Below are 57671 nucleotides of genomic sequence, written 5' to 3' on the forward strand. Positions count from 1 at the left end.
CTCTTTGAGGCGAGTCCCAAATTCCAACAGGTGTGCGACATCTTTCCCGAAGTAATCGCCCAGGAAGTCGCAATCCTCTTTGAGGCGAGTCCCAAATTCCAACGGAGGAAGTTTCTTGAGCGGGCGAGGGGTGACTATTTCGGTCGCAATCCTCTTTGAGGCGAGTCCCAAATTCCAACATCACCGCCCACCACGTTGTTCCCCGCCGTCATGGGGGGGTCGCAATCCTCTTTGAGGCGAGTCCCAAATTCCAACCACAAAGACTAGGTTTTTCTTCATAGGGGGCCATTGTGTCGCAATCCTCTTTGAGGCGAGTCCCAAATTCCAACAGTCGGGGGTCTTGATCGCTCGGGCTCAAAGGCTTAGGGGGATGTCGGTGATAACCCCGCTTCGCGCACGGGCGGAAAGGGAGCCGAAAGAGCGCATTGGCGAGCCCCATTTTTGTCTTAAGGGGCTGTCTCGTCAAGACTTGGCCTATTCGTGATAAGGCCCCTGCCTTCCCCGATCTGGCCAATGTTATCACCAGCGTTCCACCACCGCTCATGGCCTCAAATGGGACGTTTCTCAGATTGTCAAAGATCGGCCCGAAATCGGACATAAGACGTGACCGTTGTATCACGTATGATAATGGAAGTCAATAGATTTTTCGGCGCGGACCGAGCCGGTTCACCTTCGGCGCTGGGTCTGGCTGCGGCTGGCCAACTCGATGTTTCAGAAGATATAGACATCGGGTTCGGTCGTGATGTCGCCGCGTCCGGCCAGCAGAATTTCGTCCACGCACCCCTGGCAGAGCCGGTAGCAGCGGAGGCTATCGGTTGCTGGATCTATTTCGGATCGCAGCCGGTGAAAGAGCACGGTGAACTGATCCTCGGTGAGCAGGCATTCAAAGACGCTATACTGGACGCGGGTACCGAAGTCTTTGAGGATGTCGCAGATTACTGCGCGCCGCTTGTTATCGCTGATGTCGTAGCTGATGATGTAAAACATGACGCGCTTAACAGGCATGGTCAGGGTTCGGCGACATAGGGGGTATAGGCGCTTCCGGTTTTCACGGTCTCGGCCAGGTGTTCCGCCTGTCCCCAGAGCAATCGGCGGAAGGTGGTGCGGTGCCCCGTATGACGGGAAATGAAAGCGCGTTGCATGACGCCTTCATACTCGCTGAGGAAGCGTTTTTTGGCTTCGGGAGAGAACCAGACGCCCTCGCCGGTCGTGAAATCCTCCGGCAGCAAGACCTCGTTGTTAAAGAGTGTGAGCACGAGTCGGTCCACGATGGCCGCGCGAAATTCTTCCATGAGGTCCAAGGCGAGGCTGCATCGGCCGTAGTCAGGGGCGTGGAGGAAGCCGAGATAGGGATCAAAGCCGATTGAGGAGACGACGGCCACGGCTTCGCCAAAAAGAAGCGAATAGCCGAGCGAAAGGGCTGCATTGATGGGATCACGTGGCGGACGTCGCGATCGCTTGTCGAAGCGCAACGACCGACGGAACATTCGCCCGTAGCTGGAGAAGTAGATTGAGGCGGCGTGGCCTTCGAGTCCTCGCAGGCTGTCAAGCGTCACAGCTCGATCAATCGAGCCGAGCACCTGTTCTAAGGCGAAGATGGCCTCCTGGTCATCCCAGTCGGGGTGGTTGCGCCGATAGCGTTGAATCACCCGGAGCGAGGATTGAACCTTGGCCGCTACAATCTTGCGCGCCAGGCCGATGGTGAACTGCTGGTCGCGCGTCCGCTCGTATTGTGCCAGCCGTAGCGGGATGTTTTTCGATTCGAGGGGCACAAGTCGCCCTTTGAGCCGTCCATGCCAGGAGAGGAAGGTCGTATCAATGCCATGACGCAGCAGTGCGGAAATGGCTCCCGTCGTCAGGTGGACGTGGCCGAAAACGATCACCCGTTCGATCTTGAGCAAGGGAAGCTCGGCAAGCGGCTCGCCATTGCGACAGACGATCAGTCGGTCGCCAGTCTGACGAACGACACTTCCCTGCTCGGTCAAATAGAGCGATGTCATGAGAGTGGCGTTTCCGTTAAAAGGGTCCACAGATGAACACGGATGGGGGCCTCACCGTAGGCTCATCCGCGTTCATCTGCGGCGCGCTGTGTCAGGCGGCGCAAGACCGGTCGCGGGATGGCTCTTTAAGGAGGGGGTGCGGGACGCCGGGCCAGGGGATGATCTCGGCTCCAGAGGGAGCAGCAACAGGATGTCGGCGCTTTAGCTTTTTCTTGATTGCGGCGATGGCGCGCTTGTTGCGATAGGCGGTGATCAAGCACCCGTTGCTCACAAGGAGTGTCGTTCCCACCAGGCGCTCGAGTTCGCGTTCCAATCCGCGCGGAATCTGGCGCCGTCCGAAGAAAAAGAAAGTCACTCCGGTGCGGTGGAGCTTTTGCCCCAACCGCAGCACCAGATGTACATCCTCGAGCGATATCCCGCGCTGGGCCAACCGCTGGCCCGCATGGCGCGAGATGCGCACGCGTTCGATTTCGATCGCTTTTATCATGGGGCTTATCTTAGAACACCACCCGCGTTGGGGGAAGAGGGAGCAACCTTGCCGGAAAGGCTTCCGGCAGGCGAGACATATCGTCCGCAGGTTCGGGCAAGCAAGAGACAATACCTGAACCTCAAGCAGAATACGATCCTGCTCCACCAGGTGGCCCGAAGTCATACCGGCTGAAGGGTGGGGAACGGGCCGATTTCAGACTGGCAAGTTCCGACGCGCTAGCCAGCTATCCTCAGTCCATGAGGGCTTTTCAAAATAACCCGGACCGGGCAAGTGAACGCGAGGGACATGGGGAGGGCAAGTGTCGGTTTGACATCACACCCACTCAATCCCGAATCCGCCTTCCACAATGCCCAATTGGTATTAGCGACGTCTGGCGATAGCTGATCGTGGGTGGTCAAGCGAGAGTCAGTTGGAAAGGGAGGCCGGCGTAATCAAAACGCCGCCCGCGCGAAGGCGACCGGACTTTTATCCCGAATGGACCATACGCCCTCAAGAAGATCGTTTTCGACTTCCATTTCTCCCCGGGAGATGAAAAAATCCAGAGGCCGCGGGCGCAACGAGCCTGCGCAACATCGAGTCGGAGGAAGGAACTATGAGGCGTGGACGGTTCCGAAAATGCCTGGTCATGCACTTCTTTTTCATTCTTGCACTGGCGCTGGCCGTTCCCGCTCAGGAGAAGGTCCTGACGCCGGAGCTGATCCTGAGCATTCGGTTCATCACCGATGTGCAACTGTCGCCCGATGGGCGTCAAATCGCCTTTCAAGTCATACGCACCCGGCGCGATGATGAAGGGCCGGGACCGGCGCTGAGTGAGATCTGGATCATGCCGGCGACGGGCGGCGAGCCGCGCCGCTTCACCTATAACGACAAGAGCGATCGCGCCCCGCTGTGGTCGCCCGATGGCCGATGGATTGCGTTCCTGTCGCAGCGGTGGGGCTCGCCTCACACGCAGATTTATCTCATCCCCACCGATGGAGGCGAGGCGCGTCCGCTCACCAGAGCCGAGAATTCCGTTCAGGCCTTTCGCTGGTCGCCCGATGGCCGCCGTATCGCCTACACGGTCACCGATCCGAAGACGAAAGAGGAGCAGCAGGCCGAGCGCGAAGGTCGAGATTGGATCGTCGCCGACCGCAATTACAAACACACGCGCCTCTACGTAGTGGACGTTCAAACGGGCAATAGCCATCTGGTCACGCGGAGCGACATCACGGTGCACGATTTCGACTGGTCGCCCGATGGCCGGGAGTTGATCCTCGCTGCAGCGGACACGCCGCTTGTTGACGATTCCTTCATGCGGGTGAAGCTCATGCGGGTTTCGGCTGATGGCGGCGAGCCGCGCCTCTTTGTCAAGACCGAAGGCAAGCTCACGCATCCGCGCTGGTCGCCCGATGGGCGATGGATCGCGTGGCTCGGCGCGACCTCGATGGACGATCCCTACGCCGGGAGCGTCTTCGTTGTGTCGTCGGCAGGCGGCACGCCAGAGAATCTGCTCGCCGGTTATGAGGGCACGGCCGTCTGGTTGGGGTGGTTGCCCGGCGCGCCGAGCACCATCGTCTTCACGAGCATCGAGCGCCAATCCAGCGCCATGTATACGATCGCGCTGCCTGAGCGTCGGCGCGAGCGACTCCTCGATCAGCCGATCATTTACGGCTCGGCGCCGAGCTTCAGCCGAGACGGGCGACAGATGGCCATCGCCGCAAACACCCCGCAGCATCCGAACGAAATCTTCTTTGGCGGGACAGGGAATCGCCCGCTCGCGCGCCTGACGACGTTCAACCCGCAGTTGGCCGATGTGCGGCTCGGCGAGCAGGAGGTTGTGCGCTGGAAGAGCGTGGATGGATGGGAGATTGAAGGCGTCCTCGTCAAACCCGTCGGCTATCAACCGGGTCGTCGGTATCCGCTGGTGGTGCAGCCGCATGGTGGGCCGGAAGCGGCGGACCTCAACGGGTGGCTTGGGAGTTATTCCCGGTGGGGACAGATGCTCGCCGGGCGCGGCTTCGCCGTCTTCTATCCCAACTATCGCGGCAGCATCGGGCGCGGCGTCGCCTATGCCAAGGCCGATCATCGCGACCTCATGGGCCGCGAGTTCCAGGATATGCTGAGCGGGATTGATCATCTCATCCAGATCGGGCTGGTGGATCCCAATCGCGTGGGCATCGGCGGCGGGAGCTATGGCGGATACACGTCGGCGTGGGCGGCGACCTTTGCGAGCCATCGGTTCAAAGCCGCCGTCGTCTGGATGGGCATCACCAACTGGTACAGCATGACGGGCACGTCGGACATCTTCTGGGAGAACTCCACGGTCCATTGGAACGCCATCATGTACGACAACTTCGCCCTCTACTGGGAGCGCTCGCCGATCGCCCATATCGCCAAAGCGCAAACGCCGGTGCTGCTCATTCACGGCGCAGCCGATCTGCGCGTGCCCATCAGTCAATCTCAGGAACTTTACACGGCGCTCAAATGGAAGGGCGTGCCCGTTGAATTCGTGACCTATCCGCGCGAAGGGCACGGCGTGGCCGAAAAGGCTCATCAGTATGACTTCATGACGCGTGTCATGGGCTGGTTTGAGAAGTACCTGAAATAGTCCTCGTCCTCAAAGCGCCAACAGTGGGGGAGCCGATGCACCACGGAAAACTCTCTTCTCGCGGTGAGCGGAGTTGGTCGCTGCGGGCTACTCCATCCGCTGCCGAAGTGATACCAGTTACGGGCTGTGGAGAGGCGGGTTTCGGACGTCCTCGGTCCGATCCGGTAGCCAGTCTTCTTAAACTCATGAGGGTTTTTCAAAAGGCAAGAGGTATCCGACACCACAGTCGGGCCGGATGATCCTGCCTCGATTGGCTGTCTGCCGAAGGCTCAATTTGAGTTCCGAAAAACAGCGGTGCATCCGCCGGATTCGTCAGCATTATGGTGCTCGACGCGTCGAGTTGGCCCAAGGCATCGAGGACCGGCAGGATGGCTTGCGCGAAGCGATCTACGGCGGGACGCTCGATCAGTAACTCCTTTGAGGGGTCCTTGCGTGGCTCGCCGAAGTGGCAAGCGGCGCTCATTGGATTGGAGACGCAACTCGAGCGGGAGTTCCGCCAGGCCCTGACGCCGGAGCACATGGTGAGGTTCCGGTAGACCAAGAGCCAAGAGTTTGGCCATCGGGGGGCATAAGGCGCGACCTCGTCAGCTTGAGGAGCGACTTCGTGAACGATTCCGACGCCGCTCCTCAGGCGCGAGGCTTCAGCATCTGCGGGATCATCAGGGTGATGAGCTTTGTCCCCTGAGGCGGTAGAGGCGCTCTACGTCATACGAGGTGGATGGATTGTCGCTTTTCCGAATCGCCCTCGCATACAGGAATTTCAAAGCCCGTGTGTCGGGATCATAACCGATGGCAATCACAGTGCCGGAAGTGAATTCCCGGCCACTAGAGCCGGACTCATGGAGGTATCCGATCTCCACGACTCCGTCCTCATCGAAGTCGTCTGCGAGTCGTCCGGGAGTGAAAACTCTCCCGCTTGGTGGGAAGTTCGGATCCGGGGGCGGGACGAGGTTCACAAGGTAGAGCTTATCCGGGAAGACCAGGCAGGGAACCCAATCCTGGATCGGTTGTCCCTCTGAATGCGTGATCTCGCACCGATCGTTAACCCACTGCCGGCCTGACACCTGCCCTGTGGATATCTCGTAGGTCGTGGCAAGGTAAAGACCGTTGGGTTGCCTCTCGAGGGTATGGGCCAAACTCGGTTGAATTGGCCTTTCGCTCAAGATCACTCCGCTCTCGGGGTCGCGATTCTTCTCCCATCCTCCGCTGACCTCCACGCGATAGCTTCGGGCAGTGAGGATGCGTTGACCGGGAGCCGGGTATGGCGTGGTCGCCGCTGCTGCGCACCACTGGTAGGCAAAGAAATCGTTCGAGAAGCTCGAGCAGTAGTACGCCGCGAACTGTTGCAAGCACATGAGATAAGCAGACGCATTCCCGCTTTGTAAGTACCCGACGCAGTAGGCGTGAGCCTGTCGCCTCACCTGCTCGAATGAGCCAAAGGGATCAGTTTGAGCGGCATTCTTTTGGGAGAAGGCTCGCGTCGGGAATGCACCCAGAGCGATCACGAAGGCGACGACAGCGATTCCGAAACGGCGCCCAGCATCCAGGCTAGCGCTCATAGATCTCCTCCTCCTTCCGTCTGTGCGTTTTGCTATGGAGTAGCACAGGATTCGTGTCTTGTCCATATGCATCCGTTCAGGTGGCGTATGATACCTACGCCTGCCTATCGGTTGTTGAGAGATGGAGCAGTAAGCGCGGGTGAGGGTTCACCCCGGATGGCAGCTCGACAAACGTTGGTCAGGTAGTCCAGTACTTCTCATTTCTGCTGGCGCAAGGTGGTGATGGTCGTCAACAGCCGGACGATGAACCGACTGCCCGCTTCGCTTTGCGTTCTGAAACGGCGACGACACCGCAGCACGTATCGGCGATGCAATTACTGTGGCACTGTTAACTGTCGGCCCGCCACCTGCGCAAAGGCCTCAGCGCCACTTCTGGCTCCAAGGTATCCTGGTACGTGCGGCGCGTTTTATCATAAAACAGACCAGACCCATCACGCGGGCTTGGATGGTAGCACGCTGGAAGATCTACTTTCCACATCCCGTCAAGCAGGTAGCCGTTACCTGCATCCCTGATCCGGAATCATCCAACCCCATCTCTCATCATTGCGGATTGCGGGAGGTAAATATCGAATGCCAACGAGAGGCTGCCAGGTGTTGAGAGCCTCGTCCTCACCGGAGTCCGGCAAGGTTGCTGGCAACATTACCCATGATGTTGAAGCGTCAGCCCCTGTGATATACTGATCGCCGACGCAAGCGAGGAGGGCTGGGTATGGACCGACACAACCCGGTCATTCTGGCAGCGCTTCTTCATGATATCGGCAAGTTCGGCGAACGGACGGCGGAACCCCTGCCTGTCTGGGCAGAGCCGTTTCATCACGAGGCAAGATATACCCACGAACCCTACAGCGCCGTATTCGTGGAGGAGCAGCTCGGTCGTTGGCCCCTGGACATGACGACTGTTCGGCGTCTCGTTCTCAAGCATCATGCTCCATCCCTTCCGGATGAGCTGTTAGTCTCGCTGGCCGATCGTCTCTCGGCCTATGAGCGCGCCGAGGCCGAAGGTGATCGGGAAGGTGCTCGTGGCCGAGCCGAGACGGCATTGCGGACAGTCTTCTCTCGACTCCTGGGCGTGTCTGCTGATGGGGCCCGGTATCACGAACTGGCTGATCTCTCGCTCGATCGTCGGGCCCTATTTCCGCGCCCGGATGCCGTTGGATCGGTCGAGTCCTATCGCGCGTTGTGGGAGCGATTCACGAGCGAAGTCGCGCGCGTCCCTCTTGGGGATCTTCGCACGTTGCTTGCCGTCTTGCGACGGTTCACGTGGGTGATCCCATCGGATACGCGGCGGGATCTCATCCCGGACATCTCGCTTTATCATCACCTGAAGACGACGGCGGCCATCGCTGCCTGCCTCGTTCGGGAGGAACTTGGCGAGTTCGATGTGCGGACGCTCCACGATGGCTTGACGAACCGATGGAAGAAAGCGCCGCTGACTCCCCGCGAGGAGGAACTCCTCCATCGCCCGCTCTGCGCCCTCGTCAAGGGTGACATCTCGGGCACGCAGGATTTCCTGTATCTGCTGACCAGCCGCGGTGCCGCTCGGGGCCTTCGCGGTCGCTCGTTTTACCTTCAGCTTCTGACCGAGACGATCGCCGAGTGGATCCTCCGCCAATTCCAGTTGCACCCGACGAATGTACTCTTTGTCGGCGGCGGACATTTTTATCTGCTGCTTCCCTATCGGGCGGCAGCCGAGCATCTGGATGGGATTCAACAGCGTATTGCCCGCGTCCTGTGGAAGATTCACAAAGGCGATCTCTCGCTCCTCGTCGCGTCTGTTCCGGTCGCGGCGATTGATTTTTTGGAAGAAGAGGCCGGGGGAAATGCCTTCGCCGCGAAGTGGGGCGACGTCTCGCGTCGGGTCAATGAAGAGAAGCAGCGCAAGTGGCAGGATCTCGGCCAGGAGGGGATGCGCCGCGAGCTGTTCATTTCGAGGCAACGGGGCATGACGGCCGAGGATACCTGTCAGGTGTGTCACAATGCAGGGGCGCTGGAAATCCAGGACGATGTGCGCAAATGTCAGCACTGCCGGGGATTTGAGGAACTGGGCCGACTGCTCCGGGATCCAACGCATCTCGTTCTTTTCACCGTGCCCGAAGCCGAGCCTCCGGAACAGGCTGATTGGCGCGATGCCCTACGGGCCTTCGGCACGGAGGCATGGCTCATCCATGAAGGCGATGTGTTACCGCGCAGACCTCCGGGAGCGACAGAAGCGAGGGTCTACACGCTCGATGCGACCGACTTTCTCGACGAAGACACCTGTCGCCGCTTCCGGTGGGGTGATCTGCCGGTGAGCTACGATTTTCGCTGGCTCGCTGATGCCACTCCAAGAAAACACGACGAACACGGCCAGGAGGTCATCGCTGAGTTCGCCGATTTAGCTGAGGCCTCGCAGGGCGTGAAATGGCTCGGCGTGCTGCGCATGGACGTAGATGGCCTCGGCGACGTCTTCAAAAACGGCCTCGGCGCGCAAGCGACGATTTCGCGCATGAGCACGTTGAGTGAGTCATTGCGCCTCTTTTTCGAGGCTTGGGTGCCGCGTTTGTGTCGCGAGTATAACCGCTTTCAACAGGGCAAAAAGGACGCGCTCTACCTTATCTATGCCGGAGGCGATGATCTTTTCGTCGTCGGCGCCTGGAGCGTACTGCCGGAGCTGGCCGAGCGCATTCGCGACGACTTCCGCGAGCTGGTCGGGGGCGATCATGTGACGCTTTCGGCCGGTATCGCCATCGAGCATCCGAAGTTTCCCCTCTATCAACTCGCTGCGAACGCGCGCCACGCGCTCGACGATCAGGCCAAGGAGTTTCAACGATCGAACGGGAGAGCCAAAGACGCCGTGAGTTTTCTTCAAACGGCCATGGGGTGGGAGGAGTTCGCTCGTATCGCCGGGTGGAAAGATGCTCTCCTGCAAATGCTCAATCCGCAAGGAGAGGAGCCAGCGCTTCCCCGCGCGTTCCTCATGCGGCTCATGGAGATTCACGCCCTCTATGCCGGGAACCGCGCCCGCTGGCGACGCGCCCAGCGGCTGCGAGAGATCACCCATGAGCAGATGGAAGAGCTGATCCACTACGACAAATGGCAGTGGCGACTCGTCTATCATCTCAGCCGTTTCGCTGAGCGGCACGAGCAGCATAGAGAAACGATTGACCGCCTCCTGCGGGAGATCGTGCAGCAAGATGGATTCATCGCCCGGCTGCGCGTCCTCGCTCGCTGGGCGGAGCTTCTCACCAGGGAGGGATAAGCCATGACCCGAACGAACCCACCGCGACAAGATCGCTCGTCATCTTCGACCGGGACACCTACGCGTGAAGAGGTTCAGCGCGCCATCCGCGAGGGCGGGCGCGCGCTTGTAGATCTCGCCGAACGGCTTGGCCCTCAACTCAAAGAGGGCCGCCTCACGACCAGCCAGATTCGAAACATCTACGGGATGGTCAAGCAGATGGAGATACGCGGATTCGATGCCAATGAGTTCGTCCTGCTTAAGCCCAAGCTCGCTTATGCGGCCGCGCGCGCCAACGTCCCGGGAGCGGACACGCTCAAAGAAGTGTTGACCTGCGCCATTGACGAGGTCGGCACCGATGCGACCAAATTCGCTCGCTTCGTGGACTTCTTTGAGGCGATCCTGGCCTATCATCAAGCGGCTGGTGGTCGCTGAACGACCAGGGAGGGACACTTATGCCCACACTCACGCTTCGAGGAAAAGTCATCATCACCGGTGAGATCGAAGCCGTCACCGGACTCCACATCGGCGGGGCGGCTGCCGGATTGGACATCGGCGGCATTGACAATCCCATCATCCGGCATCCGGTCACGCGCGAACCCTATATCCCCGGTTCGTCGCTTCGGGGGAAAATGCGATCGCTTCTGGACCATCACCTCGGCAAAGAAGCCAATCATTTCATCCAGCGGCGTGAACCCGTCGTCCGTCTCCATGTGTGCGAGGATGAGGCGGCATACACTCGATGTCCCGTCTGCCAGATCTTTGGGGTGACCCCTGGAGAGCGACGTGGGTGGAAGAATCTGAAACCCGCGCGCTTGATCGTGCGCGATGTACACCTGGCGCGGGATCATGAAGCGACGGAGCGGCTCCGTCAGGCCAAGACCGATCTCCCCTTCACCGAAGTGAAATGGGAAGCGGCAATTGATCGCATCACCGCAGCCGCCGTCCCGCGTCAAAACGAGCGCGTGCCTGCAGGCGCCGTCTTCGCGCCCTTCGAGCTGGTCTATGGCCTTTACGATTTGAATGGCACAGGATGCGATCGCGATCTGGACTGGCTGCGCTATGTCTTCAAGGCGATGGAGCTGCTAGAGGACGATTACCTCGGCGGATATGGCTCGCGCGGAGCGGGGAAGATTCGCTTCCGGCAGATCAAGGTTGAATTCAAATCGCGCCGGTATTACGAGGGAGAGGTCGCGCTCGAGACGCTTGCCGAAAGAATTGACGACGTGCGGCAACTGCCTGTGTCGGAATACATCACTCGCCTGCAGCAGTTGATCCGGGAGGGATAGAAGATGCCCCGTTTTGCAACCTATCGGCTACGCTTCCGCTCGCCGCTTCACATCGGCGAGCGGGGTGTGGGGCTGGAAGTCTCACGCACGCATATTCCGGCTGATACGCTCTTTGGGGCTGTCTGCTCCCTCTGGCGCGAGCTATATGGAGTTGACGCGCTTCACCGTGATGTGCTCGACTGGTTCACCGAAGGCGAACCGAATGCACAGCCCTTTGCCCTCACCTCTGCGTTCCCTTACGCCGGTGACGTGCGGTTCTTTCCGAAACCGCTCGGGCGGCTGCCCAATGTGACCCTCGCCGACGGAGATGAAAAGGCGTTCAAGCGCGTGCGCTTTGTCTCCGAGCGCGTCTTCACCACGGTCGTAATGGGTGAGCCCATAGCTTTTCAAAAGCAAAATTGCATTAACGGTGGGGTTGTGTGGGTGACCGAAGAGGAGAGAGATCGCCTCGTTCGCTGGACCGACGACATGAGCGGTGACATTGTGCTCTGGAAAGTGGCCGTCGTCCCGCGGGTGACGCTTGATCGGCTCACGGCAGCGTCGGAGATCTGGCATTTCGGCGAGGTTCTCATGGCTCAAGGGACGGGCTTATGGTTCGCCATCGAGTTCAATCATGAGCATGGTGAGGAGCTGACGCGGCGATTTGAAGCCGTCCTGCGCGCGCTCGGCGATACGGGAATAGGTGGCGAACGCGGAGCCGGCTGCGGGCTCTTCGACGTGGATGGTCCGACCGAGGAGGCGCTGCCGGATGTTCCCGAGGCCAACCGATTCGTGACGCTCTCGCCCGTATGCCCGAAAGATGTCGTCGAGCTGGAGCGCCTGACGGGCAGTGGAGCCGCGTATGAACTGATGCCGCGTCGCGGCTGGATCACGTCGCCGGAAGCAATGAACCTGCGCCGCAAGATGGTCTGGATGTTCGCCGAAGGTTCGGTACTCGCCGGTCCATCTCTGCCGCGCGCGGGATGTCTCGTCAACGTCAGGCCCGACGTATGCCCTCACGACGTCTGGCGCTACGGAGTCTCTTTCCCGGTAGGTCTGGCGGCGACCGCCGGCTCTTCGAGCTGAGGGACGAGAGGGAGCCATGGGTAGGACATCGTATACACTGCGCTGTCTCAGCCCCGTCCATGTTGGGACCGGGAGACAGTTCACCAAGTTCGACGGCGTCTACCATGAGCGACGGTGGTACGTGATTGATCTCGACCGCGTGCTCATGCACGGCGTAGATGCAACCGTGCTGGCCCGCGATATGAGCGAGCGGGCGTTCACGTGGTCGGCCTGGCTCGGCGGACGAGCCATCGCGCCGTCGGACGTCTCCGCTTATGATCTGCCCTGCCCGCAGGACCCTGAAGAGACTCCCGTCCGCGAAGCCATGAAAGATGTCTATGGGAAGCCGTATGTGCCGGGCAGCTCAATAAAAGGCGCTATGCGCACAGCCATCCTGTGGCGTCTGCTGCACAGCGACGTTGAACATCAGGAGTTTGTCAGGCGCTACGTGCTGCTCTGTTTGAAAGCGACGGAGTTGCTCGATTGGCTGCGCGAGCGCCGAGCGTTCGATCGTCCCGAAGAGCATCGCGTCGCGCTCGCCGAAATCTTCCGCGTCCGCCACGATGAGGCCGGAGCGCTTCAGCGCACGCTCTATCGCATCCTGCATGTGGACGAACGAAGACTGCAAAGCGAGCGGAATACGTTCCGGAAGCGATTGCAACGATTGGGGCGAAGCCGCGAATGGCTCGCCGAACCGCTGGAGCGTGCTCTGCTCGGACACGATCCCAATCACGATCTCCTGCGGGCGCTTCAAGTGAGCGACACGCGCCCCGTTGACCTTGACCGGTTGGCCGTCGGGCTGGTGTGGACGTACACGCAGCGGGGGAGACAACTGGTCGAAAAACGCGAGGAGGATGGCGAGTACAAGGTCTTCGCCGAGTGGCTCGTCCCTGAAACGACGCTGGAATTCGAGCTTCATACCGACGACTTCCTCTTCACGGACGCCGCCGAGCGTGAACTGCATTTCCAGGGAGCGAAAGAAGACGCGCTCCGACAGCTCGCGCATACCTGTAATGAATATGCCCGCGCCGTCATTTCATCGGAGCGAGCCTTCTTCAGCGAGCGCGGTCCAGGCTCGATCGCTGATTTTTACGCCGAGCTTGAGGCGATGCTTCGCGATCTCGCCGAAGGCGCGTTTTTACTGAACATCGGATGGGGCGGCGGCTGGGAGATGAAAACCATAGGCGATCTGCTGAGGCGCGTGCTCTCGCCCGAAGAGTTCGCCCAGTTGCGCCAGCGATATGGGCTGGGCGAAGATCCGAGGACGCATCGGCTAGACCCGGAGGGACTTTTCCCGCACAGCCGACGGATCGCCTACGAGGGTGGCGCGCCCATGTATCCGTTGGGCTGGATGCGGGTCGAACCGAAAGGAGGTCGAGGATGAGCACAACGGCCCTGATCATCACCGCGGGCAAAGTGTCACTCGCTGAGCACCGGGGCGGTGTGCGCCATTCCGGAGAAGGACTCTTTTCCCCCCGCGTGGATCAGAGGTCTGGGGCCTGACGCCGGGGATGTGCTTCAGAAATGGTGCGGATGATTATCGAGTTGAAGGCACAGGCGCGTTCGATATTCGGTCATGCTTCGAGCGTCGCCGGCGCGCTTTGCGTAAGCGAACTCTTACGCCTGGAGGATGACTATGGGACTCCGACAAAAGGGAAACCAGCGATCCCTCGCGCGATCGCGAAGACGCGATAACGCTCGCCACATCTTCGTGACCGTGCTCGGCCAGACGCCGCAGGTTGTCACGGAGACGCTCTACGCGCTCATGGTCGAACGGCGCGTCCCCATCTCGGAGATCTTCGTCATCACGACACGCGTGGGAGCCGAACGGGCGTGGCGCGATCTGCTCGATCCGCACCAGGGCCAGTTCTTCGCCTTTTGCCGGGAATACGGCTTCGATCCCCGATCCATCACCTTCGATGAGCATCACATCCTGACGATCGTCAAGACGCCAGCCTCAAGACGAGCGCGACCGCCCACCAGCGCGACATCGAAGCCGGGCCAACGAGCCGATCGTGCGCTGGAGGATATTCGCACCGTGGAGGACAACCGCTGCCTGGCCGAGCAACTTCTGGGCTTCATTCGGCAGCTCACCGAAAATCCGCATACGGTCGTGCACGGTTCAATCGCCGGCGGCCGCAAGACAATGTCAGCCTATATGCTGCTGGCCTTCACGCTCTACGGGCGGGAACAGGATCGGCTCTATCACGTGCTCGTGCCCGAACCCTTCGAACGGAATCCGCAGTTTTTCTTCCCTCCGCGGCGAGAGCGATTGATCGGGATCGGCGTCGGACAAGTCGCTTCCACGCGCGAGGCCCGCATTGATCTGGCCGAAATTCCGTTTGTGCGACTGCGGCCCTGGGTCCTCAAAGAGAGGAGAGTGCAGAGGACGATCGAGGAGCACATTCGCATCGTGCAGCGCGATTTGAACCGCCGCGCAGCGGAGTGGGAATCGCTCGTCATTGACTACCAAGCGCGACGAGCGCGCTGGGGTGACCGCGAGCTGCCCATAACGGGTGTGAAGCTGGCGCTGTTGGCTTACTTCGCCGAGCGCCGCGCCGAGCACCGGCAACATGGACGCCAGAAGATCGAGAACTGCCCCCATTGCTTTAGCGGTTTCAGTGACTTCGATCTCGTTCGTTACGAGGTCTTATATCGGAGGTTCGTTCCCGCGGAAACACGGAAAGGGAAAATCGAGCTGGGCCCCGATCTCTTCCTGAGTTATCGGGCCAAGCTCAATCGTGTGCTCACGCGCGAGGGATTCCCTCCGGAGTTGCAGATCGTGAACATCAGCACGACGCCACGCAATGCTCGCTACGGACTGCGACTCGATCCGCGCCGAATTCGCCTGGAATCCCACCCCGGTGAACTCGTAAAGGTGGGCATTCAGAATCCTGCCGAGGGCGACCGGACCGAACCCCATTGAAATTACCTCGGAGCACGGCGCCCTTAAGCGAGGGAACCCAGGCGCAAGCGGACCGAACCCCTTTGAGATTAACTCCCTATCAGACGGGCCCCGCGGCAGCAAGTGAGTGAACCTCGCCTGGGATCTGCCCGAGGCAAGCTCCGTTGAGATTAACAGCCTACCGGATGAGGCCCGCGGCAGTCGGCGATGCCAATTTAGCTTAGCGCGAAACCGTGAGGCGAACCTTATTGAAAATTGACTCATGCCGCATTAAAAGAGCCTGCGTCAGCAAGGGACCGAGTATAGCCTAGGGTGAGCGGAGCGAGCCCTAGGACATCGGCCCTCAATTCAGTCCAAACCCCGAGGGGGGCGACCCATGGGATTGTCGCCATGCATGCCCGGCAACACGCGTTTGGCTCAACCGCGCGCGCTGCCCGCTCCCACGGCCCCGCATTGCCACAGACGCCGTGCGGCTTTTTTTCGCAAACTGGAAAGTCAGCGCTCCTTCCTCCCTGTGCATTCCTCAGAGACGCTGGAAATATCGGGCGCGACATTTTCCAGCACCCGCGGTTCGCGCGGCCTCTTGATGCCCTCTCCACCCTCTACCAAATGGGGTAAGACCTGGCATCAATTTCCGGACTATTGTCAATTGCTCCGACGGGGCGTATTCGCGGCGCGTCTGCAAGCCGTCGTTGATTAATTCACGTCCCGGCTCCTGACATTTCACGTCCGTCTCCCTTCGGGTGGCTACGTGCGCGGGTCATTGGCACATCTACAGCATTCCCAACAGGCGTCCGCACGTCAGGGCGCGCCGTCAACGGCGTGGTTCGTTTTCGCCACCTCGTCGGATGGATCGAAAATCCCGAAGGCTTTTGGTCGCTACCACGGGTCGTGATCGAAGATGACGACTTCGCCGGTGACCGGCGACAAGTAGCTAAGCCGCCGCGCTTTGCCGTGGAGCGCGTGCGCGATTTTCAGGTACATCCAGATGGGAGCCTGCCCCGTCAGAACGACCGCGCGGCCCTCCCCGGCCAGCTCCAGCGCCCGCCGTTCATATTCGGGCAAATCGCCCAGCTTGGCCGCGCCCGAATAAAACGTGCTGAGGTCAATCGTCACGACATCAGGTTCGACAGTCATCTCGTGCTCGCCTCCGAAAATACGTTTGAGCGTCTCGCCTATCTCTTTCACGCGAGTGACGAGCGCGCTCGCCTTCGTCGGTTGCTCCTTCATACCGGCATGATCCACATCGTTTCGGGCGTCGCGGATCGAACTCCAGAGCGCGATGAGCGATTCCGCCTGATCGTGCGCGCGGAATTTCTCCACATCCGCCGCATCCGGTTCGGCTCCGGTCCACGGGTCCGAGCGCTTCCTTTCATCCGGCTGTTTGCTCCAGGTCAGATAGTTGAGCAATCGTTCGGCTCGCTCGCGGGCCTCTCGTTGAAGCGGATTTTCGAGATCAAGGAGCACGCAGACTTTCGTCACCAGCAGTTCGCGCGCGAGCGTAAGGGCCTGAACAAAGAGGCCGCGCTCGATATACCACGCGATCATGCGATGCTGAACGTGAAGATTTTTCACGCTCGGCGACGTAGCGAACTGGGCGAATTCCTGGCCGAGCGCAGGAGCAATCAGCGCAAACGGTTTAGCCCACCGGGTGGCCTCGTTCAATGCCGCATCCGTGAATAGATCGGCCAGGCGTTGGGCTTTCTCCATGACCTCCAGAGGACGGATGAGCAAAAGGGCTTGAGAAAGCTCGTTGACCCGATCTCCCATTTTCTGAAGCGCCGTCGGCTTCTCGGCCGCGATCGGCGAGGTTTCGGTCGGACGCTCGCGCCAGGCTTCAGCCTGAATCTCCTGGAGCAATCGGGAGAGATCAGCCGCCGATCCGCTCCGGCGGAAGATGTGAACTGCTGCCAGCCAATCGAGCAAACTCAAAAACGGCGAGAGGTCGAACACCGGAGCACGGCCTTCATTATCGCGGGCCTCGAAGGCCCCGTAGACAATCCCGCGCACGCGAACATTTTTGACCGCGCGAAGATAGGCGACGGCCAGGAAAACGACAAACGGGAGCGAGCGGAACCCGTGCGTAATGTCAAAGATCACCTCTTCGCCTTCATCTACGCTTTGGACGACACGATCGAAGATCGTCCAGAGCTCGTCGGGTTTTCCGCCCCAGGGAATTTCGACCGGTTTGGGTTCGATTCTTCCGGCGAGCCCCTCGCACAACTTGTTCCAGTAGCGTTCCTTCGACTCCTTGGTGACGAAGACCGTCATGTGATCTGGCTGAAAGAACTCATAGAGGGCGATGGGAAAGAGATCCGATTCCACGACTTTCCCTCCGTAGAGGTATCGGGCCGTCTTATACCCATCACCCGTTCCCAATCCCACGAACGTCAGTGCCTTCATCGGTCTCCTCCCCAAATCACCACGGATGGACGCGGATCAACGCGGATGAGGAAATTGATCCGTGCCCATCAGTGTTCATCCGTGGTCTCCTGGCTTCACAGTGAGCGCCATGAGAAGCTCCTCTGAAAATTGGCGAGAGCGCATGCTCGCGTCGTGCCCGCTTGAGTGTGCTCGAAACGCGTGCTCCCAGGCCGCGTCATTCCTCTCATGCCGGGCTCACTTTCGTCACTTTTTCATCGGCCGTTACCGCCATCACTTTCACTTTCACCCTCTTGCCCGGCGGATGAGGATAATACGCGGTCTCGAACGTGACTTCCTGATCGAGCCCTCCCAGTAGCCGAACCGTTACTCTTCTGCCGTCGTTTGCGAGGACCTCGGCCTCAAGTTTGTCCCCCTGTTTGACACGTGGTCGAGCTGGTGGTTCGGGCGGCTTGGATGCAGCTTTCGTTTTCTGTTGCTCAGGGGAAGCGGGACTCGGCGATTTCTTCTCCGGCGCGGGTTTCGGGGCTGGAGGTGAAGCTTGAACGGGCGATGCCTTCTGCGACGGGCCTTTTGCCGACTCCGCTTTTTGGAGTTTCGCCAGTTCCTTCGTCAGTTCCTCAGCCGAGATCCGCCCTTCGGCGAAGAATCCGTAGCCGCTCGCCGTCTTGCCGCCAAAGCCGAGTTGTTCAAGTCCACGTTCGAGCCACTCCCGAGCAAGTCGCAATGCCTCATCAGAACGAGCGACGAGCGCGAATTGAAAAACGGGCTTCTCTTCCGCACGAGAGCCAATGCCGATAGTGAGGAAATTCACGGGATTCGGGCTCTGCCATTCCGTCGGGAGATTGTTTTTCGGATCTCGATAGTAGTCGGGGAAATGCGGGTTCAAGATGTCCACTTCGAGCCTCGGCGGTGCGATCGCATACGCATCGAGGAAGACGACATCGCCTTGCTGGTGTTCTTCGGCCTGCCGTTCGTCCTTGCTCTCGGAGCCGAAGACGAGCTTGATCTTGTCCGCCGGCTCACCTGTCAACTCGGCCCACGCGCGCGCCACGCCCTTGAGCCCGCTTCCCGGCAGATAGGGAAACCCATAGAGCGAGTGAAAGGCGAATCCGACTTCCATCGGATGCGCTCCGCCGAGCCCTGAAAGAATCCGCGCTTCCGCTCGCTTGCCGAAGATAACGGTCTTGTAACCATGCTCCTCGAACGACGCGACCATCCGCACCTGTCGCTCCAGAAAGGCGAAGTAGGCATCGCGCGGGAAACTGCGCGCGATGGATTCGACCTGCTCAAGGAACCAGCTTTTGACGCTCCTTTCTCGCCTTCCCTCTTTGAATTTCCCCTCCAGCGTCCAGTTGCCGTCCCATATCCAGACGAATTTATTGAACAGCAGTCCGACGTTCTGGGCATGTGAGCGAAGCGCTTCCGCCAGCGCTTGACTATCGCGAGGCAAGGGGAAGCGCGGCGACGGCGGCCCATCCGTTGGTTGTGATCCCGTTCTCGCTCTTCTTCTCCCGTTTGGCATAGTCACTCCTCCTCAGGCTCCGGCAAAACAGCTTCAGCGAAGCGGCGCAACCAGTGGAGGTAGCTGAGCGCCTCGGTCGTCGCCTGCCGATAAGTCTCGCTCGTCGTGTTGAAGATACGCTCGATGAGCGTCGGCTGAGTGGCGCCGGTCCAACGAATCTCACTGAAGAGCCATTTCTGAAGGTGAGCATAGACGATCTCGTGAGGATCGTCCGCATTGCCCTTCCCTTTAGATTTCAGAAAGGCGAGCGCCTGTCCCAAGCCATTAGTCAGAATCATCACCGGCAGCTTCAACACGAGGCCGCGATACTTCCGCTTCACGTCCGGCGATTTTCTATCCACCTCCTGGACGTCATCCCACGCTGCCTTGGCTCGCTGTTGCTCTTTCGTCTGTTGAAAACTCACGGTGCTAGCCATTGCCCTGTTCCTCCTTTCCTGGCTTCGGTTGTTTCCCTTGGCCGTGGAAACGCACGCTGACGATGCCGCGCCCGATGGTGGCATCGCCGCCGAGCTGCAGGCGCTGTCCATCAATGCCGCGCAAGAATGCAAGCACAGCCGGAGAATCGGCTAATTCAGCGCGATCATCCTTCACCGGATCGTGCGCGAGGACGACGGAATAAAGGAGCGAATCGGGCAGGAGCGCCTCTTCGTAGAAAAGCCCGCCCTTCACGACGGTGCGTTTGTCGTTGTCAATTTTGATTCGCGCTTGAACTTCCGTGGAGAGTTTGACGAAGTCTCGGAAGGCGTTGTCGGGAAGCACAAGCAAACTCTTTTTGACTTTCTCCCGCCAGAACGCATACTCGCCCCGGTCAGGGAACGCTTCTTGAGAAAGCCATTTTGCGATGGAGGTCACCTCCTCCTTTCCTTGAAACCCGAACGCATACTCTTCGAGCAGAACCTGATCGTCAGCGGCCACATCGCAGCCTTCTCGCACTCCCAGCACGGTTCGATCGTCTGGAGGTCTCGGTATCGTCCAGTCTATGGACACACCGGCAATTTGGGCATCGCGGCGAAATCGCTCGAGCGCCGTCGGCGAGGTGCAGTAGGCGAAGATGCCTTTGAGCGAACGAACGGGAAAGAGCAGAATTCGCGCATCGGTGAAGCTGACGGCCGCCGCGAATCCGCTCTCTTCCGATCCGATCTTATCCGGCCCGAACGCGAGTTCGATCTTGCGCCTGTCGGCACTATCAGTGGACCTGAACTCGAACCATTCGCGCACGGCGCCTTTCAGGCCGGACGCCTGGATCACGGGAAAGTCGGTGTACTTTTCGCGTTGAATGGGCAGGTCCACGACGCCGAGGCTCGTGCCGCTGCCGGCATGAAGCGACGTCTCGGTGTAAAGGAACATCAACGTGGCTTTCTTGAACATAGTCACCATGCTCCTATCAGAGAGTACCCGAAACCCTGTCGCGCGGTCCCGGGAAAAGTTTCCGAATCCTCGGAGATGGACTTTTCGTGAAACGTTTGAGCAACCGCATCAGCATCGCCCTCCAGAAGCTCGAAGAAGTAGACGCTTCCGGCTGGCACAAAGCGATGAACGGGCTTGGGAAACTGCTTCGCCAGGTCGAATCCCCCGATTCCGACGGGCTTGCCGAGCGCCACAGCAACGAGTTTGACGCGCACGTTTCCGCGAGAGGCTTCGAGCGTGCGCTCGTCAATCCATTCCGGACGCCAGCCGTTCACAAACAGAGCGGGAGTCACGAGCACTAGCTTGAATCTGCGGCGCTCCTGAATTCGTTGCTTGATTTCATCGAGCGCCAGCGCTGAAACCCGCGCCGGTTGATAATGAGCCGGACGGCGATCTCCGCCCAGGTTGATCAATCCGGAATCCGGCAGGCGGTCTGTCCCGTTAAACTCAGCAAAAAAGCCGATGCCCTGCTTGAGTCGAAGGTACTCAACGCTGTAGAGCAAGCCCTCGCGCACGGACCGGCGCGCGCGATCCCGCGCGATCCCGGTTCGCTCCTCCCGGGTGAAGATCGCTTCCCCGATCTGATTCCCGGCGATGACTTCTTCGGGAGCAAAGAATGAATCTGCGGAATGCGCGTCGTCAGCCAGATACCGCTCTATCCCTCGCTCGGTGAGCCAACCTGCGGCGGCGTCAAGATGCGCGTCTTTCATGAACCAGAGATGTCGCAGCCCCGGAGGGAGATTCGTCCGAACGGGGAATCCGTCTACCGGTTTCAGGAGCGCGAGCCGTCCCGTGCCTTTGACTTCAGCCACGTCCTGCGGCATGGGATAAAGCAATTCCACCGGGATCGCTTGCTCGTGGGAATCTCCTGATCCTCGCTTTCGCGCCACGAGGAAGCGGCAAAGCTCAAGCGTGCCGAAATGCGATGGCGAGCCGATCTCCCGAGCTAATTCCGGCGGAACGTCCTTCCCTTCCCTGAACGCCTCGAAGCGACCAAAGTGATGGCTCAACAGGTGAGAGCGGATCGCCGCATAAACGGTTGACGGCGGGGGCGGGAAGACGCTTCGCGCCAGATGATCCTCGCCGCCGGTGAAAGGCTTGCTTTCACGGAAGAGCAATACATCGAGCGGTTCGATGAAAATCGCCTTGCTCATCGGTTCTCCTCCCGACTGAGGAACACCGCCAGGTCTAAAAACTTGCCCAGATCGTCAAGCGAGACGCCCGACTCGAAAAGCCTCAAAAGCCCTTCGTCGAGCAGCCGACGGCCGATCTCGCTCTTCCCATCTTTTGAGAATCGCGTGCTGAGATGACGGCCGAGCAGGCGATGCGTCTCTTTCGCGACGGCTTCTTGAGAAAGGCCCGAGAGCGCACGGGCTCCTTCGCGGAAGACATAAGCGAATTTCGGCGACACGTCGCCGCTCGAAAAAGCATCGCGCCAATCTATTAAGCATTGAAGCGTATCAACGGGCGCGGAGCCGTCTTTCTGGTAATACCACTTCGCGCCGAAAGATTCATGGCCGCCCGACCGCTTCATGAGCGCGATGGAGAACGCATTGCGACCGATCACATCTTTGGCTCGCTTCTCCTGCGCTCGTGCGGCGTTGAGGGTTTGACCGAGGTCCTGCATGTGGTGGGCGATGGCCACGCCCATGCTGGCCGTAGCCGTCATGCCCATCGTGAGCTGGAATCCCGTGTCCGTTCGGGCGAAGCCAGAACCGGCGATCCAGTCCACCTGGTTCTCATCGCCCCTGAGCGCGCCGGTGAAGAAGGCGCGCAGCTTTCGCATCACTTCCGGCAGATCGCCGAGCGAGACGAAAGCCATCACATCATCGCCTCCGGCATAGATCAACTTGCCGAGGTGCTCCTCTTCGACGATGCGGCGAGCGGTCGCGAGCGAGAAGTCGCGCAGGGCCTTGCTGATGGCCAGATGGAGCGACGGATTGAGCGGGCGCCTCATTTCCCCCAGCTTTTGCCATTCGCTGTTCGACGTCAGCTCGTTCCACACGCTCGGATGAAGAATTTCTTGGAGTCGTGGAGCGAATTCACCGGCGACCCATTTGCCCATGTGATCGCCGTCCATCACTAATACGGCGTAGTAGCGAGACGGTGCGCCGAGAGTATTTCGCTTAGCGAAATCGAGAAGCTCGGTGAGTGCTCCCAGAGCTTCTCTCCGCGCGGACTCCAGGCCGGAAGGGTTATCCTTCCACCTCTCGGTCAGCTCACGCTGAAGATCTCGCTTATTGAAGGATTCCTCAAAGAGCCAATCCCCATCCAGGCGAGTGAAGTCCCAAGGCAGATCGGGTATCTTTTTGTGAGCGCGAGCCGCTGCTTCCGCCATCTTTGGAAGAGGCGCGCTTTTTGCCCGGTCATCTCCCAGAAGAGTTCGCACACACGTCGTATAGCGGTTCAACAACCCAAAGAGCTTCATATCTCCCGTCGGGAGCCTTTCAACGATCCGGCGCTTGAAAGACGAGGTCGCAACCGTGCTGGTTGAAGGAAAAGACGTCTCGATGTCCCATCCGAGTCCTCCGTCTTCCTCGGGGGCTTTGAAGTAATAAGCCGCGGCCAATCGCTTGGTGAGCGCAATGGCGCTCAGTCGCTCGCCGCTGCGAAGCAGGGGGATTCGAGGGATCATTCGCCGGTTCCAGAACTCGCGGAGCTTGCCGAAATCCGTATGCTCGGCCAGATGCACCGGTTCGAGCTCGGCGAACATCGTGCACTTGAAGTGCGGTTCAATCTGCCCGGCGAAATCCCGCGTCGCTTTCCGACTCCCCAAGCCGCGTTCGGTCAGCGCATAGAGCTTGCTGTAGCAGGTGCCGATGTTCGGCGCATAACCCGTCTTCTCGTACTGCTCGACGATCGAAGCGAACTCCCACGGTTCTTGCATCGGGTGGCACCAGGTCTTGAAAGTTTCGAGAAACTGCCTGTGATCCTCTCCCCAGGGGAGCACGGCCCAGTAGATCTCCAGGAAGTTTTCGACCTGCCGCCGCCAGATGCGATCCCACCCGTCGTCGGGGGTGATACCGGCTTCGCGCTCAACGCCCTTTTTGACGGCGAAGCAGATGATTTTGAAAACCTCGCGCACCCTCTCGTCAACCTGTCGAGCGAGTCCAGCCGCCTCACTCGCAGGCAGGATGGCCAGGAACCGATTGGGAACCGTCGGCGCCGAGAGTTTCTCCTCGCTTGGTTTCTCGATGAACTTCAGCCCCTTCTCTTCGATCAGCCAGAGATCGGCGAAGGGCTGTCCGCACAGGTCGGGAAAGATGATCGCGTCTGGTCCCCAGGATTCAGCAACGACTTTCATCGCCTGCCAGGAGAGGAACGAGAGCAGGTAGCTGCCCGCCCACAGGTCTTGCGTTTTTCGTGCCGCTGCGATGAAGCTCTGCACCGGCCCGAGGGCGAAAAGCAAAAATGCCGGCTCGGGTAATGCGGCCGCGATGGCCGACGTTACGCGGCGATGTTCCCAGATGGAATGATCGGGGACGCGCGTGTCAGCCGGAAGCACTTCCCAGAGTTGCCCCATGCCATCCTGCTTTCGCTTCGCTTCAAGCAGCGGGAGCAGCTCCCGCCAGAGCGAGAGGTAGAGCTTTTCGAGATCATCGCCGTAGGTGGCTCGTAACTCAGAGAACATCTCGTCCACCGACGCCATGACGGCGCGATGATCCGCCGTCGCGAGCGATTGGATGGGAAATTGCTTGCCCGAGAGCGGGTGAACGATGAGCGGATTCTGAGGCCAATCGGTGGGGAAGCCCCGGAGGCTCACGCGATCGGCGGCCGAAGCGATGCGGTCGGCCGTTTTGACTTCATCCGGGATGACGGCGTCAAGTCCGAGCTTCTCCATCAGCGCTCGGGCCCGCCCTTCATGCCCGCCGTTGATGGCGCGGCCTAAGATGAGCGCCTTCTCCGGCGGATCATGGAGCAGGGCGCGAATTTTGCGAAGCAAGACATCTCGGTTCATAACCAATTCCTCGCATCAAGATGACCACCGAACTGATCGCGAAACTGCTCGATCAGGCTGCGCTGTTCAGAAGTCGTCGGTGGATCAAATGACCGCGGCTCCCGTTTTGCACCCTGCGACTGATCCTTGATCTTGAGTTTCTCCCCGCTCGGCAGAAAAGAGGATCTGAAATAGATCAAAAGCAAGGCGATTCTCCCATTCCCCAGCTTGACGAAGCGAAACAGGAGCGGCGAGGCTCGCCGGGTGAAGTTTTGTGTCTCGACCATGGCTTGCTTGCCGGGCGCCGAACGATAGCGAAATTGCAGCGGCAGCCCGAAGGCCGGCCGCTTCAATGTCGGCGGGCGACCGGCGTTCAAGTAATCGTTCAACACGGAGGGGAAATCGGGATTACGCTTATGCCGAAATTGCTGGAATTTCCTCCCCGCCTGTTCCATTGCGTCCAAGGGGGTATTCCAGGTGCTCTGAATGACCCAAATGTCTGCATGGTCTGGATGGAGGACGGGAAAGTCCACAATGCCGCTTGGTGCTTTCGTCGTAAGTGAGTTCAGTCGCGCGACGAGATCGCGGACTTTTTTCAAGCCGTTTTCCAGATGCTCTTTTAACGCTTCAGGGCTGCTGACGCGAATCAGTGTGAAGTCGGGAAGACCTTCTAAAATCCCCCGATCGTCTTTCACCTCTTTAACCTGCACATCCCCGCCGCCGCGCCGGGCGCGCGTCCCGAATCCTGCAAAAAGCGTCCAGCACCAGAGAGCGCATGCCGCGAGCTTCAGAACACTGTCAGCTTCTTTGTTGAACGAGGAAAGCTCCAGCGTGAAGGTTGTCCCGACATCGGCATAGGGACGCTCGTTTCCGCCGAGCTGTGTCGAGTAGAGGAGATAGGTCATCCCGGGATGACGAGTCTCCCTCTTTGCCCTGTCGTATCCCAGATCAAGCTCGCTGTTTTGCTTGATTCGTCCGCCGGCCCAGCGAATGTCCTTGATCCTCACGAGCACAGGGGATCCGCGCTCCTCTTTTCCGAAGACCTGACTTTCCAGTTCGTGAAGCGTGTCCGGTCGCGTGACGCCTAGCCCACCGAGCAGGGCGCGATACCAGTAGCGCAGGTGGCCTCGGATGCTCGCGGCGCGAAGCTCGACCGCGTTTTGATCATTGCCCGACAGAAACAGCGGCGTGACCGTCTCCAGCGTGACGCTTACCTTTTTCATTTCGTCCTCCATTAGGGAACTGACTCTACCAGAGTCGGCTTCTGTTTTTCTACACCAGTAACATTGCGGCAACCTTGCCGGTTATTCCGGCAACCGAGCTATGCTAATGGCAGATTTGGGACTGCGAATGTCGGATCGGCCACTCGGCCATCCACGATTGCCTCTCGACGATTGTAGGTCGTGCTTCAACCGATCATTCGTCCAGGAGAACGGCGCCGGTCACCTTCCTTCGGACTCGCTTCCAGGAGCTTTGATCTCAACCTTTCCCAATCCGAAGGTGGTTCCTGTGCCGACGTGCAGCAACTCGCCGAGAATAAGAAGCGGAAGGACCCTCGCTTGATTCAGCTTTATTCGTCAGTACGTGATCCCGCCTCCGGCTGCTGGTCGCGCATGAGTTCGGCTTGACGGACTGCCTCCCACAACTCCAGGTACTTCGCCCTGACATACGGATCCAGCTTTTGCGCAAACTCAGCGTCAAGCCCTCGTATCTTGATCAACTCCTGCACCTCGGCCAGATCGCGGAGCCGATCTGGTGCCGTCATGCCGGAAGCCAGTTTCAGCTCGATGAGTTTCTCCAGGGTGACGATCCGTATGCCACCGATCTGAACGGAAGCTTCACTGGGCCGAGGGAAAGAGACGGGCTTGGGCTTGCCATCTCCAGGAAATTCTCCTGCGGTGATGATCTTAATACGAACTCCCTCCGCCGTGCGAATCCTCTTCCTGGCGCCGGGAAACTGCGGCACATATCCCCGGCCAATCAGTTCACGGTGAAAGGTCTCCAGGTCTTCCGGGGTGATAACGAGATCAATATCCTCGGTAAAACGCCGATATCCATGGGCTATGAGGGCGACTGCTCCGATGATCATGTATTCAATGCCGTGTTGATCGAGGTCGGCCGCCAGCCTCGAGAGCGTTTGATTCAACGTTCCCTGTCCCATAAAAAGTCGCAGCCCCTCATGGTAGATTTCCGCAAGCCGCGGGCCGGGCAAAGGTGAAGCAGTCACTTCTCGCTCCATGATCGCAACTTTACTCCGATAGAAGCTGACCAGTCAAGCTGCGCACGATTCGCACTCTGAATCAAAACGCCCCGCACCAATCGGCGTAGCGGATCTCAACCTTTCCCAATCCGAAGGTGGTTCCTGTGCCGACGTGCAGCAACTCGCCGAGAATAAGAAGCGGGAGGAACTGCGTGACGTCCGCCGCATTCGCGAAGCCGTATTCGACCTCGCCGACCAGGCCTCCCAGCCGCATCTTCGTCCGCTGCCGGTGCGAATACCGCTCCCAGTCCAGCCAGCGCAGGGCGCTACTCACTGTCATCACCGATTTCGCCCGCGCGATCAGCGCCCGATGATCAAGCGACAATTCGCCCTCGCCGTGAACGAGCACTAAGTGCCAGAGACGACGGAGCAGACTCCGAATGAGCAGCTCAAAGCTGATGTGATCCTGCAGGTCCTTCTGCACGCGCAAACGCATGGGCGTCAGGAAAGCAAGACACAGAGTCGAGGATGGGGGATTTGTTTCAGATTGTTGGCGCGCGGTTCGGGCATCCGGACCGGGGGCGCAGGACAGATTCGAGACTTTGAGATGCGAGATTTGAGATTGTCGGTGGGCGATCCACTCATCAGCGCTCACGCCGAACGATCCCGATTTCAGGCGCTGACTCGCGCCGTCGTAAATCACCTGATCTTCACCCTCAGGCGGCCGCCAGACAACCGACTCCAATAGGAATTGGCCCCGACGCTGGCCCAATCCCCTGTGCCCCGCCTGGGCAATGGCAAAGATCACATAGGGCAAGTAATCAATTGCTCGCCCGATGAGCGTCAGGCCAAACGTGAGCCGCTCGCCCGGCTCATACATTTGATTTTCTTCGAGCGGTGCCTCCAGCACGTAGGGGTGCGGCGCATACTTCTGTCTGCGAAAAGCGGCGACGCCCTCCGGCGGCAGCGTTTCAAACAGATGGGTGTAGATGCAGCTCGGGCGCACCAGGCAGATGTCGCAGTTGAGATCGCGGCGGATGCAGACGGCGCATTTCAGGGCATTGCCAAAAGCTCCCCGTAGCGTCGAACCTTTGAAGCGCGGCAGCCGCGCTTCGGTCTCCGCCCGCAGTGTGAAACGGAACCGTCCGAGTCGAAGGGGTATGACGCACACTGCCCGTCAAGCTCCCTGTCGGAAAAGGCGTGCCCGCCCCGGGAAAACACCACGGAGCCACAGGTTCACACCGGACTCATCACATATGGAGAAAGGCTCTCGAAACATCCCCAACGACACAAAGGGATCACCCATCGCTTCCGGGCGACATCCATGCTCCATGGATTTATCCCTCCGAACCCACCACCGTAACCATTCGGTTACGGTCAGGAGCATACTGATCCGCCTCGATTGTGTCAAGCACCTTTTTCCTGCGTCCTCTCCCTTGAAGCCGTTACGGGTGTGCTCGACTGGGGGCGACGTTTGATGCTCCCTCGAAGGGATGAACATCCGGACTGAGTGCCATTTTCTTGACTTCCGGTGGATCGAACCATAGAATCGCGTCCTCGTGATGAAATATCTCACCGGTGGGAGGCGACGATGCACCGACGACGGTGTTTTTCCCTGATGATTTTCGCCTGGTTTCTCGTTCAGTCGAGTCTGGTAATGGTTTTCCCTGGACAGATGGACACAGAAGACGAACCCGATGGAGGTCGCCTTCTTCTGAGGGCGGACGAGCGCCGCGGGCTTGGCGGCATCATCGAACCGGAGCTACAGTCCGGCTACAAGAATCCCGATGATCGGTGGCTGCTGCAGTCGCCGGCGTTTGAGAAGTTGTCGAGCGCCGCGCGGACGTACCTGTTGCGCAAGTACGGGCTTCTTCGGAAGGGGCTCGGTCTGGGGCAGCACACCCGTACTATGTCGGCGGCCACGGCTCAACTCGCCCCGGAAGGAGAAATTTTTCTCACGGGCCGGAGCACACGCCTACAAAGCGAGACCTCTGCCGCTGCGTTCGGTCCGCGCCTCATCGTTGGCTATAACGATGGCGCCGGGACGAACGATTCGCTCACGAGCTATAGCTACTCGCACGACAATGGTGTTACCTGGCAGAATGGAGTGTTGCCACCCTATCCGAGCGGAGGAGCGAATTTGGGCGATCCCGTCGTTGCCGCAGGACCCAACGGAGAGTTTTACTTCAGCACGCTGGCGACGAATTCGCTCGGATATTCGACGGTGGGCGTCGCCCGATCTGACGATGGTGGACGAAGCTGGTTGCCGCTCATCAACGCCAGTACGACGGCAGTCAACAGCGTGGATTTTCAGGATAAGCCGTGGTTAGCCGTAGATGCTACGACGAGCCCTTTTCGCGGAAACGTCTATGTGAGCTGGACGGTCGTTCAGGGGCCGGAAAACGTCCCTCCCAACGGACAGAGTTTCATCGCCTTTGCCCGCTCGACCGATGGCGGGCGAACCTGGTCGGCACCACGCGCCCTGTCCCGGCGAGATCGTACATTTCTCGTGGGGTTCTCTACCATTGCCGTGGGTCCCGCGGGCGAAGTGTACGTGGCCTGGTTTGATGCTCATTCACCCGGTGCAGCCTTTGTCGTGGCGAAATCTACGGATGGAGGAGAAACCTTCTCCCGACCGGTCGTTGCCCTTCGGTCGCCTCGTATTACGGAATCGCTTCTTAACGGAACGTTTGACGCGGGGCTCCAAGCCAGCCTGGCCGTTGATACCAGCGGAGGTCCCCATCATGGAACCGTGTACATGGCCGTCCACCTGGCTCCCGAAGAGTCGGATCGAGGGGTGCTCGATGTTTATTTGCTTCGCTCCACTGATGGGGGAACAACCTGGAGCCCGCCTGTTCGAGTCAACGATGATCAGACACCAACCGACCAGTGGCAACCCTCGGTGGTCGTTGCCTCGGACGGGACGGTCGGCGTCGCCTGGTATGACCGGCGAAACGATCCGGTGAATAACGCCCTGATTGATGTGTACCTGGCGACCTCGCGCGATGGCGGGCAGACGTTCTCGACCAACCGTCGGGTGACGACCGGCAACTGGCTGGTTGTGCCCACGCCGCTCGCGTTTCGTCCGGGCTACCACGGTGATTACAACCAGATCGCGGTCAACGGCACGCACTTCATCGTCACCTGGGGAGATGAACGACGGGGCAATCCCGACGTAGTGGCGGCTCTCGTTCCCCTTTCCGACCCTCGCCCGGTGATTGATTTCGTTCTCTCCAGTCAAACAACCTATCGGGCAATTCTCGCTGGAGGATCGGCCGATTTCACGCTGCGCCTTTCGGCCGTTGGAGGATTTTTCGGTCCTATCGCTCTGAGGGCATTGCCGGAGATTTCCGGCGTGAGCTTTGAATTCTCGCGCATCACGGCGCTGCCCGGTCAGCAGGTCACCGTGCGCGTGCGCACCCGTCAAGACGCGAAGCCGGGCTTTTATTCGGTCACGGTGATCGGCAGTAACGGCGTCGTCGAGCGCACGACGCAGATTCGCTTCAGCGTCCATCGAGACCTGGCGGAGGTCCCCACGCCCATTTCTCCCTTGCTTCCTCCGATTGTGAATGATCTCGACGACACGAGCTTTACCATTGCAACAACGACGGACGCCGAAGGAACGATCCACGCTGTCTGGGAGGCGCTCAACCCGATCACCCTCAATCGCGAGCTTTTTTATTCGCGGGCAGCAGCCGGCACGCTGGCCTTTTCGCCGCCGATCAATCTCATCAATCGGCCCGACCTCGACGCGGGAAGCCCAGTCATCGGCGTGGATGCATCGGGTCACGTTATTGTGGCGTATCTGCGCACCGATGCGACCAATTTCCGCGACGTACGACAGGATGTCGCCCTTTCGATCTCCACTGATGGCGGGAGGACATTCGGCGATCCCATCAACGTCACCCGATTGGCAACGCGCTTTCGGGCCATCGAAGTCGCCATGGCCGTCGAGCCGGGCGGGGCGATCAATCTGGCCTGGACCCTCTTTGACCTCTCCACGGGGTTCGAGGACGTCTTCTTCGCTCGCTCGACTGATGGGGGACGACGGTTCTCGACGCCCCGCAACCTCTCCAACACCAACAGCTCGGTGGATTTTGCATTCCGCCCGGCCGTTGCGGTTGATCCGGCGGGAGTGCTCGCCGTGAGCTTCACCCGCGTGGCTGGAGCGACCCCTCTGCGAAATGTCTTTTTCACCCGTTCGACCGACAGTGGAGCGACGTTCTCTCCCCCGGTTAATGTCACCCGCGTTGCATCATCCCGGATCGCTCCGGCCTGGGTGGTGCCGCCGTCGCTCTTCATAGATGCCGAGGGCAACATCGTGATGGTTTACACCGTGTTCGATCAAACGCGGGGGGAGCAAGAGGTTCACTTCACACGGTCGTCGAACAACGGGCGTTCGTTCTCCACCCCATTTGTCATTTCGCGCTCCGGGGATGTAGGCGGCACAGCGCTCTTGCCAGTGGTGAAAGCAGTGGGTTCAACGATCTTCGCCCTCTGGCAGGAGACCAAGACCGGCGACGAAGAAATCTTTTTCACCGTCTCGACCGATGGAGGACAGACTTTCGCCGAACCGGCCAACCTGTCGTCGAGTGTCGGACAATCCGTCAGCCCGGCGATGACCGTTGATTCACGCGGTCGAGTGCTCGCATTCTGGCGAGACGATGTCGCCGGGGCCACGCAGATTTTTGTTGCTGCCGTGGAGGTGCCGTGAGGGTTTACGCCGGGATTGATATAGACCCGTCAGAGCGGTCAACGACCTCTCCCTTTCGCATCCCGGCCGAAAAATCGCTATTGGAGGATGGGAGTTCCCCTGACCACCGCCGAAGAAAGCGGGCACTCCCGTCCCGCTCGATCACGATCGCCCGGAGGCGATGAGGTTGACAAAGAGGCGAATGGCTCCGGGCACACCGGCCGGCAATTGACGGAAGAACGCATAGGCGGTGAAGAGATACGTCCCTCGCCCGTAGCGAGCACGCAACAACCCTCCCTGCAGTGGTCGTTCGCCCGGATCGCTCGATTCCAGAAGGGGCGTGAATCGTTCGTCCCAGCTCTCCATGAAATAGAGTCCCCGCTCTTGAATCCAGCCGTCAAAATCCCGCAGCGTAATCTCATTGGGCCAGCGAAAGAGAGGATCCCCGGCAGCGAGGATGCGCACTGGCGCTTGCTCGACGCTCACGCGTAGATTGCCGACACGAGCCGGATAGGGAGTGTAGTTCCCGGCATTGAAAGCCAATGCGTTCTGGTTGTACTGGACAAGTAGCGTGCCCCCGCGCTCGACATAATCGAGCAACCGGCGGTTATGCTCCCTGACATCCTGACGCACATCGTAGGCGCGAATTCCGACAATGATGGTGTCGAACCGCTGGAGATTACCTCGGGCGAGTTCCTCCGGGCTGATCAGCTCAACCGTGAGCCCGAGCTGACGCAGAACGTCGGGAATGTCATCCCCAGCGCCCATGATGTAACCGACGTTCAAATGACGCGGCAGTTTCAGCGCCACTACGCTCAGATGCTGGCTGGCCGGACGATAAAAGGGGAACCATCCGATATCGCGGCGACCGACGAGGGCAAAACCGTCGCTGTACTTTTTGCCCCGGTGCTCGACCGTGGCAGTGATCTTGTAAGTTCCTTCGGGGGGAGCATTCGGAACCACGCGGAAGATGACGGTCGCAACGTCGCCGGCGCGAGCGAAAGAGACCGACCGAGACGGGGGTTCGACGCGCCACCCCGTGGGAACGGTCAGCCAGACCGTCGCTTCAGTGGATTCGGGGAGAATGCTCCGCACGCTGACGGTGACATCTATGGGTGTCCGTTGACCTGCCACGAGGAGACGGGTGGGTGGATCGAGCGTCACCGAGAGCGGTGGGCTGACAAGCAATGGTCGGTACTCGTCACCGTAGAGGGGATCACTGTGTATCATCTCCACCGGTCCTCGCAGCTCGCCACGTAATCCTCCCACGCTATAAACGGCACGCGCCACGAGGGGATATGGTGGGAGCGGGAGCGTCACCCATCGGGGATCATCCAGAGTGTAAATTGTGTCCCTGTGCGGATCGCCTCGATGCCAGTAGGGACGCGTGTACGTGGCATCTGCCGGAACCGCCACGCGAAACTGAGACGTGAACCGTTCCATCGGACGAAGTGTCCGCGGTTCTGTCATCAGAGGCGTGACCGACCATCCCGATGGCGTCTCCAGACTCATGCTCTCCACGGTGACCGACAGTGGACTTCGATTGTGGAATGTCGCTGAGAGCGTGACCGTCTGACCGGGGGACACGAACGGGCCCGAGACCGAGGATCGAGCCATTGCCGAGGGCCTTTCAGCTCGCCCGTTAGCAGACTCCACCAGAGCTTCCAGAGTCACGCCGAGCGCCAGACGGGCAGCCTCATGGCATTGCTCTTGTTTGGTCCGTAGGTGAACGAGCAGATCCGCTTTGGCAATCGGTGAGAGCGGGGAATTCTGGATCCGTTGAATAAGCTCGGCTACTATGCTCGCTGCGGCCAGAAGAGGTGCCGCAATGAGAGAGGGATTCTCGGGCGTCAAACCCGTCGTCGCATCGAGGATTCTTCGATCCAGTTCGACGAGTGCCGGTCGCAGGAAGGGAACCTTCTTCTCCTCCTCGCCGAGACGCCAGGCCAATCCCGGCAGCGTTGTATCCAGGCCGTCGAAGAAGCTCAATTCCCCCCGTCCACCACGGTCCGGTGTCGTCACAAGCGATTCGACAAGTTGATAGGAAGAGATCCGCGTTCCCGCCCGTGGGATCATGCTCCCGGCTCCCTGCGACAGTTGATGACGCAATCCATCCAGAGCCAGTTCGGCGTATGAGGTGCCCAGAGCGGGATCATAGACAGCGGTTTCCAGTCGCAGCGTAGGGCTTTCTTCGACTCCGAGATTACCCCGATAGAGTTTCTTCGGCTGCCAGGGCAACAGGCCCTCGCGAGCGAGTTCGGGGAAGCGGGTGGGATCGCCAGCGGCGCGAAAGGCCTCCACGGCCAGCAGTCCGGCAGCCTGATGGTTTCCGTGACCGTCGCGGGGACTCCCCTGCCAGCGGGACACGATGACATCAGGGCGAAAGGCACGAATCACGCGAACCATATCGGCCAGGACCGTCTCCCGCCCCTGCCACTTCTGGAAGGTCTCGTCGGCGCTTTTGGAGAATCCGAAATCGGCCACCCGCGTGAACCGTTGCTCAACGCCATAGGAAGCGTCGGAAGTCATCAGTTCCAGGGTTCGCAAAAGACCGAGCGCGTCGAGCAGTTCGCTTCCGGTTCGATTCTGCCCGCCCTCGCCGCGGGTGAGCGTGAGCAGCATCGTCGTCGCCCCCAGCCCTCGCGCGACGAGCGTCAGCATGGCGCCGTCTTCATCGTCGGGATGAGCAGTGATGTGCAGCAGTCGCGCCGTCGTGCGCAGCTTGCGCAACATCTGCTGGAGTCCAGCGATGCCCTGATCGTGAGGAAGCCGCCGGTCACCGATAACAAAGGGTGGAATCAAAGGTGGCACTAACAAGAGCAGTAGAAAGACTCTCCAGAAGCGTGCTCGAATCATAACGAGATCCTCCCCTTGCAGGCAGAGAAAGCGCCCACTTTTCCCGTCAAGGCTCTCCGTCCTGACTGAATGAAAGACAGTGCGTAACACTCATGCGGCCGATTCTCAGGTCGCGGCGTCGGCACCGCGGAGGAGAATCCGTTTCACGACCGAAGCGGACTCTCCCCCGCCGGTGGTTCCGGCTGCACCTAGAAATTGAATCGGAAACCGAGTTGAAATTGCCGCGATTCCAGCGCATCGGTGCGCGGGAATCGAGCGGGAAGAGGAGCCACGAGGCTTCCGTCCGGATTCACCGCGACAGTCGAATTGATGCCGGTGATGTTAGGGTGATTGGTGATATTGGTGAACTCCGCGAAGACCTCGACGTTGGTTCTCTCGCTGAAGCGGAAGAAGCGCGAGTAACGAACATCCCAGTTGAAGGAGTTCGGCCCGTCCACCGTGTTGCGCCCGATGAAGAGCGGGCGATCGGTGGAGATGCGGTCGTTATTGAGATCACGATTGGCCACGATGTTGAAGGTATCGCCACTGTCGGCGCTCAAGATGAAGGCGAGCTGGTTATCGTTGAGCAAGGCGTTGAGGAAGCGATTCTCCAGCGTGAGCTTCGGCGCCAGCACACTGCTCGTGTAAAAGATGTGGCGACGATCCGAAAGAGCGTTGCCCCGGTCGCGCCGCCGGTTGGTCGGATCCGAAAGTTGAAGATTGGAATCGAGAACATTGACCTCCGGCGCATCATCAATGGCATGGGACCAGGTGTAAGAGATGGTGAACTGATACCCGCGCGAGAATCGCTTCACCAGTTGCGCGGTGAAGCCGTTGTAATTGGAATTGCCCACCGACTCGGCCAGAAAAACGTTGTCGAACTCGGGGAACAGTCGCGTTTGCGGCGACACCGTCGTATCGAAGACGGGACGACCGTCGGCCAGCGTGCGAATGGGATTAATCGGATTGATGTTCCGCTGAATGGGAATGCGGGTTCCTTTGGAGAAAACGTAGCTCAACGTCACGCCGAGATCTTCGGTGAGCGCCCGCTCGATCTGTACGTTGGCGTTCGTCGAATAGAGAGTGGCGAAGTCCTGAGCCACCGCGTTGATGCTCGCACGCGGCAGCGGGAATCCCGGCGGCAACGATTCCAGCGTCTGGGGGAATGAGGGAGCAAAGGGACTCGAGCTGGAGACCGAGACGGTGAGGAAGCGTGGATTGCCATTGTTGAGCAGCGCAAGTCGGTAAAAATCGAGCTTGGGGAAATCGTAATAGAGACCGGCGCTGGCCCGGATCACCGTCTTGCGATCGCGCCCCAGACCGTAGGAGAGGCCCAGGCGCGGCGCAAAATTGTTCTTGTCCACATTGAAGGTGCGCGAAAGCGCCAGCGGCGCACGCTCGTCGGGATTGGGTATATCGTAAAGCTCATAGCGCAGGCCGTAGAGGAGTTTGAGATTTTGCGTCACCCGCCAATCGTCCTGGACGAAGAAGGAGTAGAAAAACGCCCGCTCATCAATCTCCGGATCGCCGATGGATTGACGGAACGTGGTGTAGCTCTTTCGATTGGTCCCGTTGACCGCCGAGAGATAGGCATCAATCGTCGGGAAGGTGTATTCGGCAAAGAGCGGTTCGCGCCGGAAATCGTTGAAGGCCGTGAGAGAGAAACCGAACTTGATGGCGTGATTCCCCTCGACGAGCGTGAAGTTATCCACCACATCGAGAGCCGTCTGGCGGAATCGTTGTCCGGCATCGGTCGGTCCACCGAACTGGGCCACGCCGGAGATGGTGATCGCCGGACCGGAGACGGCATTCACCGGATTGGGCGTGCGGCGGAATCGCCGTTTGGCATACTGGAAGCGAAACTCGTTGATCGAGCCCGAGGAGAAGCTCGACGTCAGTTGAGCGGCCACGGCATCAGCAGCATCCATGAAATCGGTCGCCCGCGTGACCGACAGCAATCCGGCGGACAGGGCCCCGCCGATGTTATTGGGCGAGGCATTGCGAAAGAGGTTGTAGCGCGTCATCAGTCGGTTGGCTGCCGACAGGGTATAATCGGCGCGAACGATGAAGAAATTGACCCGTTGCTCGGCCGGGACGACGCCGATCTGTGAGGGCTTCAGGCCAATCCGTTCGGCGTTGGCCGGCGTGATGGTAATGGGACGGGGGAGATCACGCCGTGTGAACTCATATCCGGCGAAATAGTGGAACCGATCACGCTGTATCGGCCCACCCAAACGGGCCGTCACCGTATCGGCGGCGAAATCAGGCTTGGGCTGCGTGGGAGACAATAATGATGGTCGCGCCGAAAACGGCTTGCGACGGAAACGATAGCTCGCTTCTCCGTGCAGCTCATTGGTGCCCGAATCGGTGATGGCGTTATATACCGTCCCCGTCGTCGTCCCGAACTCGGGAGCAAATCCGTTATTGACGACCTGCACCTCTCGAACATAGACCTCGGAGATCGGCATCAGGCGAATCCCGGCGCGATCGGCCTGCGTGTTGGTGTTGCCGTCAAGCTGATAGTTGATCCGGTCAATGAATCCATTGACGTTGACCTTGCGAGGCACGCCGAATTCGGGGTTCGGGCGGGCGCTGACGGCCGGTTGCAGCAACATGTAGTTGTAAATGTTCCGCGACACCAGCGGCAGATTGCGCACTTCCGTCGCCGAGATGGTACTCCCCTGTTGAATCTTGCCGATATCGGCAATAGGAACGTCCGCCGTCACCGTGATGCTCTGTTCAATCTGGCCCGGTTCCAGCGTGAAATCCACCACTGCCGTCTGTCCCGCCGTGAGCGTCACGCCGGAGCGAACAGCCCGTTTGAACCCCTGAGCCTCGATGACCACTTCGTAGCGGCCCACCGGAAGGAGCGGAACGCGATAAAAGCCCCGCTCATTGGTGACAAAGGTGCGACTGTAGCCGGTATCGAGGTTGGTCACTCGCACGGTCGCACCGACGACCACAGCTCCCGCCGGATCGAGTACCACGCCCTCGATGACCCCATCGGTCGCCTGGGACTGGATCGCGAGACACAGAAGCAGCGCTGCGATTTTCATCGTATGCCCCTCCTTAGAATGGTCACAAATGAAGTACCACTTTAGCTCAGGCGAGCGAGGACGATCAAGCCTGATCGGTTCGGATCGGGAATTCCTCACCGAAGGAAACAGTGGAAATTTGGAATCGGATTCCCTAAAAATGTGCGTGTAAGATATGCACCGTAATCCCAGTTCGACCAGGAGGCCCAACGGGACTCAAAGTGCTTCATCTTTGATATGGGCGGGCAAGCTTCTAACGGGAATCCCGTAAGATGAATTGCCAATGAAGGGTCACCGCGAACACGGCTCGCCCCGCAAGTCATCCGAAGCCACCTCGGCCAATACCCGTATGCGCATGCTCCGAGCAACCAGCCAACATCTGAGTCACGCGCGGTGTGAGTTTTCCTCCAAACCTGCAGTTCCGACAATGTCGCCGCTGGCTGTTCGTCACCCTAGTCGTGGTGACGGACACAACCTCCGCTACCTCGCGGTCATACCGGTCTGCACGAGCCAGCAAAAAAAGGATGCGGTCCCGGTCAAGCACCGAGCTGCCATGAACTCATTGCAGAGCATCTCCTCACAATCGTTGTTACTCTTCCCTCGGGTTTGACATTAGGTGAGGGTGGGCTTTCGGGGCAAACGTCCCGTGAGGCTTCTGGTGTCGCACGCTTTTTGGCCAAGTCGTCCGAATCTAACGGTCCGGGTCCTGTGAGCGCCCGCATCTTGCGGGCAGAGGCACCCACGAAAGCATGTGCTCCCTGGGTGAACTCACCAGCAAGCTGCTTTACTTCCGGAGTCCTCATGTGTAGACCCGAACTGCTCCAGAGCGCGGACCGATTTGCCGGGTGCTCTGAAGGCTGAGGTTGCATCTTGTCGGCTGACTTCCAGGAATTCTCCCTCTTGGCGCAAAGGCATTTCGGGCCGACGTGTCACAGGGGGAATCACCCATCGTACTCCCCCTTGTTGTGGGGAGGGGTTCGGCTTCAGGCCTCGGCATACCTGAATATCGGCTTTTCGCTGATGAGGAATTCCCGCTTGACCTTTCTCGGTCGTGCTCAATAGAATGCGATTCTATCTTGGATCGGAAAGACGGGGACCCTCCTCCGGGCCAGGTTGGTGAGGGAGCGCTCCCTTGGAGAACGTCGTGGTCAAGCAGGTTGTCTCACGTGGAGACCAACATTAGTTCAGGCGATGACAGGCGGTGGGACTGAATGGGGTGGCAGCATGAGACAGGATCGTGAGAGTCAAGGCGGAGAGAGAAGGCGTGTGAAAAGACAATATGGAACCGCTGTTGCCCAACATGCACGTGCATTTGATGCCGCCTTCCTGCGCTTCGCGGCGTAGGCCGTTCAGGCCGACCGCAAGCGGTCAGTCTGAACGGAGTGGCGGGCGAGCCGCGCCGGTTCGACCCACCTTCGGTGGGTGAACCAGAGGTTGGAACCGATTGCCCCAGCGGGCCATGCCTCACTCCACCCCCGTTGGAATGATAGAGCAAGAGCGGATCGTGCAGCGTAAGCAGATACTTGGAGGAAGCGATGAACGACACGACGGACCAAGCGAACGCCGAAGCGTTTGCCGGAAGGATGATGGCAGTCCTTAATGACGCGGTCTTGAGCATGTTGGTGAGCATCGGGCATCAGACCGGCCTCTTCGACACCATGGCGGGAATGTCGGCCGCGAGCAGTGAACGCATTGCCCAAGCCGCTGGGCTTCAGGAGCGCTACGTGCGGGAATGGCTCGGGGGCATGGTCGTGGCACGGATCGTCTCGTATGACCCGGCGACCAGGACCTACGTGCTTCCTCCCGAACACGCCGCCTTCCTCACGCGATCGGCCGGCTCGAACAACCTCGCCTTCTTCACGCAGTACATTCGGCCTCTTTCTGCCGTTGAGGGGGATGTCATCCGTGCGTTCCGCGAGGGCGGCGGAGTTGGCTACGAGAAGTATCCCGACTTTCAACGGCTCCAGGCCGAGGAAAGCGCCAGGCTGTTCGACACGGCGCTGGTGGACGCGATCTTGCCCCTGGTCGAGGGGCTGGTGGATCGCCTCCATTCCGGCATTGACGTGCTCGATATTGGGACGGGGCAAGGGCATGCCGTCAATGTGATGGCACGAGCATTTCCCAACAGTCGTTTTGTGGGGGTGGATTTCTCGGTCGAAGGGATAGAGGCTGCGCGAGCCGAGGCAGCCACCTGGAAACTCACGAACGCGCGGTTCGAGCTTGCCGACATCGCCGGTGGGCTGCCCGGGGAATTCGATCTTGTGACGGCGTTCGACGTCGTTCACGACCTGGCCAAGCCTCAAGTCGTTCTGGCAAACGTCGCGCGCGCCTTGCGTCACGAAGGCGTTTTTCTGATGATGGACATGGCCGCCTCCAGCCGTTTGGAGGAGAACCTCGATCACCCGATGGGCCCGCTACTCTATGGGGCGTCGGTCATGCACTGCATGACAGTTTCATTGGCGCAGGATGGCGAAGGGCTGGGAACCATGTGGGGCGAACAGATGGCCGAGGACTATCTGAAGAACGCTGGATTCTCCAGCGTCGAGGTCCATCATTTGGAAGGTGATCCTATGCACGCCTTTTACGTCGCGCGGCATTAATCGTGACTGAGGGACCAACAATGCGTGCAGCAGATGGCGCTCTCAGGCTGCCGTTAGGCGTTAGCAAGCAACTGTTTCCCAGTCGCGCTAAAGTAGGGGCGAAGGTCGGAAGTAGGCTTGGTTAGTCTGTTAGTGTTCGTCTGATGCCTACTGTCAGCGATATAAAACCGTACCGCTTTTTCCTTTTATGCCCTCACCTCAACGGCATAATTCCTCTCGATGACCGTTCGGAGCCGCCACAGTAGCAATAGAACAGGAAAACAAAGGTGTCAGATTTTGCTTGGTTCCGTACGTTCACAATCCACCGGCTGTTTTCGCCTCCAAGAACTCCGGACCATTCTGTGCCCTGTGAGGAATATGAGCAAGAGTTCCCGGGAGCATAGCATGAGTATTTGGTGATCCAACGCTGGGCTCAACCCAAGGGGAAAGAGTAACTGAGGAAGAGCAGGCTATCGAGCTGGCCGAGGGAGTGGTTGATCACGGTGCCTTTGGCTTGGTTTCCACCGTTCATAGGAGATGGCGAAGGGCTCCACAGGCGCAGTCCTGACGAAGACATCGAAGTGGAGCATGTGATGGTGCGGATTCCGTCCCAGGAATCTCAACCTTCATTGCAACGGCGGATTCAACGTAGGGGCAGCGACGAACAAAACCATGAACATGAAGAGGAGTCTATGCAGAGTGTACGGCGCCGCTTGCAAAGATCACTAAAAAATCCGGAAGCCTGGTAACAGGCTTACGTTGCGTGAGGAGACTCGCCTGGAGCAATCTCTATAAATCCCGATTATTTTCCTTGTGCCTCTTGGCTAACGGCGGTTTTGCTATGGCCGAAATTGCCTTGTTTTCCGCCTGGAAAATACGCCTTCACCAGTTCGCCAAGGCAGGGGTGCACAAGCCAACACCGCCGACTAATCCGAACCATCATTATCTCTCAAATCGGTATCACCCTGGCTGGCATTGCGGCTGGTGCATTCGGCGGGGGACCCGCTGGGGTGAAAGAGCGATTCGTCGCGGCGAGATTCCCTTCTCTGCCCCGTATGGCGGAACCATCTGCGTCGGCATCCTGGTCGTCAGTAACGCCTGATACACACGTCTGACGCCTTCCCCTCCCGGCTCCTACACCGATTCAGGCGCTGCTCGGCTTTGCGCCTCCCAGAGGCGAACGAGAAGAGTAATCTGCCCCACATGATGCGCCGCGTGCTCGACCAGGTGATGCAGGATCACCGAGCGCCGAACCGGATGACGACGCCGGCCCACGGGCCGAAGTTCATCCAGCGCGCGCTCGTCCAGGACGCGAATTCTCGTGGCGATCTCTTCAAAGGCAGCCCCCACCTCGGCGAGAAGCTCCGGTTTCGCCCGATGAGTCGGGAGCCAATCCCGCTGCGCCATCTCCGCCAGAGCCTGAGGGTCATAGTCCGCTTCGAAGGCATACGTCCCCAATCGCCGGGACGCCCCGATGAGATGTTGAATCCGCGCCCCAATCGAAGGCATCGTCGAAGCCGGCTCCCACCAGAGCGCTTCCTCGGGCAGCTCGCGCAAAGCTGCCTCCAGCAAATACCGCGCCTGCTCTAACCCCTTGATGAGATCCCCCTGACGCGAGGGAACGGATGCATCATCCGGCATCAACCACGGTTCCATCATCGGCCTCCTTGAGTGTGCGTGAAAGCATCGGCCTCTCCCAACGGCTTTCAATCCTACTCTGCGATCTCGATGAGCACAACGTCTTCACGACGCCAGGGGGGAATGGGCGGAAGCGGCGGATCGAACCCGCGGCGTTTGGTGAAGACGCCGAAAAGGACGGGCACGCGATACGGGCGCGGCGGATACGGCGTATAGCCGTCCGTCAGCACGAACACGACATCCGGCATCGGCTGCAAGTTCAAAGCGGCTTCGATCCCCGCGACCATATTCGTCCCCCCGCCACCTGGCAGCTCCCGGCAGCGCGAGAGGAAATCCGATCGAGTGAAAACCTCGATGGGCTCATAAGGAACGGCATCGCAGGGGATGACGGTGATCGGCGTGCGCAAGCTCTCCAGGACGGCTCGCACCTCGGCCAGCGCTTGGCCCAGTTCCCGCTCGGAAATTGATCCCGAAGTATCCACCACGCAGGCGATCCGCGGTAAGAAATCCCCCCGCAAGGATGGAGGAAATATCGGCGCGTAGGCGAACGCCCGCCGATGCGGACGGTCGAAACTGTAGTCCACGCGCTGTCCGGTGCCTCTGACGATGGCCCCACGCATGCGGCGCTTGAACAATTGGCGCCAATCCACTTTGGGCGCCAGCTTCTCTTCCGCCCACCGAATCCATCCGGCCGGAATGTCCCCTCGATCTTTTTGCCGCACGATCTGTTCGGCGACCGATCGCCGAACCACTTCTTGCTCCACGGCCGAAAGCGCCGGCGCACGCGCATCGTCTTCGGCCAACTCCCACGGCCGTTTCTCCCCATGCACGCCGCTGCCATCATCAAATGCCGAGGGGAGTTTCCCTTCGGATTGTTTCGACTCCGGAGTCTGATCGCCAGAAGACGGGTGTTGCGTCACAAAGTTTTTCGAGGAGGATTGCTCCAGCCCCGAAGCTTGGTCATCAACCGCCCCCTCTTGCTCCCCCGCCCCGGAATCAAATGGCAGCCGGTTTCTCTCCTGCAATTGGTCGTAGTAGAACTTGGCCAGCTTGCCTTCTGGCAAGTTGAACCGAGAGGGAAGCAGAGGGGCAAAGCGCTTCGGGTGCATGAGCCCCGGCAATCGAGCATCGTTGATCTCCAGATCGCTCGCGATGTTCCACAACCTGGCCCGCGCCTCCTTCTCCCGCGCGCGCTCGGCATGCTCGCGCAGCCGATGCGTGATCTCATGGAACCATACAAACCCCAGTTCCGGCATGGCCTCTCCCCACTCGCCCTTTTCACGCACCAGTTCGGCCACCATGTGCGGATTGAAATAGACGCGCATCCCTTCATCTACGGCCGCCAGCGCCGGACAGGACTCCGTCAGCACCAATCGCGCGGCGTAGAGGGCCGGCGCCAGCCAGGGGATTTGCTCAGCCGCATAGGTCCGCGCCATGCGCACGATCCTTTCGATCTCTCCCCTATCCATAGCCCTCAGTCCTTGACGAGCGCCTCCACGAACTGGCGAAGTGGCGTCTCCTCGAAGACGCGATGCATGAGTCTTTGAAACTCCTCCAATCTCCCCGTCTCTTGCGCTTTCGCGACCGCTCGATGCAGGATTTGCCCGCGAGCGATATGCCTCATCGGGATAAAGATCGTATCCACGCGATTGCTCTCGCATACCTGGAGCGCCAGCTCGAGGAAGACCGCCGTCGCTGCGAAGAAATCTGCGCGCCGCTTGTTCGCGCGTCGAATCAAGGATGTTCCTAAAGCTGAAAAGAGCACATAAAGCTCATCATCGCGCAATCGCGTGACGTCCACTTTGATCTGCCCGTCCAGCAAGCTGTCCGGATCAGGCAGATGAAGGTTCCTCACGAATCCCATAAAGGCCACGGCTGGCCCCCGCCCCACACAGCCTTCCAGGAGATTGGCGAACACGATGGCCCCCTCTTTGCCCGGCTTCGGCGCCTTGCCCAAAAGATCACACGAGGCCATCAAGTGAATAGCGAACTCCCAGGTCCGCGGCGAAGCGAACGCGCGGTCTTCATCCGACGCCGATGAGCGCACGAGAGTGGGCCTACGCCGCAAGAACGCTTCCACGAGCAGTTTCCAGTGAAGGACGCACTCTTTATGCAAAGCGGGATCAATCGCTGGAAGATCAGGCCGGGGGAAGCCCTCGCGCAACGCCTCCAGATATTCTCTCTCTTCCCACTCCCATCGGATATGCAGGAACCGGTTGCGCAAGGGAGAGGACAACTCCCATCCGCCGCTGATCATATCGGGCGGATTCGCCGCCGCGACCACCCGCACGCCGGGGGGAGATCGCGAAACCCCACCTTCCGCTCCAGGATCACCCGCAACAGCGCCGCTTGAACCGACGGAGGCGCCGTCGTCAATTCATCGAGAAAGAGGATGCCTTGCTGCGCCTGGTCAAAAGCGAAGCTCCACTCCGGCGGCACAAACCGCATTCGCCCGTTCTCGTGCATCGGCATGCCGGAAAAATCGGTCGGATCGTGAATCGAAGCAATGAGCGTGACCACAGGAAATCCCTCGCGGGCCAGCCCCTCGACGAAACTGGATTTCCCTTCGCCTGGCGCCCCCCAGAGGAGCGCCGGAATGCCCCAGTGGCCTTTAGGCGAGGGCGTCTGAAGCGCGATGAGTAGCTCCTCAGCGCCTTTCGGCAAAGCCATGCCTCACCTCCTACTCAAGGAGAAAGTTGTCCCTGAGACTCACGATGCGCCGGCTTCCTTCGTCAGGCACATCCTTGAATTTCACGACAAGACACGGTGGACGTTCACGGTAGATCTTTTCGATCCTTCCCCTCCCATAGCGAGGATGAACGATCCATCTCCCGATCAGCGGCTCCAGAGCGGGCTCGCCGATCCGTTCAATGGCTTCGGCGACGGCCTCTCTCACCCGCGGATCCGAGCTGTTCAACGCCTTGATCAACGGCTTAACGGCTGCGGCCCCGATACTCGCTAAGGCTTCCACCGCCGCCTCCCGAATCATCCAATCCCTCAGCAGCTTGATCAACGGCTCAACAGCTCGCGCGTCCCTTATCCCCCCCAACGCCTCCACCGCCGCCCAGCGAACATCCGGATCCTCCAGCACCTCGATCAACGGCTCAACGGCTACTTCACCTAGCGCAATCACCCTCTCCCTCCCTCGAAGCCTCAGTAAAACTCTTACCGCCTCTTTGCTCTCCTTTCGACCATCTTTCACAACAGCAATCAATGGTTCAACGGCCGCTGCCCCTATCATCACTAACGCCTCCACCGCTGCCTTGCGAACCCTATCATCCCCCAGCGCCTCGATCAACGGCTTAACGGCTCGCGCATCCCCTATCCTCCCCAACGCCTCCGCCGCCGCCCTGCGAATATTAATCCCCAGCAGGTCGGGCACGCAGAACGATCGCTTCGAGCTGTAGCCAGGTTTTACAATGTCCCGACCCTTATACCCCAGCGCCTTGATCAACGGCTCAACGGCTCGCGCGTCCCCTATCCTCCCCAACGCCTCCACCGCCGCCCATCGAACCCTCCCATCCTCCAGCGCCGCGATCAACGGCTCAACGGCCGCCGCCCCCATCCCCACTAACGCCTCCGCCGCCGCCTGGCAAACATCCTGATCCTCATCCTTCAGCGCCTCAATCAACGGCTCACCAGCTCGCGCGTCCCCGATATCCCCTAACGCGCGGGCGATCTGACTCCGGATCTCCGGGATGAGGCTTTCCTTTTTCCCAAGCCAGCGACACAGGATGGGAACGGCTTGTGCGTCGGCGATCTGGGCCAGAGCGCGCACAGAGGCCACTTGCACGGCGAACTCCTCATCACCAGATGCGCGCATAAGTTCGGGCACAAGCGCTGCGAGCCTCTTCTCCCCGGTTACGACAGCCGCGGCCCATCGCACAGCAGGCGCTTCGAAAACGAGAGCGGCGCGCAACCCGGATTCATCTTCCGTGTACCCCCACTCCCTCAATAAAGCTTTGGCTCTCTCCCTTGCTCCTTCATGCGAGCGAGCGAAGAAAGCCCTCAGTTGGTCAGCCATCTTACGGGTGAAGACCTTAGGAGGATCAGCTCCCCTCACGTAAAGAACCTTCTGCACGAACCGTTTCACCTCGTCCAATGCCTGAGGACATGTGCTCGCGGCCAGACGGCGCGCGCTCTCGGGCAAAAGAAGGCAGGGAGAGGACATCTTGACCGCTCCCCACCGGGTGAGCGTCATCGAGACCGGGTGGCGCGATGAACCACAGGGAAGATTGAAGTTCAATTCAAGCGCATCCTCATGCGCCCACATGGATGGCTCCCTCCGACCTCCTGGCAAAGCGCCGAGAGCGGATTTGTTCGGCCTGCTCTTCGGTCAACGTATTTGAAGGCATGCTCACATCAAGACCGAGCCGCTGCGCCTCTTCGATCACACGACGCGGCTCAAGCTTCAGCTCCCGGGCCAGCTCATAAATGCGTATCTTCCTCGATGTCCCTGATCCGTCCGAACAGCCCCCAATTCCGGCAACGCCCTCCATCTTGATCTGGCCGATTCGTATCGCCGGGTTGCATTTCAACTGTTTGTCCTGTCAGTGTTGCTCACTCCACATTTTTGATTCCACGCTCTCGCCTCACCATGATCATCCTCTCCTTGATCAGCATGATCTTCCTGCTCCTGTTGCTGGTATAGGACTCCTCCTTTGAAATCCCCAGGAGTGCACGGCCCCGGCCTGGTCGGTGGAGCTGAAGGCCAGGCCCGCAGGAAGCAAACGCTCCCAGATTTTCTGCGTTCGTGGCGAACGTCCAGCTCGTGAGTGATTCCTGTCATCCGAACCTATCTCCCTCAACTCACCTATGAACTCATCCCGACCGCGTTTATAAAAAACCCGCAACCGCTTTGCAACCCCCGCCAAGTTCGAGAGCCCCACACATTCGCAGTGCGGGCGGCCTCGAGCGTTGGGCGATACCCTCGGCCGGGATGGCGCGCCACAGCCCTCCTCTTAGCCAGAGCACGCCGAGCCTAGCGCGCCCGCGGGATGGGCCACACGGCTATCCCATCGGGCCCGCGGTGCGCGAAGACACCCGTGTCAATCTTCCCCTGTCCCGGATAGACATCAGCGAGAGGAACGGCCCTCCACCTCGTCTCGGCACTCGCTACAAGGTAGCGCACCCTGCGGCTTCCGCGGTTGATCGTGGCGGCGACTGCCGCGCCTCCGTCTGGGGCGAGGAACGGATACCCCATCGGCTCGGGACTCGAGGCCATCTCTCGGCGCACCCCCTCGTGGAAGTAGCGGAAAACGTAGCGACCGTTCTCAAGGGCCGTATAGACGACGGTACCCGGCACCGCGGCGAGGCCGCCGAACGCGTCAGCGCGGTCGAACTCTTCCCTCAGGATCCGCCCCGCCTCGAACGAGACCGAAAGCAACGCTTCTCCGCCCTCGGGAAGGCCGACCGTGACGAAGCCGGCATCAGGTCCAGTTAAGTAGTGGCTACGGATTTGCCCCACGGCTGCAGCTAGCCCGGTGAGAGACAACCCGCCGCGTATCCCAACGCAGGTCATATCCCGTCCCTCCCGGTCGTTGGACCGCGCCTCAGCGCGACTGCGTTGCGATTGAGGCGTCGGGCGGATAAAGGTCCATGTACGCTCGCCGTGGACAGCCCCTTCTGCGTCCAGCGCCCAAGCCGTGAACCAGAAACCCTGGTGATAGCTGGCAACCCCCGAAGCACGGAGACCGATGTCGCGCAACTGGCTCCCCGGCTCGGGCAGGACGTGCCGCGCCTCCACGTCAACGATGACCATCTTGGACCCGAGGTCCCCGAGCACAAGCGCAAGCTGAGCGCAAGGCGAGAACGCGATCTGGAATACTTGGTCAAACGGCAGAGGCACGAAATCAACCTTCGCCACTCGACCGTCCCTCTCCAGGTGCACGACAATCAGACGCGGCCGGGCAGGAGTTCCGTTCAGATCCGTACCGAGCAGGAGCCGGCCTCCCCTTGCAACGGCTGCGAATTCAAACGTCTCTATATTGACTCCAGCGCGCACGAGCGCCTCGTTGCCGACGAACACGGGCCTCTCGATCGCCTCCGCCTCGGCGCAATCCTCGTTCCACAGTCGCAGAAAATCGCGCAACTCATGTATCCAAGGGAAGCACGTACCGGCCCCAGGCCCCGCGGGAGCGTCCTCCCTGCCGGCGTTCGGAAGCCGATTGGCGATCGCATAGCTCGGCCACCAGTCCCACGCCTTTCCTTCGCGGCCATCAACGCGGCCGAAGCGAGCGACCAAACCGCTCCTCGGAATCTCTATCCAACTGACGCCCACCTGGGCCAGTGGCAGCACTTCGCCCGGCTCCGCTACAGCGTTGCCGTTGCAATCGGACCACGCATAAAGACCGGCTCGCTCATCACCTGTTACAACCCCGTCTGCATTGCGATCGAAGCGGGCAAGATGCTCGAAGCCTGTACGCCACCCGCCGACGGTGCCCACGAGATCTCGGCCGCTGCGCGGCTCGGGCGACGCCGTCACAATCGCATCGCACCGCGCCGGGGTCCGCGGGAACCACTCGGTGATGTCCTCGAATCCGTCGCCATCTATGTCGAACACTGCAAATGGCCCGCGCGCCGTTCCAGGGTGCGGTTGGTACTCACCTCTGGAAGCCCGTATCCTGCCATCGCCGTCCAGGTCGAGCACGACAGGGCTGACCACACCGAATGAGTTAAGCTCGTAGACGTCGCCTCCGCTCCTCGCGTAGACGGGCGAGAAGGAGCGAAAAGCCCCCAAGCGGCCAGGCCATACGGCCTGCGACTGCAGGGCGCCTTCGCTGCCGCTCGCGATGAAGGCCGCCGCGAGAGCTTCGCCGCCCTCCCGAACAGCGGCCCGTTGCCCAAGAAATGCCCCATTCGCCAGGAGCGCGACGAACAACTCGTCACCAGGCGGAAAGACGCCGGCCACCTCAAGCGCAAAGTCCGCCAGATCGTGCACGACAGGATCGTCACTGCTGATAAGAAACGCTCCGAGTAGCGACGAAATGGAGCGGATCGGGCGTTCGCCGAAGGACAGCGGAGCACTCACCAGTGGGACGCCCTCGCCATACGCATCGAGGTTGATCGTGTTCCTCTGGGGCATGGCCGGCCCCGAGGAAATGAGCGTGGCAATGACCGCAAGAGCAACTACACTACGTGCCAGCTTTCGCGTCATCTATACCCCCTTTCTACTGAGCGGCTCTACCCCGTCAGGAGCGGCCGCTACTATGGATCTTTAGGAGTTCCTCAGTTGCCTGCGAACTCCTTGGTCAGCAGGACAATAGCCCACAAAGACCCGTTGGTCAAGAGAAGGCGTTGGCCGAAGAATCCCCCAATGGCAAACACGAGAACAAAAGATAGAACCGCATGCCTGATCATAGCTGCCTCCCACCATGCATGCTATTCTTCGCTTGGATCCACAAGGAGTTTTCGTATCCCGCAATCCGCTGGGATATCGCCACGCCGCGAAACGATAAAATCACCTCTCCGAGCCGACGGGCCATGGACATCTATCAGGACCTACTGCTACACCACTCGAATTCGATGCTCCCCCACCAGGCTGCGGTGTTGCCCGCTGACACCGTAAAGCATCACTCGATAGCTTCCCGCGTGGAGCGATTCTGCCGGGTGCCGGGCCACCAATGCTCCATACCGATCCTTCTTCAACCCCTCTACAGTCTGAATGGTCCGATGATTGCTGGAGTGCAACTCCAGGCGGAAGTTCTCCGATCGAGCGCCAGGATCCACTTCGATCCAAAGGATGATGCTTCTTGCGCCAGTCGGGACGACGAGAGTATTCACGCTACTTTCGCCCGCTCTGGTGGCCTCAAGCATCATCAACGGGACGTTGGCCTCTACACCAGTCAGTCGAGCAAGCTCGTTCTGCAACTGCTGCCGCAACTCGCGTTCGTAACGCAATTGCCCAACCGATAGGGTCAGAGATTGTCGCTCTTGCTCAAGTTGCCGACGGGTTTGCTCCTGCCTCGTTAACTCTTCACGCATTAGAGGCATTCGATACAGAAGCAACCTGACAACGACACCTGCGAGCACAACGGCTACCGATGCCGTTACCGTTAGATGAGGCTTCACCCAGCCTGGTCGGACAAGCAGACTACTCCGGCAGGTTGAAGGGCAGTTTGAGGGTCCAGCCATCCCTGCCCTGCCGCGCACCGCACGCCGGCAATGAATCGTTCGGTCGCCTGCAGGGCCTCCAGGCACTCGTCGCACTCGAAAAAGTGCTCCTGAAATGCTCGCCGCTCCTCCGGGCCCAATTCGCCCCGGAGGTACGGCTCGATTACGTCGTGTCGTTCGATTTCTTGACGAGTCATGTTGAATCCCAAAACGTGAAGCGTGAAACATGAATTGCAACCCGCGGACCGCACATGCGGTTGCATCCTTCACGTTTTGCGTTTCACATTGTAAGTGGTCCCTCGCTTCATTTTGTATCAACTTTCTTTGTCAATCGCCGATACACATCACGAAAATGGCGAAGCGCGCTCGATTTGACAGCCGTAACCGCTCGACTTTGATGCCGAGACGGGTGGCGATTTGCTCCTTTGACAGCTCTTCGTAGTAGTACAACCGCAAGAACTCCCGTTCTTTTGGCTTCAATCGCCTGATGGTCTTTTCGATACCCTGCTTTACGTGTGCATCAACAACCGCAGGCGTCGGAGGATGGCGTTGAATATATTCCGGGGCGACCTCCTGCTCTCGTTGATTACGCTAAACCATCTCTTGAACGACATGATAGGCCGTTGTCAAAAGGAATGACGCCAGGGCCTCCGGCGAATGCAACTGGCCCTGCCGGATGGCCCGGATCACTCGCAGGAACGTCTCAGCGCGAGCTTCTTCAGCATCGTGAGGCGAGCCCAGTTCTCCGGGCGCCAGGTAATACACCTGCACGGAGTACTTTTCGTACAATAACGGCAAGGCTTACGTTTTCGCCACGCTGGATCCTCGCCCCGAGTTCCGCATCCGGGACCGCCAACGCCTCCCTTTGCATTGGTTAAGCATATTCTCCTCAGATTCTCACCGCGTCCCTATTATCTTTGTCCCGAGAGCACAGTAACAAGCTTCCCTACAGTAACAGGAAAAAAGATGAACCGACCCCCAATTTCTTGATACAAATGAGCCCTCCCATCCACTTATTTATGTGGGATGGCAATTCTCGCCCATACTGGGAAGACCAGCAAGATGTCACACATCGAATTAAACTCAAATGGGAAGGCTGGGGACCCCGCCACCCGACCGAAGGGGGGAGAATGAGAGCCGAACTAAATCGAACCCGCGTCTTCTCTAAGGGAGCAAAGGACTTCGCCTCCGGACAATCCCGGCTGAAACTGATCAGGCAAGAGACCTCTGGCAGGCACGCCGTCATGCGGGAATCGTCGTCGCATCCGCTCCTCCAGTTGACGGTTTTCACGGAGCCATGAAGATCGAGCATAACCTGATCAGCCGGTCTTCCTTAAGAGGCACCTTCGTCTTTGGCAGCGGCAATGCAACGGAGATCCGAGTTGAACAGGAAAATCACCAGTCAACCCCTTCTGAGGAACTTAGGCGTGACCATCATCAACGCGCGGGCATCGGTTGAAGGAAACAAGGCGAGCAGCACGTCTTCCTCCGCCATCCAGATGGCGTCGTGCCCAGGGAGCATGCAGACCAACAGGCACACCGACAACTGTGTTGGAATCAACTTGATCGCATCGCCAAACGTCGTCCTGGAACATAACACGGTCCAGGCTACCATTGTCTCCACTAGGACGATCAACGCGACTTTCTCTCCTGTGGACCACGTATGCGTCTTTCTGTCCGACAGCGTTCAAATACGAAGCCACACCCTGGCGGGAAGCAACTCAGACACATCGTTTCTCGAAACCGCCAAGGTCCTTGTGAAGCCAGACATCGTCCGCAATACAGTCACGGCTTCCAACCCGGCAGCTGGCAACGCATGTGCGAATGACTCCACAAACGATCAGATCCCCAGAAATAACACTGGGAAATGTGTCGTTCGGAGTAAGAGACGCAGATGGCCTCAACGGGAGCATTCACGCACCAAACCATTGGTGGGAGGCAAGCGACAGGTCTTCGTGCATGGGTTCAGGTTGCGGAGATGCTATGAGGACCAGCATGTGGTCCGTCCCATCCCCTGCCCCAGGGCTGCCACTCAGGGGGAGTAAGCGGAAAGATGAGAGTGAGAACGGTGACATGCTTCAGTAAGTCGGTTGCTTTATTCAGTGCCGCGTTGATGCCTGGCATCACCACATCACAGATTTCATCGGCGGATGGGAGAGTCAGGGCGGATCACTCCGCGGAGACATTCCCTTTGACGCGCCGCTCATTTGCGTCCGTCATCCGGCGACCCAATGCCAATCCCCGGGTCATCCTTCTTCAAGGCATTCAACCGAGTCGCCCTGCGATCTCCGCGTGGCCGACCGCCGCGGTGAAGGATCAGCTAGCCGTACCATTGGGTCGAGCATCGGCTGATTTTGACGAAGACAGCGTTCCGGATTTGGAGGTTAATTACGTTTGTTCATGCAGGAGGCTCCTGACTCTGCATTCTGGGAAGAATCACGTCGTCCAGTCTTCGAGGAGCGGGGAGGAAATCCCCCTTTCCCCCTTCCCTCCCCGCTCGTTTCTTCGCGGAGATACGCCTCTTGGAAGGTGAACTGCCCGAGGGGTTTCAGGGGAAGCACCGCCTATGAGTCAAGGCGAGAGCCAAATACAAAATGAGGAGGTCACTATGAATAGAACCATTCGTGAGGTCTTCGCGTTCAAGCTTGCCGCCATCGGGGTCCTCGCTGCCGGTGTGGTGTGGGCTGGATGGCGCGCTAATTTCTCAGGGGCTACCGTCCAACCAGCTCGCTTCGCCGGGCCCACCTCATCACAGTCGCTCGCCCTCACGGCTGATGATTTGCTGCTCGTTGTTGCTAATCTGGACAACGATAGCGTGACGTTTTTCGATGTCGGTGGTGACGAGAACCGGCGACTGGCTGAGGTATGAGTCGGACAGGAGCCGAACGGCGTCGCCATTTTGCCCGACGGCTCGCGAGTCTATGTCGCCAATACGGTCAGCAGCACGGTCTCAGTGATCTCGATCAGCCGACTTGAGCCACAAGTCGGACGGGTGATCGCGACCATCAATGTCGGCACTGAGCCCTACGGGCTGGCCCTGACACCCAACGGGCGAAAGCTCTATGTGACCAATGCCCGATCCAATAGCGTGTCAGTCATTGACACTTCGCTCAATACCGTCATCAGGACGATTCAAAACGTGGGAACGGAACCACGTGGGATCGCCATCACGAACGACGGGGACGGAGATGACAACGATGAGACGGTCTATGTGACGCAGTTTCTGGCTCTACCGGTCTTCAACAAACTCGACGGCGAAGACGACAGCAAAGCTGGACTGGTGACGGTCGTGTCAACGGCCACCGACTCGATTCAAGCCAGCGTCCGCCTCAATCCGCTGGCGGACACGGGATTCAAGGCCGCCGGTGATGCCATTGCTCGAATTGCGCCCCCGGCTAACCCTCAACCGTCCGATTTTATCTTCACAACGGGCGCTTACCCGAATCAATTGAACAACATTGGCATTCGCGGCAACTTTGCCTTCGTTCCCAACACGGGCGCATCGCCCAACGGCCCTGTGCGCTTCAACGTCAATACGCAAAGCTTGCTGCATGTGATTGATCGTACGACGAACCAGGATACCGGACGCACGATCAATATGCATCTGGCTGTCGCCCGGCAATCCAATCCCAGCAAGCGTTTCATCACCGTGCCCTGGGCCATCGCCTTCAAAAACAGATCGGATGAGGGCTATGTCGTCAGCGCCGCGAGCAATATCGTCGTGAAGATTCTCGTTGACCCGGTGACAGGCGCTCCGACCGTGCAACTCGATCCGCTCGATCAGTCGCGTGTTCTGCAGATCCCTGTGGGGAAGAATCCGCGTGGAATCATCGTCAACTCGAGTGATACGCGCGCTTATGTGATGAACTATGTCTCTCGTGATGTGACGGTGATTGATCTGACGCGAGTACCGGAGCAGGTCATCGCCACGATGCGCTCGGCGAGCTTGCCCACGCCGGGGACACTCGAGGACGTCATCCACATCGGCAAGGAACTGTATAACACCTCGATTGGGGAGTTCGATGCCCCAGCTCCGGGACTTCCTCCCATTGCCGGGCGCATGTCAGACAGCGGCTGGGGCTCGTGTTCGTCCTGCCACCCGTTTGGCCTTTCGGATAACGTCGTCTGGATTTTCGTCTCCGGACCGAGACGGACGATTTCCCAACATACGGATTTCGATCTGACCGATCCGCAGCGCAGGACTCAACGGGCGCTGAACTGGTCGGCCATCTTCGATGAGGAAGAGGATTTCGAGCTGAATATTCGAAACGTGTCGGGCGGACTCGGCCTGCTCGTCGCAGCTGACGGCATCACGCCGGATAATCCTGTGGTCGGCCTGACGCCGACGGCCAACGCGAACCGTCGCCAGTTGAAGGTGCGAGGCGTCAATGCCTGGGATGCGATCAAGGCGTTTATCAAGTTCGGCAGCCGCGCACCGATCTCACCGATCCCCAAGAACGATCCTGACGTGATTGCTGGAGAGGCCATATTCCGACAGGGGAACTGTCAATTATGTCACGGCGGGCCACAATGGACGAGCGCGCGAGTTCGCTTCACTCCGCCGCCGGACAGCGCCCTGGTCAGCAACGGGCAGTTGATCAGCGAACTGAAAAAGGTAGGCACGTTCGATCCGAACGTGAGGAACGAAGTCCGCCAGAACGCCGCCGCGCCGCTTGGGGCTGACGGATTCGCCCCGCCGTCGCTTCTGTCCATTTTTGCGTTTCCACGGACGTTTCTCCATAACGGCGGCGTAGATTCACTCGAGCGCGTGCTGGAAAACGTGGAACATCGCAGCGCTGGCACCGGTGGGATTGATCTCCTGGATGATCCTGATGCCCGACGACGCCTCGTCAGGTTCTTGCTCTCGATTGATTCGCGCACGCCGCCGATCAATCCCTGAGTCAACCCCATTGAGTGATGGTGAGTTAATGGGACCGGCGGTGAAATGAAGCGAGAAAACTCATACCGTTCATCGTCTGGAGAAACGTCGCCGGCGACCCGATTCCCGCGAGCTAAGGCTTCGTTGTGAGCTTCGAACTTTGAGGACACGGGCGATCTGGCAGGCTCGAACCTCGCTTTTTGAGGAACCGAGCCTGCTACCAGAGGGTGCCGCTTCGTGAGAAAATTGGGACGCAAGCTTCCCACTCCAGAGAAGGTACCCGGGAAACTCAGGTGTGCACCCGTTTCTTTTTGAAGGATACCGTTGACAAAGATCGAACAGGAAGTACTATAGAAGGGACAACTCCAAGTGACGTAGGGAGGCGATGAGTATGGCAAAGCGAATCTCACTTCTCACGCTCCTGCTGCTGATCGGAAGCTCATGGGCATCCCGAAGCGGGAATTCCCTTGCGATAACACCTGCAGATACGAGCGCTCTGCTCAACTCGGCAATTTGTGGGGCAGCGGCAACGGCTCCTCAAGAACAGCGAGTGACGTTGGACCCGAACTCGAGTTTGGAGGTCACGTGTTCGACCTCTCTGACGGTGCGGACGTCGCGGGATCGAAAGCGGGTAACCCTTACTTGCGCGCCGGCGCAGGGTTCTTCCGGTCCGAGCCCAGGACAACTCTGCCCGGCCAGTGTGCATGATCCCGACCGATGGCATCCTCCCGTAGGCCCTGGCGGGTGTTACTACGGGCATGAACATGGGGATCCTCCTCCCGGATGGGTCGTGTCCTCGCGATGGCAGCCTATGTTCGGGCATGTAGGAAATACTCCTGGAGAGAACGTCTACAAGCACACGAGTTTCAAAGGATTCCTCCTTCGGAAAGGGGGCGTAGAGGTTTATCTCATCATTCACCTGGATACGAACCCTAACGGCCACACTTCCCGCTTCCATTCTTATCAGGTGTGGGCGCGCGATCGGGCGGGCAACGTGAGTTACTGGAACCAGTGGGCGGACTTCGGCGAGGGGGACAATACAGGCCCCAACGTGATTCCCGTTGCCGCGTGCGGAGGGGATGATTCCATTCGCCCCGTCATGATGGTGAACTTCCCCCAGTGCCCGCTGAACTTCGAGACATGGTACAGCCGTGCCGGAGCAGCAGAGTGGGCATGGGACCTCGGATTTAACGTCAAGCCGCAGTATTATCACGGTCCTCGTGTGGGCGAAAGCAGCAATCCCGATTTGCAGGCGATGAACACCTGGCTCCCCACAGGGCTTTTGAACGACGAACGCCGCGCCGAGATCGCCTGGTATGATTTCCGTCCGCATCCCACAGGAACCTTCTACGCTACCCAGTTCGGGGAGATCGTCTCTGGGCCGACAGACCCCCGCTGCGGAACGACGCGCACAATTGGCGGTCGAAGCTATACTGTCCTGTGTTTGCAGCAGCATATCGCTCCAACGATGAGGAGCTTTGCTTTTCCCGGCAACAGCGTTCAACGGACCTATGACGTGACGGGCGTGGTCCTGCCCAATTGAATCCTTATCTTGGGAAATTGTCACAGCGAGTACGTGCTTGGGACAGATGCCCCGTGGCGTCTGTTCCCGTATGTGCCCTGGCGTTTATGCGGTGTTTCGTCTTTGGCGCTCGAAGGGCACAGGGTTATCTATGCGCACCTGTGAAGGGAAGCCGTTTTCACTCCTCGAAGAGTTACTAACCCGCAGGACGTCAGCTCGCATAACACAGCACGAGCGAGATAACCGGGAGCTTCCTGTAGTACCCCTCCGATCGGGGCGGCTTCACCCGGCCCATCGCCTTGTGATATAGTTGCCGCGTGAGTGAGGTGGTCGGTCACGTTCGGGATACCGGGCGGCGGGAAACGGTGGAGAAACCGAGCGCACTGATGCGAAAGGAGCCGGGGTGGAGGAAACGGTAGACTCGAGGGACTTAAAATCCCTTGCCGGAAACGGCGTACGGGTTCAAATCCCGTCCCCGGCACCATCTCCAAATATGCGAGAATCCGAGCAACACAAGGCGTCCGGACGTGATGTCACCCCACCCTCCGCGCAACAGTCGCCCCCGGTGAGATCACTGACGCAGAAGAACCGACGATTGGGACAGAGTTTCCGCAATGCCGGTCGAGGGATCATACTGGCCCTGCGTACAGAACGAAACATAAGGATCCAAACTGTCTGTGCTACTACTGCTTCGCTCGTGGGATTGTGGCTCGATCTCTCACCGGTTGAGCTAGCGCTTATTTTCGTTGCCATCGGACTCGTCCTGGCTGCCGAGATGATCAATTCAGCGATAGAACGGCTCAGCGACGTCGTCACGGGCGGAGAGTTCGATCCGCGAATTCGTCAGGTCAAGGATATTGCTGCCGGTGGCGTTCTCGTAGCGGCGGTCACATCTGCTCTCATCGGGATCGCGATATACCTTCCGGCACTCATCCGCAAATTCGCTCACTGAAGGGGGAAAGCGGAAATCGTCCTGGGGACGTCGCACTGGCAGAAGGCGCGGAATTCGCAATGAAGATGTAATGGGCCATCCTCCTGAGGGTCGTGGGTGTCACCCATAGAACGATGCCTCAGGGACGGGCATCGCGCAGCGTTCTTTCCTGAAGGGAGCGACGGTAAACGGCCACGTTGTCCGCGTGTTCTTCCGGGGTTGTGGCGAACCGATGTGAACCATCTTTCCGGGAGCCGTCCACGACAAAGTAGAGGTAATCGGTGTCAGCAGGATAGAGAGCGGCATGCAGGGAAGCCAGTCCCGGCGACGCAATCGGCCCTGGTGGAGGACCGGGAAAGAGGTAGGTATTGTAGGGAGAGGACCTCATGAGATCCGATTTTGTAATCGTTTGCCGTCGGATCCCCGCCAGCCGAGCGGCATAGAGCACCGTGGGATCGCATTCCAGTTTCATCCCCCGAACCAGGCGATTGTGAAAGACCGAGGAGATGAGAGGACGTTCGGAAGCGATCTTGGCTTCTTTTTCAATCATTGAGGCGAGGGTGACGACCTGACGGAGCGTCATCTTCAACTCCCTGGCCCGCTCGAGATATTCAGGCCGAAGCACCTGGCGAAATCGGCGAACCATCTTTTCGATGAGCTGCTCGGCCGTGGTCGTTTCGTCGTACTCGTAGGTGTCGGGGAAGAGGTAGCCTTCGAGGGAATCAGCCTGGGGATCGAGGTCCGCGATGAGGCGCTTGTCGTTGACCAGGGCGTAGGCTTTCCCGGCATCCTTCAGAGGAAGCCGGGCAATGATATCGGCGACGTCAAACCGCGTGAGACCTTCGGGGAACGTGACCTTTTCCCTGTAGACATCGCCAGCGACCAGTTTGCGGATCACCTCGAGG

Annotated in this window: 44 protein-coding genes, 1 tRNA gene and 1 CRISPR repeat array (1 of these 46 running past the window's edge); of the genes, 16 read left to right on the forward strand and 29 right to left on the reverse strand. The window is 59.5% G+C overall.

The features are described from left to right. A CRISPR array of direct repeats spans positions 1-329; the repeat unit is 28 nt; unit sequence CTCTTTGAGGCGAGTCCCAAATTCCAAC. A 382-nt stretch (positions 330-711) separates the two neighbouring features. From cas2 to VNM72_14480, 3 genes are all read right to left on the reverse strand, one after another. Further along, on the reverse strand, positions 712-1005 hold the full coding sequence (gene cas2 / locus VNM72_14470; protein ID HXF06602.1) for a CRISPR-associated endonuclease Cas2: 294 nt from the start codon (positions 1003-1005) through the stop codon (positions 712-714). A 2-nt stretch (positions 1006-1007) separates the two neighbouring features. Then, positions 1008-2000 (reverse strand): CRISPR-associated endonuclease Cas1, encoded by a 993-nt coding sequence (cas1, locus tag VNM72_14475; GenBank protein ID HXF06603.1) that lies wholly within the window; start codon positions 1998-2000, stop codon positions 1008-1010. 91 nt (positions 2001-2091) lie between these two features. Then, positions 2092-2487 (reverse strand): DUF4258 domain-containing protein, encoded by a 396-nt coding sequence (locus VNM72_14480; GenBank protein ID HXF06604.1) that lies wholly within the window; start codon positions 2485-2487, stop codon positions 2092-2094. A gap of 595 nt (positions 2488-3082) precedes the next feature. On the opposite strand from VNM72_14480, the gene VNM72_14485 reads away from it, so the two are divergent. Next, positions 3083-5077 carry a S9 family peptidase gene (locus VNM72_14485; protein ID HXF06605.1) on the forward strand — a complete coding sequence of 665 codons (1995 nt, stop codon included), beginning with the start codon at positions 3083-3085 and terminating at the stop codon, positions 5075-5077. Positions 5078-5351: 274 nt separating this feature from the next. Further along, the gene (locus VNM72_14490; protein HXF06606.1) at positions 5352-5489 is read left to right on the forward strand and encodes a hypothetical protein; all 138 of its coding nucleotides are present in this window, start codon (positions 5352-5354) and stop codon (positions 5487-5489) included. Positions 5490-5736: 247 nt separating this feature from the next. Here the strand turns inward: VNM72_14490 and VNM72_14495 are convergent, their stop codons facing one another. Further along, positions 5737-6636, reverse strand: coding sequence for a hypothetical protein (locus tag VNM72_14495; GenBank protein HXF06607.1), 900 nt, complete (start codon positions 6634-6636; stop codon positions 5737-5739). A 709-nt stretch (positions 6637-7345) separates the two neighbouring features. Between VNM72_14495 and cas10 (VNM72_14500) the strand changes: the two genes are divergently transcribed. The 6 genes from cas10 (VNM72_14500) to csm6 all read left to right on the forward strand — a co-directional run bounded on the left by cas10 (VNM72_14500) (position 7346) and on the right by csm6 (position 15112). Continuing rightward, positions 7346-9874, forward strand: coding sequence for a type III-A CRISPR-associated protein Cas10/Csm1 (cas10, locus tag VNM72_14500; protein HXF06608.1), 2529 nt, complete (start codon positions 7346-7348; stop codon positions 9872-9874). Between the two features lie 3 nt (positions 9875-9877). Next, entirely contained in the window at positions 9878-10288 is a 411-nt protein-coding gene (csm2, locus tag VNM72_14505; protein ID HXF06609.1) for a type III-A CRISPR-associated protein Csm2, read from the forward strand. Positions 10289-10308: 20 nt separating this feature from the next. After that, positions 10309-11142 (forward strand): type III-A CRISPR-associated RAMP protein Csm3, encoded by an 834-nt coding sequence (gene csm3, locus VNM72_14510; GenBank protein HXF06610.1) that lies wholly within the window; start codon positions 10309-10311, stop codon positions 11140-11142. A gap of 3 nt (positions 11143-11145) precedes the next feature. Next, complete coding sequence (gene csm4 / locus VNM72_14515; protein ID HXF06611.1) at positions 11146-12207, forward strand: type III-A CRISPR-associated RAMP protein Csm4; 1062 nt, start codon at positions 11146-11148, stop codon at positions 12205-12207. Positions 12208-12223: 16 nt separating this feature from the next. Next, positions 12224-13570 carry a type III-A CRISPR-associated RAMP protein Csm5 gene (gene csm5, locus VNM72_14520; protein ID HXF06612.1) on the forward strand — a complete coding sequence of 449 codons (1347 nt, stop codon included), beginning with the start codon at positions 12224-12226 and terminating at the stop codon, positions 13568-13570. A gap of 252 nt (positions 13571-13822) precedes the next feature. Further along, positions 13823-15112: a CRISPR-associated ring nuclease Csm6 gene (gene csm6, locus VNM72_14525; GenBank protein HXF06613.1), complete on the forward strand. Its 1290-nt coding sequence runs from the start codon at positions 13823-13825 to the stop codon at positions 15110-15112. Positions 15113-15970: 858 nt separating this feature from the next. Here the strand turns inward: csm6 and csx2 are convergent. The 9 genes from csx2 to cas6 all read right to left on the reverse strand — a co-directional run bounded on the left by csx2 (position 15971) and on the right by cas6 (position 27713). Then, positions 15971-17494 carry a TIGR02221 family CRISPR-associated protein gene (gene csx2, locus VNM72_14530; protein HXF06614.1) on the reverse strand — a complete coding sequence of 508 codons (1524 nt, stop codon included), beginning with the start codon at positions 17492-17494 and terminating at the stop codon, positions 15971-15973. A 205-nt stretch (positions 17495-17699) separates the two neighbouring features. After that, positions 17700-18998, reverse strand: a complete 1299-nt coding sequence (cmr6, locus tag VNM72_14535) for a type III-B CRISPR module RAMP protein Cmr6 (protein HXF06615.1) — start codon at positions 18996-18998, stop codon at positions 17700-17702. 2 nt (positions 18999-19000) lie between these two features. Beyond that, positions 19001-19414 carry a type III-B CRISPR module-associated protein Cmr5 gene (gene cmr5 / locus VNM72_14540; GenBank protein HXF06616.1) on the reverse strand — a complete coding sequence of 138 codons (414 nt, stop codon included), beginning with the start codon at positions 19412-19414 and terminating at the stop codon, positions 19001-19003. Then, complete coding sequence (gene cmr4, locus VNM72_14545) at positions 19407-20366, reverse strand: type III-B CRISPR module RAMP protein Cmr4 (protein ID HXF06617.1); 960 nt, start codon at positions 20364-20366, stop codon at positions 19407-19409. Before cmr4 ends, cmr5 begins: the two co-directional genes overlap by 8 nt. A 2-nt stretch (positions 20367-20368) precedes the next feature. After that, entirely contained in the window at positions 20369-21559 is a 1191-nt protein-coding gene (cmr3, locus tag VNM72_14550; GenBank protein ID HXF06618.1) for a type III-B CRISPR module-associated protein Cmr3, read from the reverse strand. Then, positions 21556-24363 carry a type III-B CRISPR-associated protein Cas10/Cmr2 gene (cas10, locus tag VNM72_14555; GenBank protein HXF06619.1) on the reverse strand — a complete coding sequence of 936 codons (2808 nt, stop codon included), beginning with the start codon at positions 24361-24363 and terminating at the stop codon, positions 21556-21558. The genes cmr3 and cas10 (VNM72_14555) overlap by 4 nt, the downstream gene beginning before the upstream one ends. Further along, positions 24360-25565: a type III-B CRISPR module RAMP protein Cmr1 gene (gene cmr1, locus VNM72_14560; protein ID HXF06620.1), complete on the reverse strand. Its 1206-nt coding sequence runs from the start codon at positions 25563-25565 to the stop codon at positions 24360-24362. Before cmr1 ends, cas10 (VNM72_14555) begins: the two co-directional genes overlap by 4 nt. Positions 25566-25912: 347 nt before the next feature. Further along, entirely contained in the window at positions 25913-26581 is a 669-nt protein-coding gene (locus VNM72_14565) for a hypothetical protein (GenBank protein HXF06621.1), read from the reverse strand. Between the two features lie 61 nt (positions 26582-26642). Next, complete coding sequence (gene cas6 / locus VNM72_14570; GenBank protein HXF06622.1) at positions 26643-27713, reverse strand: CRISPR system precrRNA processing endoribonuclease RAMP protein Cas6; 1071 nt, start codon at positions 27711-27713, stop codon at positions 26643-26645. Between the two features lie 420 nt (positions 27714-28133). On the opposite strand from cas6, the gene VNM72_14575 reads away from it, so the two are divergent. Next, positions 28134-31256 carry a hypothetical protein gene (locus tag VNM72_14575; GenBank protein ID HXF06623.1) on the forward strand — a complete coding sequence of 1041 codons (3123 nt, stop codon included), beginning with the start codon at positions 28134-28136 and terminating at the stop codon, positions 31254-31256. A 141-nt stretch (positions 31257-31397) separates the two neighbouring features. Here the strand turns inward: VNM72_14575 and VNM72_14580 are convergent, their stop codons facing one another. Together VNM72_14580 and VNM72_14585 are read right to left on the reverse strand one after the other, a co-directional pair. Next, positions 31398-34091 (reverse strand): PIG-L family deacetylase, encoded by a 2694-nt coding sequence (locus VNM72_14580; GenBank protein HXF06624.1) that lies wholly within the window; start codon positions 34089-34091, stop codon positions 31398-31400. A 188-nt stretch (positions 34092-34279) separates the two neighbouring features. After that, positions 34280-37126, reverse strand: a complete 2847-nt coding sequence (locus VNM72_14585) for a TonB-dependent receptor (GenBank protein HXF06625.1) — start codon at positions 37124-37126, stop codon at positions 34280-34282. A gap of 1514 nt (positions 37127-38640) precedes the next feature. Between VNM72_14585 and VNM72_14590 the strand changes: the two genes are divergently transcribed. Together VNM72_14590 and VNM72_14595 are read left to right on the forward strand one after the other, a co-directional pair. Continuing rightward, entirely contained in the window at positions 38641-39705 is a 1065-nt protein-coding gene (locus tag VNM72_14590) for a class I SAM-dependent methyltransferase (GenBank protein HXF06626.1), read from the forward strand. Between the two features lie 820 nt (positions 39706-40525). Then, positions 40526-40786, forward strand: a complete 261-nt coding sequence (locus VNM72_14595; protein HXF06627.1) for a hypothetical protein — start codon at positions 40526-40528, stop codon at positions 40784-40786. 32 nt (positions 40787-40818) lie between these two features. Here VNM72_14595 and VNM72_14600 read toward each other — a convergent pair whose 3' ends face one another. The 13 genes from VNM72_14600 to VNM72_14660 form a co-directional block, all read right to left on the reverse strand. After that, positions 40819-41343 carry a DinB family protein gene (locus VNM72_14600; GenBank protein HXF06628.1) on the reverse strand — a complete coding sequence of 175 codons (525 nt, stop codon included), beginning with the start codon at positions 41341-41343 and terminating at the stop codon, positions 40819-40821. Between the two features lie 53 nt (positions 41344-41396). Beyond that, entirely contained in the window at positions 41397-42791 is a 1395-nt protein-coding gene (locus VNM72_14605; protein ID HXF06629.1) for a VWA-like domain-containing protein, read from the reverse strand. A 5-nt stretch (positions 42792-42796) separates the two neighbouring features. Then, a complete protein-coding gene (locus VNM72_14610) occupies positions 42797-43579 on the reverse strand; it encodes a hypothetical protein (GenBank protein HXF06630.1) in 783 nt (260 codons plus the stop codon). After that, the gene (locus tag VNM72_14615; GenBank protein HXF06631.1) at positions 43576-43992 is read right to left on the reverse strand and encodes an ATP-binding protein; all 417 of its coding nucleotides are present in this window, start codon (positions 43990-43992) and stop codon (positions 43576-43578) included. Before VNM72_14615 ends, VNM72_14610 begins: the two co-directional genes overlap by 4 nt. A gap of 10 nt (positions 43993-44002) precedes the next feature. Beyond that, the gene (locus VNM72_14620) at positions 44003-45595 is read right to left on the reverse strand and encodes a HEAT repeat domain-containing protein (GenBank protein HXF06632.1); all 1593 of its coding nucleotides are present in this window, start codon (positions 45593-45595) and stop codon (positions 44003-44005) included. Further along, the gene (locus VNM72_14625) at positions 45582-45860 is read right to left on the reverse strand and encodes a translation initiation factor IF-2 N-terminal domain-containing protein (protein ID HXF06633.1); all 279 of its coding nucleotides are present in this window, start codon (positions 45858-45860) and stop codon (positions 45582-45584) included. The genes VNM72_14620 and VNM72_14625 overlap by 14 nt, the downstream gene beginning before the upstream one ends. A gap of 443 nt (positions 45861-46303) precedes the next feature. Then, the gene (locus VNM72_14630) at positions 46304-48478 is read right to left on the reverse strand and encodes a hypothetical protein (protein ID HXF06634.1); all 2175 of its coding nucleotides are present in this window, start codon (positions 48476-48478) and stop codon (positions 46304-46306) included. A gap of 71 nt (positions 48479-48549) precedes the next feature. Continuing rightward, the gene (locus tag VNM72_14635; protein HXF06635.1) at positions 48550-48681 is read right to left on the reverse strand and encodes a hypothetical protein; all 132 of its coding nucleotides are present in this window, start codon (positions 48679-48681) and stop codon (positions 48550-48552) included. Positions 48682-48828: 147 nt separating this feature from the next. Next, a complete protein-coding gene (locus VNM72_14640; GenBank protein HXF06636.1) occupies positions 48829-49392 on the reverse strand; it encodes a hypothetical protein in 564 nt (187 codons plus the stop codon). Further along, the gene (locus VNM72_14645) at positions 49389-49631 is read right to left on the reverse strand and encodes a zf-HC2 domain-containing protein (protein HXF06637.1); all 243 of its coding nucleotides are present in this window, start codon (positions 49629-49631) and stop codon (positions 49389-49391) included. Before VNM72_14645 ends, VNM72_14640 begins: the two co-directional genes overlap by 4 nt. A gap of 130 nt (positions 49632-49761) precedes the next feature. Further along, complete coding sequence (locus VNM72_14650; protein HXF06638.1) at positions 49762-49989, reverse strand: sigma factor-like helix-turn-helix DNA-binding protein; 228 nt, start codon at positions 49987-49989, stop codon at positions 49762-49764. Positions 49990-50025: 36 nt separating this feature from the next. Then, positions 50026-50223 (reverse strand): sigma factor, encoded by a 198-nt coding sequence (locus VNM72_14655; GenBank protein ID HXF06639.1) that lies wholly within the window; start codon positions 50221-50223, stop codon positions 50026-50028. A 613-nt stretch (positions 50224-50836) separates the two neighbouring features. Continuing rightward, positions 50837-51049: a hypothetical protein gene (locus VNM72_14660; protein HXF06640.1), complete on the reverse strand. Its 213-nt coding sequence runs from the start codon at positions 51047-51049 to the stop codon at positions 50837-50839. Between the two features lie 993 nt (positions 51050-52042). Between VNM72_14660 and VNM72_14665 the strand changes: the two genes are divergently transcribed. The 5 genes from VNM72_14665 (at position 52043) to VNM72_14685 (ending at position 56787) form a co-directional block, all read left to right on the forward strand. Continuing rightward, on the forward strand, positions 52043-52303 hold the full coding sequence (locus VNM72_14665) for a hypothetical protein (protein ID HXF06641.1): 261 nt from the start codon (positions 52043-52045) through the stop codon (positions 52301-52303). 30 nt (positions 52304-52333) lie between these two features. After that, a complete protein-coding gene (locus VNM72_14670; GenBank protein ID HXF06642.1) occupies positions 52334-54334 on the forward strand; it encodes a YncE family protein in 2001 nt (666 codons plus the stop codon). A gap of 790 nt (positions 54335-55124) precedes the next feature. Next, a complete protein-coding gene (locus VNM72_14675) occupies positions 55125-55856 on the forward strand; it encodes a hypothetical protein (protein ID HXF06643.1) in 732 nt (243 codons plus the stop codon). A 376-nt stretch (positions 55857-56232) separates the two neighbouring features. Further along, positions 56233-56319, forward strand: a tRNA-Leu gene (locus tag VNM72_14680). 81 nt (positions 56320-56400) lie between these two features. Next, a complete protein-coding gene (locus tag VNM72_14685; GenBank protein HXF06644.1) occupies positions 56401-56787 on the forward strand; it encodes a diacylglycerol kinase family protein in 387 nt (128 codons plus the stop codon). 118 nt (positions 56788-56905) lie between these two features. Here the strand turns inward: VNM72_14685 and mltG are convergent, their stop codons facing one another. After that, on the reverse strand, positions 56906-57671 hold the 3' portion of the coding sequence (gene mltG, locus VNM72_14690; GenBank protein HXF06645.1) for an endolytic transglycosylase MltG. 248 nt of this gene lie beyond the right edge of the window; only the last 766 of its 1014 coding nucleotides appear in the window; its start codon lies beyond the right edge, outside the window; it ends in the stop codon at positions 56906-56908.

It is taken from the genome of Blastocatellia bacterium (genome assembly GCA_035573895.1).
Classification (GTDB): domain Bacteria; phylum Acidobacteriota; class Blastocatellia; order HR10; family HR10; genus DATLZR01.

Bases quoted from the DNA above. Each gene is read 5' to 3' on its own strand.
- cas2 (HXF06602.1), bottom strand. From the start codon at position 1,005: ATGCCTGTTAAGCGCGTCATGTTTTACATCATCAGCTACGACATCAGC.
- cmr1 (HXF06620.1), bottom strand. From the start codon at position 25,565: ATGAAAAAGGTAAGCGTCACGCTGGAGACGGTCACGCCGCTGTTTCTG.
- csx2 (HXF06614.1), bottom strand. From the start codon at position 17,494: ATGAAGGCACTGACGTTCGTGGGATTGGGAACGGGTGATGGGTATAAG.
- VNM72_14605 (HXF06629.1), bottom strand. From the start codon at position 42,791: ATGGATAGGGGAGAGATCGAAAGGATCGTGCGCATGGCGCGGACCTAT.
- VNM72_14595 (HXF06627.1), top strand. From the start codon at position 40,526: ATGGCCGAAATTGCCTTGTTTTCCGCCTGGAAAATACGCCTTCACCAG.
- cmr4 (HXF06617.1), bottom strand. From the start codon at position 20,366: ATGTTCAAGAAAGCCACGTTGATGTTCCTTTACACCGAGACGTCGCTT.
- VNM72_14630 (HXF06634.1), bottom strand. From the start codon at position 48,478: ATGACGCGAAAGCTGGCACGTAGTGTAGTTGCTCTTGCGGTCATTGCC.
- cas10 (HXF06608.1), top strand. From the start codon at position 7,346: ATGGACCGACACAACCCGGTCATTCTGGCAGCGCTTCTTCATGATATC.
- VNM72_14610 (HXF06630.1), bottom strand. From the start codon at position 43,579: ATGATCAGCGGCGGATGGGAGTTGTCCTCTCCCTTGCGCAACCGGTTC.
- VNM72_14635 (HXF06635.1), bottom strand. From the start codon at position 48,681: ATGATCAGGCATGCGGTTCTATCTTTTGTTCTCGTGTTTGCCATTGGG.
- csm4 (HXF06611.1), top strand. From the start codon at position 11,146: ATGCCCCGTTTTGCAACCTATCGGCTACGCTTCCGCTCGCCGCTTCAC.
- VNM72_14485 (HXF06605.1), top strand. From the start codon at position 3,083: ATGAGGCGTGGACGGTTCCGAAAATGCCTGGTCATGCACTTCTTTTTC.
- cmr6 (HXF06615.1), bottom strand. From the start codon at position 18,998: ATGCCAAACGGGAGAAGAAGAGCGAGAACGGGATCACAACCAACGGAT.
- VNM72_14675 (HXF06643.1), top strand. From the start codon at position 55,125: ATGTTCGGGCATGTAGGAAATACTCCTGGAGAGAACGTCTACAAGCAC.
- VNM72_14590 (HXF06626.1), top strand. From the start codon at position 38,641: ATGAACGACACGACGGACCAAGCGAACGCCGAAGCGTTTGCCGGAAGG.
- VNM72_14495 (HXF06607.1), bottom strand. From the start codon at position 6,636: ATGAGCGCTAGCCTGGATGCTGGGCGCCGTTTCGGAATCGCTGTCGTC.
- csm2 (HXF06609.1), top strand. From the start codon at position 9,878: ATGACCCGAACGAACCCACCGCGACAAGATCGCTCGTCATCTTCGACC.
- VNM72_14580 (HXF06624.1), bottom strand. From the start codon at position 34,091: ATGATTCGAGCACGCTTCTGGAGAGTCTTTCTACTGCTCTTGTTAGTG.
- VNM72_14615 (HXF06631.1), bottom strand. From the start codon at position 43,992: ATGGCTTTGCCGAAAGGCGCTGAGGAGCTACTCATCGCGCTTCAGACG.
- VNM72_14575 (HXF06623.1), top strand. From the start codon at position 28,134: ATGCACCGACGACGGTGTTTTTCCCTGATGATTTTCGCCTGGTTTCTC.
- VNM72_14600 (HXF06628.1), bottom strand. From the start codon at position 41,343: ATGATGGAACCGTGGTTGATGCCGGATGATGCATCCGTTCCCTCGCGT.
- csm5 (HXF06612.1), top strand. From the start codon at position 12,224: ATGGGTAGGACATCGTATACACTGCGCTGTCTCAGCCCCGTCCATGTT.
- cas10 (HXF06619.1), bottom strand. From the start codon at position 24,363: ATGAACCGAGATGTCTTGCTTCGCAAAATTCGCGCCCTGCTCCATGAT.
- VNM72_14660 (HXF06640.1), bottom strand. From the start codon at position 51,049: ATGGTAGCCTGGACCGTGTTATGTTCCAGGACGACGTTTGGCGATGCG.
- VNM72_14665 (HXF06641.1), top strand. From the start codon at position 52,043: ATGAATAGAACCATTCGTGAGGTCTTCGCGTTCAAGCTTGCCGCCATC.
- csm6 (HXF06613.1), top strand. From the start codon at position 13,823: ATGGGACTCCGACAAAAGGGAAACCAGCGATCCCTCGCGCGATCGCGA.
- cmr5 (HXF06616.1), bottom strand. From the start codon at position 19,414: ATGGCTAGCACCGTGAGTTTTCAACAGACGAAAGAGCAACAGCGAGCC.
- cmr3 (HXF06618.1), bottom strand. From the start codon at position 21,559: ATGAGCAAGGCGATTTTCATCGAACCGCTCGATGTATTGCTCTTCCGT.
- VNM72_14645 (HXF06637.1), bottom strand. From the start codon at position 49,631: ATGACTCGTCAAGAAATCGAACGACACGACGTAATCGAGCCGTACCTC.
- VNM72_14620 (HXF06632.1), bottom strand. From the start codon at position 45,595: ATGTGGGCGCATGAGGATGCGCTTGAATTGAACTTCAATCTTCCCTGT.
- cas1 (HXF06603.1), bottom strand. From the start codon at position 2,000: ATGACATCGCTCTATTTGACCGAGCAGGGAAGTGTCGTTCGTCAGACT.
- csm3 (HXF06610.1), top strand. From the start codon at position 10,309: ATGCCCACACTCACGCTTCGAGGAAAAGTCATCATCACCGGTGAGATC.
- VNM72_14565 (HXF06621.1), bottom strand. From the start codon at position 26,581: ATGGAGCGAGAAGTGACTGCTTCACCTTTGCCCGGCCCGCGGCTTGCG.
- VNM72_14585 (HXF06625.1), bottom strand. From the start codon at position 37,126: ATGAAAATCGCAGCGCTGCTTCTGTGTCTCGCGATCCAGTCCCAGGCG.
- VNM72_14480 (HXF06604.1), bottom strand. From the start codon at position 2,487: ATGATAAAAGCGATCGAAATCGAACGCGTGCGCATCTCGCGCCATGCG.